This window comes from bacterium (genome assembly GCA_030018315.1).
In the GTDB taxonomy this organism is placed as follows: Bacteria; Hydrothermota; UBA3073; order JACQXS01; family JAGMCI01; genus JASEGA01.
The window spans coordinates 1-57,671 of sequence record JASEGA010000005.1 but is presented as its reverse complement, the minus strand read 5'-3'; the positions used below and the strand labels follow the sequence as shown (position 1 = coordinate 57,671).

At 37.0% G+C, this 57,671-nt stretch carries 54 protein-coding genes and 1 pseudogene (1 of these 55 running past the window's edge); 21 read left to right on the top strand and 34 right to left on the bottom strand.

Annotated features, from left to right (window positions below; genetic code table 11):
- Positions 1-505 carry the 3' portion of an N-acetylmuramoyl-L-alanine amidase gene (locus QMD71_03080; GenBank protein MDI6839831.1) on the top strand. It extends 611 nt beyond the left edge of the window, so 505 of the gene's 1,116 nt are visible here — the last part of the coding sequence; its start codon lies beyond the left edge, outside the window; its stop codon occupies positions 503-505.
- A gap of 81 nt (positions 506-586) precedes the next feature.
- The gene (locus tag QMD71_03075; GenBank protein MDI6839830.1) at positions 587-1,606 is read left to right on the top strand and encodes a mechanosensitive ion channel family protein; all 1,020 of its coding nucleotides are present in this window, start codon (positions 587-589) and stop codon (positions 1,604-1,606) included.
- 30 nt (positions 1,607-1,636) lie between these two features.
- Here the strand turns inward: QMD71_03075 and QMD71_03070 are convergent, their stop codons facing one another.
- From QMD71_03070 to QMD71_03045, 6 genes are read right to left on the bottom strand one after another with little or no spacing between them, the layout of a single operon-like run.
- Entirely contained in the window at positions 1,637-1,858 is a 222-nt protein-coding gene (locus QMD71_03070; GenBank protein ID MDI6839829.1) for a HypC/HybG/HupF family hydrogenase formation chaperone, read from the bottom strand.
- 34 nt (positions 1,859-1,892) lie between these two features.
- A complete protein-coding gene (locus tag QMD71_03065; protein MDI6839828.1) occupies positions 1,893-2,714 on the bottom strand; it encodes a PHP domain-containing protein in 822 nt (273 codons plus the stop codon).
- Positions 2,711-3,244 (bottom strand): pantetheine-phosphate adenylyltransferase, encoded by a 534-nt coding sequence (gene coaD, locus QMD71_03060; GenBank protein ID MDI6839827.1) that lies wholly within the window; start codon positions 3,242-3,244, stop codon positions 2,711-2,713. Before coaD ends, QMD71_03065 begins: the two co-directional genes overlap by 4 nt.
- Entirely contained in the window at positions 3,241-3,477 is a 237-nt protein-coding gene (locus QMD71_03055) for a septum formation initiator family protein (GenBank protein ID MDI6839826.1), read from the bottom strand. Before QMD71_03055 ends, coaD begins: the two co-directional genes overlap by 4 nt.
- A gap of 48 nt (positions 3,478-3,525) precedes the next feature.
- Positions 3,526-4,806, bottom strand: a complete 1,281-nt coding sequence (eno, locus tag QMD71_03050; GenBank protein ID MDI6839825.1) for a phosphopyruvate hydratase — start codon at positions 4,804-4,806, stop codon at positions 3,526-3,528.
- A gap of 3 nt (positions 4,807-4,809) precedes the next feature.
- Positions 4,810-5,487: a rhomboid family intramembrane serine protease gene (locus tag QMD71_03045; protein ID MDI6839824.1), complete on the bottom strand. Its 678-nt coding sequence runs from the start codon at positions 5,485-5,487 to the stop codon at positions 4,810-4,812.
- Positions 5,488-6,204: 717 nt separating this feature from the next.
- On the opposite strand from QMD71_03045, the gene QMD71_03040 reads away from it, so the two are divergent.
- Positions 6,205-8,091, top strand: coding sequence for a vWA domain-containing protein (locus QMD71_03040; GenBank protein ID MDI6839823.1), 1,887 nt, complete (start codon positions 6,205-6,207; stop codon positions 8,089-8,091).
- A 46-nt stretch (positions 8,092-8,137) separates the two neighbouring features.
- On the opposite strand, the gene QMD71_03035 is transcribed toward QMD71_03040, so the two are convergent.
- The 9 genes from QMD71_03035 to QMD71_02995 form a co-directional block, all read right to left on the bottom strand.
- Positions 8,138-8,800, bottom strand: a complete 663-nt coding sequence (locus QMD71_03035) for a tetratricopeptide repeat protein (GenBank protein ID MDI6839822.1) — start codon at positions 8,798-8,800, stop codon at positions 8,138-8,140.
- Between the two features lies 1 nt (position 8,801).
- Entirely contained in the window at positions 8,802-10,490 is a 1,689-nt protein-coding gene (gene recJ, locus QMD71_03030; GenBank protein ID MDI6839821.1) for a single-stranded-DNA-specific exonuclease RecJ, read from the bottom strand.
- Between the two features lie 165 nt (positions 10,491-10,655).
- Positions 10,656-11,216 carry an epoxyqueuosine reductase QueH gene (locus tag QMD71_03025; protein MDI6839820.1) on the bottom strand — a complete coding sequence of 187 codons (561 nt, stop codon included), beginning with the start codon at positions 11,214-11,216 and terminating at the stop codon, positions 10,656-10,658.
- Entirely contained in the window at positions 11,185-12,117 is a 933-nt protein-coding gene (gene arcC / locus QMD71_03020; protein MDI6839819.1) for a carbamate kinase, read from the bottom strand. The genes QMD71_03025 and arcC overlap by 32 nt, the downstream gene beginning before the upstream one ends.
- A 193-nt stretch (positions 12,118-12,310) precedes the next feature.
- Positions 12,311-12,619 carry a cupin domain-containing protein gene (locus QMD71_03015; GenBank protein ID MDI6839818.1) on the bottom strand — a complete coding sequence of 103 codons (309 nt, stop codon included), beginning with the start codon at positions 12,617-12,619 and terminating at the stop codon, positions 12,311-12,313.
- 87 nt (positions 12,620-12,706) lie between these two features.
- Entirely contained in the window at positions 12,707-12,907 is a 201-nt protein-coding gene (locus tag QMD71_03010) for a hypothetical protein (GenBank protein MDI6839817.1), read from the bottom strand.
- An 89-nt stretch (positions 12,908-12,996) separates the two neighbouring features.
- Positions 12,997-13,830, bottom strand: coding sequence for an ABC transporter permease (locus QMD71_03005; protein ID MDI6839816.1), 834 nt, complete (start codon positions 13,828-13,830; stop codon positions 12,997-12,999).
- A gap of 1 nt (position 13,831) precedes the next feature.
- Positions 13,832-14,635 (bottom strand): ABC transporter permease, encoded by an 804-nt coding sequence (locus QMD71_03000; GenBank protein ID MDI6839815.1) that lies wholly within the window; start codon positions 14,633-14,635, stop codon positions 13,832-13,834.
- Complete coding sequence (locus tag QMD71_02995) at positions 14,632-15,573, bottom strand: ABC transporter ATP-binding protein (GenBank protein ID MDI6839814.1); 942 nt, start codon at positions 15,571-15,573, stop codon at positions 14,632-14,634. The genes QMD71_03000 and QMD71_02995 overlap by 4 nt, the downstream gene beginning before the upstream one ends.
- A gap of 80 nt (positions 15,574-15,653) precedes the next feature.
- Here QMD71_02995 and QMD71_02990 point away from each other — a divergent pair, with 80 nt between their 5' ends.
- Positions 15,654-19,877, top strand: a complete 4,224-nt coding sequence (locus tag QMD71_02990; protein MDI6839813.1) for an acyl-CoA dehydratase activase — start codon at positions 15,654-15,656, stop codon at positions 19,875-19,877.
- Here QMD71_02990 and QMD71_02985 read toward each other — a convergent pair.
- The 10 genes from QMD71_02985 to alaS form a co-directional block, all read right to left on the bottom strand.
- Positions 19,866-21,398, bottom strand: coding sequence for a sigma-70 family RNA polymerase sigma factor (locus QMD71_02985; protein MDI6839812.1), 1,533 nt, complete (start codon positions 21,396-21,398; stop codon positions 19,866-19,868). The genes QMD71_02990 and QMD71_02985 overlap by 12 nt on opposite strands.
- A gap of 5 nt (positions 21,399-21,403) precedes the next feature.
- On the bottom strand, positions 21,404-23,026 hold the full coding sequence (gene dnaG / locus QMD71_02980; GenBank protein ID MDI6839811.1) for a DNA primase: 1,623 nt from the start codon (positions 23,024-23,026) through the stop codon (positions 21,404-21,406).
- Positions 23,023-23,199: a 30S ribosomal protein S21 gene (gene rpsU / locus QMD71_02975; protein MDI6839810.1), complete on the bottom strand. Its 177-nt coding sequence runs from the start codon at positions 23,197-23,199 to the stop codon at positions 23,023-23,025. The genes dnaG and rpsU overlap by 4 nt, the downstream gene beginning before the upstream one ends.
- On the bottom strand, positions 23,196-24,350 hold the full coding sequence (gene dnaJ / locus QMD71_02970; GenBank protein MDI6839809.1) for a molecular chaperone DnaJ: 1,155 nt from the start codon (positions 24,348-24,350) through the stop codon (positions 23,196-23,198). Before dnaJ ends, rpsU begins: the two co-directional genes overlap by 4 nt.
- A gap of 2 nt (positions 24,351-24,352) precedes the next feature.
- Positions 24,353-26,308 (bottom strand): molecular chaperone DnaK, encoded by a 1,956-nt coding sequence (gene dnaK / locus QMD71_02965; GenBank protein ID MDI6839808.1) that lies wholly within the window; start codon positions 26,306-26,308, stop codon positions 24,353-24,355.
- Positions 26,309-26,357: 49 nt separating this feature from the next.
- A complete protein-coding gene (gene grpE / locus QMD71_02960; GenBank protein ID MDI6839807.1) occupies positions 26,358-26,870 on the bottom strand; it encodes a nucleotide exchange factor GrpE in 513 nt (170 codons plus the stop codon).
- A 76-nt stretch (positions 26,871-26,946) separates the two neighbouring features.
- Positions 26,947-27,633 (bottom strand): signal peptidase I, encoded by a 687-nt coding sequence (gene lepB / locus QMD71_02955; GenBank protein MDI6839806.1) that lies wholly within the window; start codon positions 27,631-27,633, stop codon positions 26,947-26,949.
- A 187-nt stretch (positions 27,634-27,820) separates the two neighbouring features.
- Entirely contained in the window at positions 27,821-29,884 is a 2,064-nt protein-coding gene (locus tag QMD71_02950; GenBank protein ID MDI6839805.1) for a transglutaminase domain-containing protein, read from the bottom strand.
- A gap of 45 nt (positions 29,885-29,929) precedes the next feature.
- Complete coding sequence (locus tag QMD71_02945) at positions 29,930-31,648, bottom strand: FlgD immunoglobulin-like domain containing protein (protein MDI6839804.1); 1,719 nt, start codon at positions 31,646-31,648, stop codon at positions 29,930-29,932.
- Between the two features lie 165 nt (positions 31,649-31,813).
- A complete protein-coding gene (gene alaS, locus QMD71_02940) occupies positions 31,814-34,384 on the bottom strand; it encodes an alanine--tRNA ligase (GenBank protein MDI6839803.1) in 2,571 nt (856 codons plus the stop codon).
- A 191-nt stretch (positions 34,385-34,575) separates the two neighbouring features.
- On the opposite strand from alaS, the gene folK reads away from it, so the two are divergent.
- Positions 34,576-35,097 carry a 2-amino-4-hydroxy-6-hydroxymethyldihydropteridine diphosphokinase gene (gene folK, locus QMD71_02935; protein MDI6839802.1) on the top strand — a complete coding sequence of 174 codons (522 nt, stop codon included), beginning with the start codon at positions 34,576-34,578 and terminating at the stop codon, positions 35,095-35,097.
- On the opposite strand, the gene QMD71_02930 is transcribed toward folK, so the two are convergent.
- From QMD71_02930 to QMD71_02905, 6 genes are all read right to left on the bottom strand, one after another.
- Positions 35,089-36,198 carry an NAD(P)/FAD-dependent oxidoreductase gene (locus QMD71_02930; GenBank protein ID MDI6839801.1) on the bottom strand — a complete coding sequence of 370 codons (1,110 nt, stop codon included), beginning with the start codon at positions 36,196-36,198 and terminating at the stop codon, positions 35,089-35,091. The two genes, folK and QMD71_02930, sit on opposite strands and share 9 nt — an antisense overlap.
- Before the next feature lie 86 nt (positions 36,199-36,284).
- Positions 36,285-36,779 (bottom strand): transposase, encoded by a 495-nt coding sequence (locus tag QMD71_02925; protein ID MDI6839800.1) that lies wholly within the window; start codon positions 36,777-36,779, stop codon positions 36,285-36,287.
- A gap of 44 nt (positions 36,780-36,823) precedes the next feature.
- Positions 36,824-36,994 (bottom strand): hypothetical protein, encoded by a 171-nt coding sequence (locus tag QMD71_02920; protein ID MDI6839799.1) that lies wholly within the window; start codon positions 36,992-36,994, stop codon positions 36,824-36,826.
- A 259-nt stretch (positions 36,995-37,253) separates the two neighbouring features.
- A complete protein-coding gene (locus QMD71_02915) occupies positions 37,254-37,550 on the bottom strand; it encodes a (2Fe-2S)-binding protein (protein ID MDI6839798.1) in 297 nt (98 codons plus the stop codon).
- Positions 37,498-37,872 (bottom strand): divalent-cation tolerance protein CutA, encoded by a 375-nt coding sequence (cutA, locus tag QMD71_02910; GenBank protein MDI6839797.1) that lies wholly within the window; start codon positions 37,870-37,872, stop codon positions 37,498-37,500. Before cutA ends, QMD71_02915 begins: the two co-directional genes overlap by 53 nt.
- 57 nt (positions 37,873-37,929) lie before the next feature.
- Positions 37,930-38,664, bottom strand: a complete 735-nt coding sequence (locus QMD71_02905) for an HAD family hydrolase (GenBank protein ID MDI6839796.1) — start codon at positions 38,662-38,664, stop codon at positions 37,930-37,932.
- Positions 38,665-38,778: 114 nt separating this feature from the next.
- Here QMD71_02905 and QMD71_02900 point away from each other — a divergent pair, with 114 nt between their 5' ends.
- The 3 genes from QMD71_02900 to QMD71_02890 all read left to right on the top strand — a co-directional run bounded on the left by QMD71_02900 (position 38,779) and on the right by QMD71_02890 (position 42,031).
- Positions 38,779-40,074, top strand: coding sequence for a glutamine synthetase family protein (locus tag QMD71_02900; GenBank protein ID MDI6839795.1), 1,296 nt, complete (start codon positions 38,779-38,781; stop codon positions 40,072-40,074).
- A complete protein-coding gene (locus QMD71_02895) occupies positions 40,043-41,194 on the top strand; it encodes a glycosyltransferase (protein ID MDI6839794.1) in 1,152 nt (383 codons plus the stop codon). The genes QMD71_02900 and QMD71_02895 overlap by 32 nt, the downstream gene beginning before the upstream one ends.
- Positions 41,195-41,326: 132 nt before the next feature.
- Positions 41,327-42,031, top strand: a complete 705-nt coding sequence (locus QMD71_02890) for a UDP-2,3-diacylglucosamine diphosphatase (GenBank protein MDI6839793.1) — start codon at positions 41,327-41,329, stop codon at positions 42,029-42,031.
- 38 nt (positions 42,032-42,069) lie between these two features.
- Here the strand turns inward: QMD71_02890 and rpmB are convergent, their stop codons facing one another.
- Positions 42,070-42,258, bottom strand: a complete 189-nt coding sequence (gene rpmB / locus QMD71_02885; GenBank protein ID MDI6839792.1) for a 50S ribosomal protein L28 — start codon at positions 42,256-42,258, stop codon at positions 42,070-42,072.
- Complete coding sequence (rpe, locus tag QMD71_02880) at positions 42,242-42,889, bottom strand: ribulose-phosphate 3-epimerase (protein ID MDI6839791.1); 648 nt, start codon at positions 42,887-42,889, stop codon at positions 42,242-42,244. Before rpe ends, rpmB begins: the two co-directional genes overlap by 17 nt.
- A 158-nt stretch (positions 42,890-43,047) precedes the next feature.
- Here rpe and QMD71_02875 point away from each other — a divergent pair, with 158 nt between their 5' ends.
- The 8 genes from QMD71_02875 to QMD71_02840 all read left to right on the top strand — a co-directional run bounded on the left by QMD71_02875 (position 43,048) and on the right by QMD71_02840 (position 50,746).
- On the top strand, positions 43,048-43,725 hold the full coding sequence (locus tag QMD71_02875; GenBank protein ID MDI6839790.1) for a hypothetical protein: 678 nt from the start codon (positions 43,048-43,050) through the stop codon (positions 43,723-43,725).
- The gene (locus QMD71_02870) at positions 43,715-44,749 is read left to right on the top strand and encodes a rod shape-determining protein (protein ID MDI6839789.1); all 1,035 of its coding nucleotides are present in this window, start codon (positions 43,715-43,717) and stop codon (positions 44,747-44,749) included. Before QMD71_02875 ends, QMD71_02870 begins: the two co-directional genes overlap by 11 nt.
- Positions 44,750-45,640 carry a rod shape-determining protein MreC gene (mreC, locus tag QMD71_02865; protein ID MDI6839788.1) on the top strand — a complete coding sequence of 297 codons (891 nt, stop codon included), beginning with the start codon at positions 44,750-44,752 and terminating at the stop codon, positions 45,638-45,640.
- Entirely contained in the window at positions 45,641-46,096 is a 456-nt protein-coding gene (mreD, locus tag QMD71_02860; protein MDI6839787.1) for a rod shape-determining protein MreD, read from the top strand.
- On the top strand, positions 46,093-46,431 hold the full coding sequence (locus QMD71_02855; GenBank protein ID MDI6839786.1) for an MTH938/NDUFAF3 family protein: 339 nt from the start codon (positions 46,093-46,095) through the stop codon (positions 46,429-46,431). Before mreD ends, QMD71_02855 begins: the two co-directional genes overlap by 4 nt.
- A 254-nt stretch (positions 46,432-46,685) precedes the next feature.
- Entirely contained in the window at positions 46,686-48,233 is a 1,548-nt protein-coding gene (gene hutH / locus QMD71_02850) for a histidine ammonia-lyase (GenBank protein ID MDI6839785.1), read from the top strand.
- Complete coding sequence (gene hisS, locus QMD71_02845; protein ID MDI6839784.1) at positions 48,230-49,522, top strand: histidine--tRNA ligase; 1,293 nt, start codon at positions 48,230-48,232, stop codon at positions 49,520-49,522. Before hutH ends, hisS begins: the two co-directional genes overlap by 4 nt.
- Entirely contained in the window at positions 49,523-50,746 is a 1,224-nt protein-coding gene (locus QMD71_02840) for an endonuclease Q family protein (GenBank protein MDI6839783.1), read from the top strand.
- A 56-nt stretch (positions 50,747-50,802) separates the two neighbouring features.
- On the opposite strand, the gene QMD71_02835 is transcribed toward QMD71_02840, so the two are convergent.
- Positions 50,803-53,559: a C1 family peptidase gene (locus tag QMD71_02835; protein MDI6839782.1), complete on the bottom strand. Its 2,757-nt coding sequence runs from the start codon at positions 53,557-53,559 to the stop codon at positions 50,803-50,805.
- Between the two features lie 91 nt (positions 53,560-53,650).
- Between QMD71_02835 and rnhC the strand changes: the two are divergent.
- The 5 genes and pseudogenes from rnhC to QMD71_02810 all read left to right on the top strand — a co-directional run bounded on the left by rnhC (position 53,651) and on the right by QMD71_02810 (position 57,570).
- A pseudogene (rnhC, locus tag QMD71_02830) lies at positions 53,651-54,262 on the top strand (ribonuclease HIII).
- A gap of 45 nt (positions 54,263-54,307) precedes the next feature.
- Entirely contained in the window at positions 54,308-54,823 is a 516-nt protein-coding gene (locus QMD71_02825; protein MDI6839781.1) for an HIT domain-containing protein, read from the top strand.
- Between the two features lie 2 nt (positions 54,824-54,825).
- Entirely contained in the window at positions 54,826-55,215 is a 390-nt protein-coding gene (locus QMD71_02820) for a hypothetical protein (protein ID MDI6839780.1), read from the top strand.
- 17 nt (positions 55,216-55,232) lie between these two features.
- Entirely contained in the window at positions 55,233-56,306 is a 1,074-nt protein-coding gene (gene ribD / locus QMD71_02815) for a bifunctional diaminohydroxyphosphoribosylaminopyrimidine deaminase/5-amino-6-(5-phosphoribosylamino)uracil reductase RibD (protein MDI6839779.1), read from the top strand.
- Complete coding sequence (locus QMD71_02810) at positions 56,281-57,570, top strand: radical SAM protein (protein MDI6839778.1); 1,290 nt, start codon at positions 56,281-56,283, stop codon at positions 57,568-57,570. Before ribD ends, QMD71_02810 begins: the two co-directional genes overlap by 26 nt.
- Positions 57,571-57,671: the final 101 nt, after the last annotated feature.

The window sequence follows — 57,671 nt, the reverse complement described above, 5'->3', positions numbered from 1 at the left end:
ACTTTTAGAGCGTACAAAGATTGCTAACCAGTGTAAGGCAGACTTATTTTTATCAATTCATTGTAATTATGCTTCGTCTAAAGAAAGATGTGGAACTGAGGTTTATTTCTTATCGCCTGCCAAGACTACATGGGAGAGGGCTGTAGAGGCAAGAGAGAATGCAAGTCTTAAGTATGAGCTACCAGAGTATAGAGGAGAAGTAGAAGCTATTTTATGGGATATGGCACAAACTGAATTTCTGAAGGAATCAAATTTTCTTGCAGGTAAGCTTGTGAGTCTTATTTCAACTTCTGCTTCTACATATAATAGGGGAGTGAAGCAGGCAAACTTTTTTGTCCTACGCGGGACTTATATGCCAGCTTGTTTGATAGAGGTTGCATTTATATCAAATACAAAAGGAGAGGAGAATTTAAGAAATGAAGATTTTCGTGCTAAAATTGCAACTGGAATTGTAAAAGGAGTGCAAGAATTTAAGAAATGGTATGAAGAGCAAATGAATTATTAAACTGTAACGAATTACCCGAATGATAGCAAATTATTCGCTGTCATTCGTTTTGTTCGTTTTTAATAAAAGAAGGAGGGTATAATGTTAACTAATTGGTTATTACCAACTGTTTTGCTTGGTGTATGGATAGCAATACTCTTTGTTGTGATTCCAGTTGTAGTTAAGCTATTAAGGACAACAGCTAAGAAGACTCATAGTATATTTGATGATATAATAGTTAATTCTATCTCTGCACCCCTTATTCTAATCCTATTAGCACTCGGAATCAAGCTCTGGATAGATGCAGTCAATTTACCGACAAAGGTAAATAAATACACACAGATAACAGCAATCTGTATTTTTGTTTTTGGAATAATATTATTTCTTGATAGATTATTTGTCAACTGGATTAGGGTATACTCAAAACGTATAGAGTTTATAAAGACAGCAGGCACTGTACTAAAGACAATTTTCAGAGTTGTTATGTTAGCAATTATTGGCTTGATTATACTCAACTCATTTGGTATATCAATAACTCCTTTAATAGCTTCGTTAGGGGTAGCAAGTTTAGCTATTGCATTGGCACTGCAGGATACTTTATCAAACCTGTTTTCAGGGATTCATATTTTGATAGATAAGCCTGTCAGTGTCGGTAATTATATAAAGCTGGAATCAGGCGAAGAAGGCTATGTGACACAGATTGGCTGGCGTAGTACAAGGATTAGAACATTACCAAATAATGAAGTTATAATTCCAAATTTAAAACTCTCCAATACACAAATAACTAACTTCTATTCACCGGAACCAGAGTTAGCTGTACTTGTAGATGTGGGGGTGAGCTATGACTCTGACCTAGATAAGGTTGAGAAGGTAACTATTGATGTAGCTAAGCAGGTGTTATCTGAAATCCCTGGTGGTGTGCCAGGGTTTGAGCCGTTTATAAGATATAATACTTTTGCTGATTCCAGTATAAAATTTACTGTCGTCCTTCGTGCAAAAGAATATGTTGCACGATATCTTATAATTCATGAGTTTATAAAAAGGCTGCGTAAAAGATACAGAGATGAAGGTATTGTGATTCCGTTCCCAATAAGAACTATTGAATTTAAGTCGGGTCCATAGAAGAAGATTGTATAAACTCTACAAACTCTATTAACTCAATAAACTTATTTCTTTAAGGAGTTTAAGGGTGTCTTTAGCTTCTTTTTCATCAAGTATCTGAATAGCAAACCCGGCGTGCAGGATGACCCAGTCACCAATCTTTACTCCTGGCACAAGAGCGATACAAATTTCACGTCTCACTCCACCTATTTCAGCTATCGCCATACTATTTTCTTTAATTTCTATTACCTGAACCGGAATTCCTAAGCACATAAATAAAAGTTATCCGTATCCTACCTACTGTATTCTATATCCTATTTTTAGCTTCTATTAACCTATCTAAAACATCATAAGGTATAGTAAACTCGCCAATTCCCGGGTATCCTGGTCGTGTCCCATGTGAGTCTGAACCACCGGTAGGTACAAGTCTATACTTTTTAGCTATCTCAAGATACTTCTTAACTTGTGATTCAGAATGTGTTGGATACCAAACTTCAATTCCCATAATCCCTTCGTTTATAAGTTCTGATATTAAATCTTCTGTATCATGTAATGACGGGTGTGCAATAACAGGGATTCCACCCGCCTTAATGATAAGCTCTATAACGAATTTAGTAGATATATTTGACTTTGAGACATAGCAAGACTTACCATAACCTATATACTTTGAGAATGCCTCATGTGTGTCTTTCACTACACCGGCATCCATAAGTGTCTCTGCTATATGGAGTCTGCCAATGCCACCTAACCCGGAGCGTATTTTTATATCATCAATCGTTATATAAATACCATGCTCATTTAGTTTTTCAACAATTTTTTCTGCCCTGTCAAATCTTGATTGTTTCATAGACTGTATGAAATTAATTAACTCTCGGTTTTCTTTGTCCACAAAATAGCCAAGTATGTGCACACTTTTATCTTTTAGCCTACCTGAAAGCTCAACTCCTGAAATTATGCTAATCCCAAATTGGTTACCCGCCTCAGTTGCATCAGGTAGACCGCTAAGTTCATCATGGTCAGTTATAGCTATAGCAGAGAGTCCTTTTGAAGCAGCAAGCCTCACTACTTCATGAGGTGAAAGTGTACCATCCGAAAATATGGTATGAATATGGAGGTCAACTAATTTCATACATTACTCCGTTTATCCGTGTCTATTCGTGTTTTACTTCTATCTGTGTTTATCCTGGTGTTCTTCTTTAATGCATCAGCTACTATTTTAGGCACAAATTGAGTTACATCGCCGCCATGCGAGGCAATTTCTTTTACCATACTTGATGATAAGAAGAAATGCTCTTCACCCGGCATAATGAATATAGTCTCTATTTCAGGACAAAGCTTACGATTTAGTTGGGTAAGCTGGAACTCGTAGTCAAAATCTGATATAGCACGTAGTCCCCTTATTATTACTTTTGCTCCCTTGTTTTTTATATAATCAACAAGTAAACCATCAAATGAATCAACCTCAACCCCTTTATATATCTTTGTAACCTCACGCACAAATCTAACCCTTTCTTTAACACTAAACATTGGCGATTTTTCACTATGCTCTACTACAAGAACAATCACAGACTTAAACAAATTAAGTGCCCTCTTGATTATATCAAGATGCCCATTAGTAATGGGGTCAAAAGTGCCAGGATATACTGCTCGTTTACTCATTCTATACCCAATTTCTCACGAATGGCTCTCTTTATATATTCTGGATCACTCTCAAGCAATTTAGTCTCACGTTCAAGTACAATTTCTTTAGCCTTGAGTATGTTTATCTCATCTTGCACCTTCCAAATATTGAGCCTAATTGAGATTATCTTTACAAGCCCACATGGGCTGAATACAAGCACATAAATAGATACAATCAAAAATAGGATGATAATCACCTTTTTCACATTCATAACTTTCTGTGTCCATCCGTATTCATATCTGTATCTATCTGTGTATTTTTACTTAAAGGCATCAATTCCGGGATACACAGCTGTATTGCCAAGCTCTTCCTCTATCCTCATTAATTCGTTGTATTTAGCTATCCGCTCAGACCTTGACATTGAGCCTGCTTTTATAATTCCAACGCCAGTCCCTACAGCAAGGTGAGCTATAAATGTGGACTCTGTCTCACCTGACCTGTGTGAGATTACACACTTGTAGCCATCTTTTTGGGCGACATCTATGCAATTTAAAGTCTCTGTCAATGTTCCTATCTGGTTTGGCTTAATTAGGATTGCATTTGAAGCACATAGTTCTATACCTTTCTTAAGACGGGCCACATTTGTCACATATAAGTCGTCGCCTATTATTAGAACTTTATCACTAAGTTCACTTGTCAGCTGCTGCCAGCCAGCCCAGTCATCTTCAGCAAGCCCATCCTCTATAGATAGGATTGGGAATTTACTTACCCAACTTTTATAAAAATCTATAAGCTCACGAGTAGAGAGCGACTTACCTTCTATTACATATTTACCATCTTTATAAAAGCTGGTTGCTGCTGCATCAATTGCAATCCATGCATCATTGCCAGGTTTGTAGCCAGCCGTCTCTATGGCTTTCAATATAAATTCACACGCCTCCTGATTTGATTTGAGGTTGGGAGCAAAGCCACCCTCATCACCTACCCCGGTAAAGTAACATGCCTCTTTAAGTAATTTCTTTAAGGTATGAAAGACCTCTGCTCCCATCCTTACTGCTTCTCTAAAATTTTTAGCCCCAGCAGGGACTAACATAAACTCTTGTATATCAAGATTGTTATCTGCATGGACGCCGCCATTTATGACATTTAACATTGGAACAGGTAAGGTGTTCATCTTGAGGTTGTACCTCCCTATATCTCCAATATACCTATAAATAGGGAAGCCGAGCTCCAATGCAGAGGCAGTAGCAACTGCAAGTGATACCCCTATGCATGCATTGGCGCCTAGAGTTGATTTGTTTTGAGTACCATCAAGCTCAATTAAGAGACGGTCAATCTCTTCTTGTTTCATGGCATCTATTCCAACAAGCTTTTTTGCAATCTTATTGTTTACATTATCAACTGCCTTAAGCACCCCTTTACCACCATACCTCTTATCACCATCCCTTAGTTCAATTGCCTCATAAGCCCCTTTAGATGCACCAGAAGGGACAGATACTCTACCACAGATACCTGTTGCAAGTCCACAATCTACTTCAATTGTAGGATTGCCTCTTGAATCAAGAATCTCCCTTGCCTGTAATGATACAATTTTACTCATAAATTACCTCCATCCTATTAATTTACGGTTTCTCAACCACCTAACAAAAAAAAGGCCAACAAAAAAGCCACCTATATGGGCAAAGAATGCAATGTTTGTGCCTACAGGGAAAGTGGCCATACTTGAAAATAGCTGCCACATTATCCATATTCCAAGGAATAAAAATGCAGGTAGCCTAACAATCCTAAAAAATATAAAAAATGGAATAAGACAAAGCACTCTGGTTCTTGGGTAAAGAATAAGATATGCTCCCATAATTCCTGCAATAGCGCCTGATGCACCAATTGTTGGTACCTTAGACATTGGGTGAAACAATATTTGAACGAGACTGGCTGCAACTCCACATCCTAAGTAAAACAAAATAAACCTACCACGACCAAGCCAGTCTTCAACATTGTCACCAAATATGAATAAAAACCACATGTTCCCAAGAAGGTGAAACCATGAGCCATGAAGGAATATTGAAGTGATTAAAGTAAAATATACAGGAAAATCAAGGTAAGGAAATAAATCAACTCCATGTGTAATCTCGTAAGGAATACAGCCAAACTTTGTTACAAAAGCCTCTATCCCCTTACCAAGCCATACCTCATATCCAAATAAGAATACATTAACTGCAATGATTAAGATTGTAAAGATTGGGAATCTATTTAATTGATTATCGTCCTTTAATGGAATCATTATTATAAATAATATTCCAAGTCTATTCAATTTGCAAGTAAAAAATGCACTCCCTACTCATGTTCTTTTCCTATGCACTTTTATTTCCACCATACGGGTACCACGCATAGTATCCGGTCAGTTCTAAGGGCATTGATAATCCCAAATAATGCGTAAAGCCACAAAGTAGGACTGCATAAGATTAAAGAAATAACATTTTTAATTTTGCAAAATAAAAAAACCTTGCTTTGTTGAATAAATATTTTTGGCACCTTTGATTTTCAACCTCTGATTTGGTTTTAGACAATTTTGACCTTGTCATTCTGAACGAAGTGAAGAATCTCATAAATCGGTGTCAATCAAGGTGTTGCAAGTTTTGTAAAGCGAATTATTCAACAAAGCAAGTTTTTTATCACTTTTAAGCTAAAATGCTACGTTTTATTACTTTCTTTACTAAATTACAGCTAACTGTTAAGTTTTTGCCATGAAATAGTGGGGAGTATAGGAAAAAAACGTAAGGTAAGGTCAAAAAAATCAAAAATAGAGGGTTTTTGTGCGTAATTACATTTTTCTCTTGCGTTTAAATTTTTTATTTACAAATCTCTATATTTAGGATATAGTTAAAATAAGTATAGGTAAGTTTTTCTAAAATAAGGGTTGCCATTGTTGTGAGGAGTCTTTTCTTATCATTGCGAGGAGCAAAGCGACGAAGCAATCTAATTTAAAGGTGTTTGCAAAATGACAACCTTTTTTCTCTTTATTTTAGCTTTATTAGCCCTAATTTTCTTAACTCTATTATTTAAAAAGGAGAGAAAGATACCTAAAATTATTAGAATTGTATCTTTCCTTCTTGTGCTTGGCTTCATATTTGAGCCAATTTGTGAACTCGTACTGTGGAGTAGACCGTGGCTTCTTGTACTTGTGGATACATCAAAATCAATGGAAGTAGGGGGGAGGCTTGAAAGTGCAAAGAGAGTAATAGCTGAACTCAAGATTAGAAATAAAATATATGGATTTGATTCTCATCCATACCTGATGAGAGATTCTATAACTATCAAAGGGGAAGAAACTAACATAGGAAATGCCATACTTGAGACTCCTAATCCAGCCGCATACCTGCTTTTAACCGATGGAATCAATAACTCAGGTCCTGACCCAGTAGAGGTTGCACGATATAAAAATATACCTATATATACTATTAAACTTGATTCTATCCATAAAGATATATTTATCACAGAGATAGCTTGTAACAAAATAGCTTATACCAAAGATAGTGTGGTAATCAAAGCAAAATTTGAAAAGAAGGGGTATGAAGAGCAAAAAGTTCAAGCAATACTTAAAGAAAGAGGTCGTATCTTACAGAAAAAGGAAATATTATTACCAAAAAATGGATTGCAAAAAGAGGTAGAGTTCTCAGTAATTCCCGATGTCCCAGGGACGCACTTGTATGAAGTTGGCATTTCTGAGCTCCCTGAGGAGTTATCCTATGAGAACAATAAAAGAGAGTTTGGTATCCGTATATTGAAGTCAAGAATAAAAGTAGGCTGGTTTGCTTTGATGCCGAGTTGGAATTTTAAGTTTGCAAAACTTGAACTTAAAGAGAACCAAAATATTGAATTCAACTACTGGGTAAAACTTGACGAAGAGAAATGGTTATCTAAAAATGGGGTTGTTGGAGCGCCAGATTTTAAAACAGCTTATGATGTGGTTGTTTTAGATGAGTTTGAATACCCTAATATAGAGAAACTTGTATCCAATGGAATGGGGGTTATTATTTTAGGCGCTGCTTGCAAAAGTGTATCACCATTCATTATTGGGCATCCAATACAATTGAAGACGAGATATCCTGTAAAAGTTGAAGCTGGTTTTGATATTTTTGGAGCAGAAGAATTACCACCATTAAAAGAGGTTTACTCAGTTTTAGGAATTAAAGGGGGGAGTAAGGTTTTATGCAGAACACAAGCTACACCAATAATTGCTGAGATGAAGTATAACAAAGGGATAGTGGTTGGAATAGCAGCTAAAGACCTATGGAGATGGAATTTTTATCCAGGAGTTAAGTTCTGGGATAAAATTGTAAGACTTGTCACCAAACCCATAGAACTGCCTACACTATGGGTAGAGACAGAGCCAGCTTATCCAGTGGGGGAGAGGATAATATTAAAGGCTCAAGCTTATACTAAAGATTACGAACCGGACACAAAATGTGAAATTATTGTTAAAGTGTGGAGTGCGAAACCTAAAATTTTACAAAAAGCCGTTTCACTTTATTCACTTGGGAACGGTAGATATGAAGGAGTTATTGATTTCTTGTATCCAGGAGAGTACGAGTATGAGGCATGCATCGCCGAGTCAAGGCAGGCTTATCCAGAAGATAAAAGAAGAGCAAGAGGGACTTTCTTTGTGACTTCTAATCTTGAATTTTACAACCTTGACCCAAATTTGCATCTCCTGCAAACAATATCACAAGTATCAGGTGGACGCTATGGAGAGAATTTAAAAAATTTAGATATAAAACTTAAACCAATTAAATCTAAAATACAACTGAATCCGACACAATATCCAATTTTTTTCATTATACTTATTATCTTGCTATCCTTAGAATGGATTTTTCTCAGAAAATAGGGTAGTGGTGTAGAAATTATTGCATATCAATATTCTTCATTTTAGTTTACATAAGATTTATTATCAGACTCTGTGCTTTTCTGGTGTATGGTGAATTGGGGTGGTTTTTGGTTAAGGTCTGGATAATTGACTTTACACGTTCTGGTTGATTAAGAAATTGATAGCACCTAAGTCCCTGAAATAAGGCTCTAGGAATAAGCGAAGAATTTGGGTAACGTGTTACCAATTCTTCATATTTTTGAGATGCTGAAAAATAGTCGCCTTCTTGCATATATGTATCACCAACCCCAAGTAACGCACCCGGGAGAATGATTATGTCTTTGCCTCTTTTAAGATACTCTTGAAACTTATTACGTGCCTCTTTATACCGACCTTGAAAATAATAAATATTACCAAGCCAATAAATGGATTTTATACCAGGCTCAGTTCGCGGGTATAACCTTGATATGTCTTCAAATCGTGTTAGTGCTTCTTCCATATTACCAATTCCATAGGCTGTGAGTGCTTGAAAGAATTCGTGGTTTGCTTTCTTTTGTTTTGTTTGCATTGAATAATAGAACCACATCAACACTATACCTATCACTAAAATTCCCACTATTATTGAACTTACTTGTATTTTATGTTTACGAGTCCAAACAAAAAACTGTATCCCCTTTTCTATAAATCTATCCTTTTTCTTCAATTCTTTCTTTAAAACTCTTTTAGCCATTTTAGCCTCCTAAAATTTCAACATCTTTAATATATAAAATGGGGTTAGATTTCCCAAGCCACTCTTCCTCACCAAGTTCATAAATTAAGTTTACTATAGTGCCCATTGATAAAGGAGTCTTAGCAAGGTTGAATCCAATAGCATCAAGGACTACATTGTTTCCTCCTCGCACTTTAAATTTTACATGATTTTCTCCCACAATTTTAGGATAACCCACTATTTGAACTTCTTTAGTTAAAAAAACCGGTCTTGGGTTCCCAAGTCCAAAAGGAGCAAACTGCTCAAGTTCCAATATCAAGTTTTCATCTATTTCTTGAAGTAATATTTCTTTATTAATAAAGAACTTAGGTGTTAATTCTTCAGATTTTAATTTAAGAGAGGCAATGGATTGGAATTTATTTTCAAAATGGTTGATATTTTTTACCTCAATAACGAAACCGGCAGCAAGCTTGTGTCCCCCAAATGAGACCAATAATTCTTTACACTCACATAGCGCATTATACAAGTGAAATTCTGGTATTGATCTTGCTGAGCCTTTACCAATAGTTTCATCTATTGCTATAAGAACTACGGGTCTATAAAATTTTTCAACAATCTTTGAGGCTGCTACTCCTATCACTCCCGGATGCCATTCTTTTGTAAGTACAATTGCTATTTTATCATCGAGGTTTATCTTTTTTATTTCATCTTCAGCCTCTTTCACAATTTTTTCCTGTATTTGGTGCCTCTCAAGATTTTCTTTTTCAAGTTTTTGTGCAATTCTGACAGCCTCTCCCCTATTTTCAGTAGTTAGCAATGTAATTGCGGGTTTGGCTTCTCCCAATCTACCTTGGGCGTTTATTCTAGGACCCAAAATAAATCCCAAGTGATATGTATTAAGTGGACGGCCTTTAAGCTGGGTCAGTTCAAGTAATACTTGTAACCCCATATTTTCAGTGCTTTCTAACATTTTCATCCCATATTTAGCAATTATTCGATTCTCTCCTACAAGGGGAACTATATCACAAACTGTAGCAAGAGCTACTAAGTCCAAGTAATTTAATAGCTTTCTATCCATAAGTCCCAGTTTTTTATATATTCCCTGCGCAAGTTTAAAAGCTACACCACATCCTGAAAGTTCATTAAAATGTTCACCAATTTTGGGATTAAGTATAGCCAAAGCTTTCGGTAATTTATCCCTTGGTTCATGGTGGTCCGTTATTATCACATCTATTCCCTTGCCTTGTAACAACTCAACTTCTTCAACTTCAGATATTCCACAATCAACAGTTATTATCAAGTTTACATAAGATTTTAGACAATACTCTACCCCTTGCTCTGTTAGCCCGTATCCTTCTTTAAGGCGGTATGGTATATAAATCATGGGAGTAAGACCAATATCTTTAAGAATACGGTAAAGAAGAGCAGAAGCTGTTATTCCATCTACATCGTAGTCGCCATATATCAGGACTCTCTCTTGCAACTTAATTGCATGAATTACACGATTAACTGCAATTTCCATTTGAGGCATTAAGAATGGGTCGGATAGGTCTTCAATCTTAGGATTAAGGAATTTATAGGCTTCTTCTATAGAGATATACCCCTTACTCACAAGGAGTTCTGATACAATTTGAGATGTGCCAAGTGATTTTGAGAGCTGATTAACTACAACAGGTGAGACACATTTTGGGAGTATCCAGTTTCTTTTCATAAACTTGCTTTGTTGAATAATTCGCTTTACAAAACTTGCAACACCTTGATTGACACCAATTTATGAGATTCTTCACTTCGTCCAGAATGACAAGGTCAAAGTTGTCTAAAACCAAGCCAGAGATTGAAAATCAAAGGTGCCAAAAAATATTTATTCAACAAAGCATCATAAACTAAAAGCACAGCCACAATATAATTGGCGGTAAAGTCCGTACTTCTTGGAAAGAATTATAGAATTACTAAACCCATTTTTACTCTTGAAATCATACAATAAGAATTCTGTTCCGTACCTCTCACCCACTTCTTGTCCAATTTTATTTATTATACTTGTGGATTTATAAGGTGATATTGTAAGGGTTGTTGTGAATGCACTGTATCCTTTATATTTAGCAAGCTTGCCTGTCTTATTGAGTCTCATTTTGTAACAAATCTCACACCTCTTACCACCCTCAGATTCTGCCTCCAATCCATTTATTTGTTTAAACCATTTCTTTATTTCATATGGCCCAATTATTAGTGGAAGCTCTATTTTAGCTGCTAATTGTTTAAGTTCCGATAGTCTACGTTTGTATTCTTCTTTTGGGTGAATATTAGGATTATAGAAATACCCAATTAATGATTTATACCCTTCTCTGCGTAATTCTTTCACAACCCATGTAGCACAAGGAGCACAACAAATATGTAGTAATACAGATTTAATAAGCTGTGATTCTTGTTCCCGTTTCATAATTTAATGCTTTTCCAATAGCATCTGGCGTAGTAATTAAAACCTCTCTTCCTCCATTTTCTATAAATGATATACAAGCACGTATCTTTGGTGCCATTGACCCTTCTGCAAAATGACCAAGTCTTAAGTACCTTTTGGCTTCCTTAACATTCATATTCTCAATAGGATACTCATTTGGGAGCCCAAAGTTAATATATACTTTTTCAATAGCTGTTAAGATAAGTAAAAAAGCAGCTTTTAGCTCACTTGCAAGAAGTGATGAAGTATAGTCTTTATCGATTACAGCTTCCACTCCTTTAAGCTTTCCGTCTTCTTCAATTACAGGTATCCCACCACCTCCTGCAGATATCACAACAAATCCAGCATTAATTAAATTTTTAATAGCTTCAATTTCTACAATTTTCTTGGGAAGTGGAGAAGGAACTACCCTTCTATAGCCCCTGCCAGCATCTTCTTGAATTGTCCACTCTTTTTTTTCCTTTATTTGTTCTTTTATGTAAAAAGGCCCTACTGGTTTAGTAGGGTTTTTAAATGCAGGGTCATTTGAGTCAACTACTACCTGGGTAATCACAGTTACAACCTTCTTTTTTATTTTGTGCTTTTTTAATTCGTTGATAAGAGCACGTTGTATATTATATCCAATCCCACCCTGTGTATCAGCACCACAAGAATCAAGTGGAACTTGGGGAAGCACACTTTTTGAAAGCTCTGACCTTAAAAGTAAAAAGCCAACTTGCGGCCCATTACCATGGGTAATAGCAATTTCGTATCCACTTTTAATTAATTTTGGAATATGAGCGCAAGTCCTTCTAACAGTCTCATATTGGTCTTGCACTGACTGATGATTTTTATCTCTAATTAAAGAATTACCCCCAAGAGCCACAACTGCAACTTTTTGCATAATTTAAATATATAATAAACAAAAAGAATGTCAAGAAAAACCAAAAGCAAATAAAAGCTGATGGAAGGATTATTGAGTATAAACAAGATAGTTTTTCTATACTCAATTCAAAAAAAAACGCCTTTTAGGGGGTTCTATTAAGCAAATTTCTTATTTTTCAAAGCTAACTCTATGGAAAAATTGGATGAGATCTCTACAGTTTATATAGGATGAGGCATAAAAATTTGAGCACTGTTTTGCCTGTGTTTTTGAACTGATGTAGTTTATCAGGTGGCACAAATATACAACAATTTTTGTCAAATTTATATTCCTCACCCTCGTATACAAGAACTCCTTTCCCTTCTATGACATATACTTCATGCTCATAAGGATGAGTATGTAATGGTGAATAGCCTCCGGGTTTTATCTCAAATAGCCGCATAGCAAATTTTTGTGCTCCATCAGGTTTAGATATGAGCCACCTTATACTTGTCCCTTTTGCACCCTCCATTTTTACCTTCATACTATCTCCATAACTATAGAGGAGTCGGGGTAAATTTCAACTCCCCCGACCTCTATAGTTTATTTGAAACTAACTTACTTTGTCTTCTTACTTCTTCTCGCCCAATTTTTTAGAGATTTCGTGCAGTAAGGAAATAAGTGCTATAAGGAACCAGACATTGGCAAAATGGACAAAACTAATTGGACGCACTCCCACTAACCTTACGCCAAAAGCACCGCTTATCACACTTAGAAGTAGAGACAAAATGCCTACATAAAAGGCGACTGTCGCAGTAGCTACTCTTTTCATACTATTACCCCCTTAAGCTTAAAACGTACTATGAAATTTTAAGAAGTCAAGTAAAAAATTGGAGTTTCTAAATTTTGATACTATCGTCCTCAATAATGGGCGAGTGTGCCCCGCTGTCTCACTCTTTTGTCTGTTATTATAAAGATAGAAAGCCCAAAAACTACCCATAGAATTATAAGTAAAAATAAGCGTAACAGGAGTATAGGAATAGAGATATTTAAGCCCTCTCCTACAAGATAATGACGTACACCTATAATTCCATAAGTTGTAGGTAGCAATAATGATACCTTTTGTAAAAACAGTGGCAAAACAGCTATCGGATAAGCAATAGGAGTAGCTATACTAAACAGGGTATAAACAGCTTCTGCAATGACATAACCTTGTTTAACTGTTAGAGTTAATCCAGCTATTAGGATTCCTAACCCATACAGTGAAAGTAGCATAAGTACAACTATAAAGAGAGATGGGATTATACCGCCACTTTCAACAAAGAGATTAAAGAAAATAGTTATAGCAATAAGTTGGACCAACATAATCAAACCTTGATGTATAGTTGAATGAAGTGCCATCCCCCATATGTATACCCAGCGAGGGACGGGTGCAGCAAATATTGATTCTAATGTCCCATACCATTGTTCTTTTCGTAAAGAAAAGCCCATACCCCAACAGGCAGTAGAAATGAATCCCATCAGAATATAGCCAATAAATGTGTATGCTATCATATCACTCACACCTACAAGCTGCTTAAGATGAGATGAGAATCTACCCCCAATTACTGCCATTCCATATAAAAGATATGGGATGAGATAAACAAATGGCTCAATAAATTGACGCACAAAATCAGCCCGATAAACAAGCTCTAATTTCCACTCTTTTATATTTTCTGCATTTATTGCACGAATATAGTGGAGAAATTGATTCACTTCAGTAATGTGATAAGGTCCCTTTCAATCTTGTACTCTTATCTACACGCTGAAATAGAAAGAAGCCTAAAGGGACAATGATGCAATCAATTGCAAGAAGAAATAGTGCATTCCTCCATAAGTTAACAGGTATATCTAAAATAATGCCTCTCAGTGCTACAAGTGCATAGGTAAGAGGAATGAAAGCACTTACTATACGAGTCACAGGATGTATGGTTACAGGATAACGAATTGGTGAAAACAAGTACAGAACAGACTCCAAGCAATGGAATATACCATGTGTTTCCTTTAGAGCAACAGTAAGACCTGCAACTGCAGTTCCTATCCCATACAACCCTGCAAGAAGTAAGATAAGAAATAGTAGGATAGGTGCTATTTTAACTAAAGTTAGTCTTATACCGAAGAAGCAGATACAGATAAGTAGTTGTATACAAACAAATAGTGTTGATAGCATTGATTCAAATAATGCTTTACCAAGAAGTATATATATTTTAGGACTCGGCGATGATAAAATATGTTCAAGTGTCCCATAGTATATCTCTTCACGTAAAGAGTTACCCATCCCCCAGACTGCTGAAAACATATAAGTGCTCACAATTGCACCCACAATCACAAACGGAATAAAGTCGCCTGTTCCTGCTAATTTTTTGAAAGCCACACTATTAAGCCCTCCAGCAAGTGCCATACCTTGAAACACAAGTGGGAGAACCCAAAGCAGAGGAGCAAAAATCCAGAAAGCAATCTCAATTGGGTAAGCACTAACAATTTTTATCATTTTACGCACTTCTTCTACTACTATTCTCATTTTAATCCCCTACCAGTGAGATAAACAAATACATCCTCAAGTGTGGGGTTTGTTACTTCTACTCTAAGAACCTTTGCAGAATTACGAATTTTATCAATAAGTGAAGAAAGACAGGATTCGGGGTCAGCTGAAGGCATTCGTAAAAATGTAAAACCATCACTATGGAAAATGGAAGCTCCGGGAACCGTGTTGGAGTCAATGTTACCCATGCATTTAAGTTCAATTATCTTTTCATGGGTTATCATGTCTTTTAAATTCTGAGGAGTATCAATTGCTTTTATTTTGCCATCGTTCATAAATGCAACCCTATCACATAGCTCGTCTGCTTCCTCCATATAATGAGTAGTTAATAGTATTGTCTTTTTCAACTTTTTATTAAGTTCATTTTTAATAAAGCTCCTTATAAATCTGGCAAATGATGGGTCAAGTCCAAGTGTAGGTTCATCTACAAGTAAAATAGGAGGGTCATGAATGAGGGTACGTGCAAAAGACAGTTTTTGCTTCATACCTTGAGATAGACGCTCGACACGCTCGTTTGCATTGGAGACAAGCTCCATTAGCTCAAGAAGATAATCTATACGATGAGCGAGTTCATTTTTAGGTACACCGTAAAGAGTGCCAAAATAGCGAAGGTTATCAATAGGGGTTAATTTCCAATAAAGGGAACGCTCACCGCCTGTTAGGACGCCTATATTTTTACGAACTTCAAATGGAAACATTAGAATGTCATACCCACCCACAGTGGCTGTTCCTTCGTCAGGGATAAGTAAAGTAGAAAGGCATTTTATAAGAGTAGTTTTGCCAGCCCCATTTGGACCTACAAGACCAAAAAGTTCACCAGCTTTTATATCAAATGAAACACCTGATACTGCACGAACAGTACTTTTATGCTTACGAAAAAGCTTGACAAGATTCACTATTGATATATTATTATTCATTAGTTGATTTATAATAACAAATATTTTAAATTTGTCAAGAAACTCCTTAATTCGCTTTAGGATAAATTGTTATAAGACTTATGTTATATATTGGCATTGATATAGGGTCTGTCAGTGTAAACACAGCCGTTTTAGATGAGACAGGCAGAATACTAAATGTCTTCCCTTATACAAAACATTTAGGAGAACCTATTAAAGTTGTAATTGATTGCCTTAAGTCTCTTCTCAACGAGTCTGAGACTATAGCTAATATAGGAGTTACAGGCTCTGGTGGTAGGCTTATATCTAATTTACTTGGCATAAATTTTGTCAATGAGATGAGTGCCCAATCCACATCTGTTAAGCACTTGTATAATGGGGCTCGTACTATAATTGAGATTGGAGGTGCTGACTCCAAATTTATTGATATAGAGACAGAAGATTATGCCATGAACGAGCTATGTGCAGCTGGGACTGGCTCATTCCTTGACCAACAGGCTTCAAGACTTGGTCTATCAATAGAGGAATTTAGTGATATAGCTCTTAAGTCGAATAGCCCTCCACGGATTGCTGGCAGGTGTAGTGTTTTTGCTAAGACAGATATGATCCATCTACAACAAGAGGGGACCCCAGATTATGATATAGTGGCTGGCTTATGTTATGCTTTGGCACGTAATTTCAAATCCAATGTTGCAAAAGGGAGAGAATTCAAAAGGCCTATAGTATTTCAGGGTGGCTGTGCATATAACAAAGGTGTAGTGAGAGCTTTTGAAGAGGTAATTGGATTATCAATTGGAGAGTTAATAGTTCCGGAGCACTGCGCATCAATGGGTGCAATTGGGGTAGCTCTGGTGTTAATAGAGAATTCTAAGTCTATAGATACAGGGCAGCAGACCCATATATACCATAATTCAACGGATAAAATTGGGGATTATATCAAGATTTTAGATGCCTATCTTAAAAAGCATAATTTTGATTGCAAAGTTCTTGAGCGATTAGAGCTGGTTAAGTCTAAGATGCCAACTGATAACCCTCCTGAGTATAACTTTGGAAATGGAAAAGTGGATGCTTTTATTGGAATAGATGTGGGCTCAATAAGTACTAATGTGGTAGCTATAGACAGATACAAAAAGCTTATTGCAAAATGTTATCTAATGACTGCTGGCCGTCCAATAGAAGCTGTCCGAAGGGGCATAGAAGAGATTAGTAAACAGGTAGGCAACAATATTAATGTTGTAGGTGTGGGCACCACTGGCTCTGGTAGATACATGATTGGCGACTTTGTTGGAGCTGATGTTGTGATTAATGAAATTACTGCTCAAGCGAAAGCGGCATCTGACATAGATAGTAAAGTGGATACAATCTTTGAGATTGGGGGGCAAGACTCAAAGTATATATCATTAGAAAATGGTGCAATTGTTGACTTTGAGATGAATAAAGTATGTGCAGCTGGGACGGGCTCTTTTCTTGAAGAGCAAGCAGAGAGACTCGGTATAACGATAGAGGAGTTTGGTGATATTGCTCTTGCTTCAAAATCTCCTCTCGACCTTGGTGAAAGGTGCACGGTGTTTATGGAGACAAATCTTGTCTCATATCAACAAAAAGGGGCTATCAAGGCTGACCTTGTGGCAGGTTTAGCCTATTCTATTGTAACAAACTACTTAAATCGTGTTGTAGGTAAGAAGCGAATTGGTGACCACATTTTTTTTCAGGGTGCAGTTGCATTTAATAAAGGAGTAGTAGCTGCTTTTGAAAAAGTTCTTGGTAAATCAATAACTGTCCCTCAAAACCACCATGTGACTGGAGCAATAGGCGCAGCAATAATTGCTCTTGAAAGAGTTAATTGGAGGACTAAATTTAGGGGCTTTGATACAATCCCTAAGGTAAAATACAGTCAGAATTCTTTTGAATGCAATGGTTGTCCAAACAGGTGTGAAATTAAAAGCGTTGTTGTTGAGGATAGTAAGCCTTTATTCTATGGTGGAAGATGTGAAAAGTATGAAAAGAGTTCAAAGTTCAAGCCTGAACTTAATTCAGGGCAAAGTTCAAAGTTAGACTTATTTACTGAGCGCGAAGAGATGCTCCTTAAATCTTACAAACAGGAACAAGGTTATGGTTCAGAAGAGGTTTTAAAGACGGGGAAGCATCCCTTAAGAATTGGTATCCCTTACGCATTACTCTTCCATGAGTGTTTGCCATTCTTTAATATGTTCTTCAATGAACTTGGTTTTAAGGTAGTTCTTTCAGACCCAACAAACAAAAGGATGATATATAATGGGCTTGAACGTGTAGTAGCTGAAACTTGCTTTCCAGTGAAGGTTGCTCATGGTCATGTATTAAACCTCTTGGATAAGGGCGTGGACTACGTATTTTTGCCAAGCATTATTGATACACTCTGTCCAAAAGGAATGGAAAAAAGTTATACTTGTCCTTATAACCAGGAAATTCCTCATATTATTAAAGCTGCTATAAAGCCTGATATCCCAATTCTACATCCAATTCTACATTTCAGGATAGAGAAAGTCTTGAGGAGAGAACTTTTAGAGTTCGGACAAAGTCTTGGGAAAAGCAAAATGGAGGTCACAAAATCATTTTTACATGCACTGGCTGCGCAACAGAAATTCTATAGTTCAATCAAGCTAAGAGGTAAGGAGGTATTAAAAAATCTTGAGAGTGCAATTGTTATAGTTGGGAGAGCTTATAATATTTGTGATCAAAGTATTAGTCTTGGTATTTCAAGAAAGTTAAGGGAGCTTGGCGTAACAGCTATACCAATGGACTACTTACCAGTTGACGATATGGATATCTCTTCTGATTGGCCAAATATGTATTGGAAATCTGGTCATAGAATTCTATCTGCTGCCCGTGTGATTAGGGATAACCCAAGATTAAATTGCATCTATATAACAAACTTTGGGTGTGGTCCTGATTCTTTCATAACTCAGTTCTTTAGAAAAGAGATTGGAAATAAACCCTTTCTACAAATAGAAGTTGATGAACATAGTGCAGATGTCGGTGTAATGACAAGGTGTGAAGCTTTTTTGGATTCACTCAGTCAAAAGATGGTTGCTTTTTCATGTGCGAGTAAATTTATAAAAAAGGAGACAACTTGTACATTCACAAAGCGTTCTGACCGCACTATTTATATCCCACATATGGGAGATTACGCTTTTGCACTTCTCACTGCTTTTAAAGCAAATGGTATTAAAGCAGAATTACTTTCATCGGATGACGAGACACTTGAATGGGGGAGAAAATTTACCCTTGGTAAGGAATGCTATCCATGTATTATAACGACGGGTGATATGATAAAGGTGCTCAAAAGGAATGACCCTTCTAAAGTTGCTTTCTTAATGCCAACAGCCTATGGCCCATGCCGATTCGGGCAATATAACAAATTACAGAGAATGATACTTGATGAGTTAGGTTATGAGGATGTTCCAATTATTTCACCTCTTGCCCCTGAGAGCAATGAATTTTATAAAACATGTAATATAGCAAATCCGAGAGGTATCTTCACATTTCTAAAAGCATTGCAGGGCGTCATTGCTATTGATTGTCTTGATAAAATGTTAAGAAAGACAAGACCTTATGAAGCGAACATAGGTGAGACAGATAGTGTGTACAAGAGCTCTCTTTATGCAATTTGTGATGCAATAGAGAGAGGCGGAGTTGTTTCCGCTTTACAGAGAGCAAGGACTGAATTTGAGCAAATTCCAGTGATCAATGAATCTAGACCAAAGATAGGAATAGTAGGAGAAATATTTGTTCGTAATCATGTTTATAGTAACAATAATATAGTAAGAAGGATAGAGTCCCTTGGCGGTGAAGTAGTTTTACCTTCAGCTCAAGAATGGGGTTTTCACACAAGTGGGACAAGGAGGTTGGATTACATTATGGAGAGAAAATATTTACCATGTTTTTTTCTTCTGTTTTTTGATAAATTCTTAAAATATTTTGAGCATGGATTATTCAGAAAGGTAAAGGACTTTTCAATGGATTTGGAAGAGACTGAAATATATAAGATATGGGATGCTGCTGCCCCCTATTTAATCAAGTACTTTGGTGAAGCAGCCTTAAGTATTGGCAATGCTGTAAATTGGGCGCACAAAGGTAGGATTAATGGGCTCATCAATGTCATGCCTTTCACTTGTATGCCGGGAACGGTTACTACTGCTGTATTGAAGAGATTCAGGGAAGACTACCGGATACCTTGCTTAGATCTTACTTATGATGGTCTTGAACAATCCACAATAGAGACAAGGCTTGAAGTATTTATGTACCAAGCAAAGCGACATAGGGAGAAAACGGATTTATTTAAGTAATTCAAGTAAAGGCTCTAACTTTTTCTTCCTTTCTTTATACTTTAATTTTTTAAGTGCCTTTTGCTCAATTTGACGAATACGCTCACGTGTTACATCAAATATAAGACCTATCTCTTCTAATGTCTTTGATTGATGACCACGAAGACCAAATCGCATTTCAATTACTTTTTGCTCCCTCTTAGAAAGATCTTTTAAGATATCTTCTAATCTCTCTTTTAAGATAGTCCTTGAAATTGAATAGGCGGGTGAATTCTCACTATCACTGGCAATAAAGTCGCCTAAGAATGAGTCGTCATCGTCACCAATTGGACGATCAAGTGAGGCTATATCCTGCGCTATGCGATACACATTTTTTATTTTATTCAGTGGCAGACTTAGTCTGTCAGCAAGCTCCTCTGGACTTGGTTCTTTACTATCTTCTTGCATAATAAGCCTTATCTCACGAAGGACACGATGAACTATTTCAGTCATATGGACAGGGACTCTTATGGCTCTCGAGTAATCTGATATCGCTCTCGAAATTGATTGACGAATCCACCAACTGGCATAAGTCGAAAACTTATACCCTTTGCGATAGTCAAACTTAGAGACCGCTTTTATTAGACCGGCATTACCCTCTTGAATGAGGTCAGTAAATTCAAGCCCCCGACTTATATATCGCTTTGCAATTGAAATTACTAAACGCACATTTGCATGAACCATATGCTGTTTTATTTTTGTCGCTGCACGCTCGTACTTACTCACTTTGGAGAGCAATTTTTTAAAACTGCCCTTTTTCATACAAAGTTTTTCTTCTATATTTCTATGTGCGTGCTTGGAACGAGAGTGCTTACGAGTTACAATTGAACGTTCTTCCTCTACACAGTTTTTTTCATAAAAATCCCTAAGTTTGTGTAAAATCTCATCTATATAACTAAATTGTAAGCCAATCTTTACAATTTTATCTCTTATACAGCGGCGTCTTCTCTTAATAACAGATGCTGGAGTCCTATTTCGATACAAATTTACAATTTCGTCACGCTTAGCTTTGATAAAGTTCATAGTATCAAGGATACGACGCCTTTCTTGCTCAACGAGTTCTGGAGAAGGTGAAGGGACACCTATTCTGATAAATTCATCAGGCGGAATCTGACGATGCTCGATCTTGGAGCGGTACTTGAGAAGTTCATCCATTGCAAACGTAGTAGAAAAAATAATATTCGCTATCTCAATATAGTTATCTTCAAGCTGCTTTGATAATCTTACTTCATCATCTTTAGATAAGAGACGAACTGAACCAACATCACGAAGGTACATCCTTATAGGGTCTTCAAGACGATGAGTCTCAAGAGGAGGTTCTTGGGGGGTAGGCTTACGAGTCTCTTCTACAACTTTTATACCTAAGGTCTCAAGTTCGGAAATAATACGTTCAAATGTACGTGGAGATATGAAGTCCTCGGGAAGAACATCGTTTAACTTTTCATAAGTTATCTCACCATTTTCGTCTACAAATTTCATTATCCTCTTTATCTCTTGGCCCATAACTTTTAACCTCCTTTTAGTTTTGTGGTTAGCTTTTGATACTCAGCTAAATGCTCAGGAGTCCAACCTTCCTTATCGCCTATCTCACGTAACTCTATTTTACGGAGATCGGCTTTCCATCTCGTTATACGATTGATATAATCAAAAGCCATTTTTTTAGAATCAACACCTTCCAAGAAGATAACCTTTGTAAAACTGGTTCTCAAACACTCACTTACAGAATTAAGAATTTCTGAAGGTTTCATGCCTTTTAATACTAAATCAAAAAGAGAACTTAATTCGGGTGTTGAAAATTCAAACTGATTCTTAAGCAGTAACTCTTTCACTATTGGATAAGAAGATGCAAGAGCTAATAGCTCAATTTCTAACCCCTCCAATTCCATTTTGGAGACAGCAGGTTTAACATATGGGGACGAGGTAGGGACTACAAGTAGGAAGTTGCGATTCACACCTAACTTCTGTGAAATGTAATCTGCCCAAAGTTCCCTTTTCTGTGCATCAGAAATTTTACTTAAAGTTTGCTGAAAACTTCTTACAAGAACACCCTTTTCATACACATCTTTACATTCTTTAAATTTAAATTCTACAAAACTTTGTGCCCCGCTTAGGTCGAGTTTGCCATATTTTCTGACAAATGAATCAGGATCCTCACCTTCAGATAAAGGAAGGATTTTAACATTAAGTGATGTCTCAAGTAATATATCTATGGCTCTCTCAGCTGCCTTAAGTCCTTCAATATCACCATCGTAGATAAGGATTACACTTGAAGCATGAAGTTTTAAAAGACGCGCCTGATAAGCAGTAAGTGAAGTTCCCAAGCTTGCTACTACATTTTTTATACCAGATTGATAAAGAGTCAGTAAATCTGTATAACCTTCTACGAGAATTACTTCTTCTTTTATGTAGGGCTGAGATTCGTAAAGTCCATATAATAAATTGCCCTTCTTAAACACAGGAGAATCTCGTGAGTTTATATATTTTGGCTCACTATTGTCAAGAACTCTTGTACCAAAACCTAAGACCTTACCCCACCTATCCCTTATAGGAAAAATCACCTTCATACTAAAGGTATCGCGGTAGCCACCACCTTCAAGCTTGACTAAAAGACCAAGGGTTTCGAGATCTGCTAAATTTATTCCTTTGGAGCTTGAATTTAGATATACAATAGAGTCACTCGGTGCATAACCTATCATAAATTTATCAACAATATCTCTTTGAATGCCACGGTACTCAAGCCACTTGCGACCCGGAAGTCCATTATCACTGAAAAGAGACGAGTGGTAAAGTCTGGCTGCAAATTCGTTTGCTTTATACAAATTCTCATTTACATCTTCTACAGATTCTACATGAATACCTGCCTTCTCACCAAGAAACCTAATAGCTTGAGGGAATGTCAAATTATTATATTCCATCATAAAAGTGAATATATTACCAGATTTGCCGCAACCAAAACAGTGATAAAGTCCTTTTTCAGGAGAGATAAAAAAAGAAGGAGTACGCTCAGAATGAAAAGGACAAAGGGACTTAAAATTTTTGCCCACTCTCTTCAAAGGGATATAAGACCCAATTAATTCCTCAATTGGGATTGCATCATGAATTTGGGATATCTTATCCTGGGGTATTTTCACTTACCTATTTTTCTTATAACTTGAGACCTTTTACTTTTTCTTCTCTGCGACGGTTTCTCATATCGCTCATGTTTCTTAAACTCTGAAAAAAGACGCTCCTTCTCACACTGACGCTTAAAACGACGATAGGCAGATTCGAAAGATTCGCCCTCTTTTACTTTGACAATAATCATCCATATTCACCTCCTCCGGTATTAACTTTAGGGTGTCCAATTAGTTTATCAAGCTTCTTTATTAATTCCTCTGCCTCTCGAGATAAACCCACAGGAGTATGGACAAAGACCTCTACTAATTCGTCACCACTACCATAACCATTTAATTTGGGAAGCCCTTTGCCACGAAGCTTAAATATTTTACCACTCTGAGTTCCCGGAGGTATACGGAGTGCCACTCTGCCATCAAGAGTGGGAACCTCAACATTACCACCCAAAGTTATAACTGAAAAAGATACAGGAACTCTCACAAATATATCTGCACCATCTCTTTTGAATATTGGGTCTGATTTCTCGTCTATTACTACAATTAAATCACCAGGAGGACCTCCGTTATTTCCTGCATTCCCCTGTCCCCTTATAGGAATATAATTACCATGACTTACACCAGCAGGCACATTTACTGAGACCGTTGCTAACTTCTCAACCTTACCTGAGCCTCTACATTCAGGACAACGCTCTTTTATAATCCTACCACTACCTCTACATTTAGGACAAGAACTGATGTTCACAAATTGACCAAATATACTTGAACTCACCTGCTTTACTTGACCGCTACCACCACAAGTAGAACAAGAATTGTAACCTTTACCACCTACTCCATTGCAAGAAGAGCATTTCTCATAACGCTTGAGCCTGATTTTTTTTGTTACACCATGGGCTATCTCTTGTAAAGATAATGGGATAGTTACTTGGATGTCCGCCCCTCTCGTACGTCCAGCAGCGCCTGTGGAAGTCCCTCGCCCAAATAGTCTATCAATTATGGACTCGCCTCTAAAACCACCAAAAAAATCGCCAAGTAAGTCACCAAATATATCCTCTACATCAGAAAAATGGGTGAAATTACTCCAACTAAAGCCACCAGGTCCAAATTGTGACTCTACTCCAGAATGACCAAACTGGTCGTACATACTACGTTTATTAGGGTCAATTAGAACTTCGTAAGCCTCAGACAGTTCCTTGAATTTCTCCTCTGCCTCCTTTTTATCCTTATCCGGATTCATATCAGGATGATATTTTCGGGCAAGACGACGGTAAGCCTCTTTAATCTCGTCAGCACTTGCATTTTTAGAGATACCTAAAATATCGTAATAATCACGCTTCGCTGCCATTTTTATTTATCCTTATCTTTCTTTTCTTCATCTATGACTTCATACTCTGCCTCTATAGGACCTTCTTTCTTCTCTTTATGCTCCTCTTCCTTCTTTGGACCTGCCTCAGGAGTTGGCCCCGCTTTCTTATACATTTCTTCAGCAAGCTTGTAACTCGCCTTCTGAAGTATATCCATACCGCTTTTGATTGCTGAAATGTCAGTGCCAGATATTGCTTTCTTTAAACTATCAATTGCATTACGAATATTACTCTTATTATCTTCCGATACCTTGTCACCAAACTCATTTAAACTTTTCTCAACTGAGTAAATTAAGGTGTCAGCTTGATTCCTTGTCTCAATCAATTCCTTCTTCTGCTTATCTTCAGCCTCATGTTCCTTTGACTCACGCACCATGCGGTCAATTTCTTCAGATGAGAGACCAGATGAAGCAGTAATCCTTATAGATTGCTCTTTATTAGTAGCCTTATCTATTGCCTTAACCGCCAAAATACCATTCGCATCTATATCAAAACTTACCTCTATTTGTGGGACACCACGAGGAGCAGGTGGAATCCCTATAAGGTCAAATCTGCCTAAGGAGCGGTTATCAGCTGCCATAGGACGCTCACCTTGAAGAACATGGATAGTTACCGCAGTCTGATTATCAGCAGCAGTTGTAAATATTTGAGACTTCCTTGTCGGAATAGTTGTATTACGTTGAATCATAGAAGTCATCACGCCACCCAAAGTCTCAATCCCTAATGTTAGGGGAGTCACATCTAATAAAAGGATTTCTTTCTTCTCCTCACCAGCTAATAAGACATCAGCTTGAATTGCAGCACCTACTGCTACAACTTCGTCAGGATTAACACCACGGTTAGGCTCTTTCATGAAAAATTCACGCACAAATTGCTGTATCCTTGGCATACGAGTCATACCACCTACAAGAACTACTTGGTCAATATCTTCTATCTTCTTTATTGATGAGCCTGTCTTACTAATTGCATCTTCTACTGCCTGCTCACAAGGACGTCGAGAACGTTCTATTAAATCTTCTACTAAGGACTCTAACTTGGCTCGTGTTAACTTCATATCAAGATGCTTAGGCCCAGATGAGTCAGCTGTTATAAAAGGTAGATTAATACTTGTCTCAAGAGTAGTGGAAAGCTCACATTTTGACTTCTCAGCTGCATCGCGTAACCTTTGTAAAGCAGACCTGTCTTTACTTAAGTCTATCCCATATTCTTTTTTAAACTCCTTCACCATCCAGTCTGCTATTCGCTGGTCAATATTATCGCCACCAAGATGGGTATCACCATTCGTAGCTATTACTTCAAACAAAGGAGGAGTCTCCTTCATATCTATCTCTATTATAGAGATATCAAATGTGCCACCCCCAAAGTCGTACACAGCGATACGCTCCCTTTTCTTTGTCCCTAACCCATAAGCTAAAGAGGCAGCGGTTGGCTCATTTATTATCCTCAAAACTTCTAACCCAGCTATCTTACCCGCATCCTTAGTCGCCTGACGCTGAGCATCGTTAAAGTAAGCAGGCACTGTGATTACAGCTTTGGTTATTTTCTCGCCTAAATAATCTTCTGCTGCTTTCTTCAAGTATTGAAGAACCAAAGCCGATATTTCAGGTGGCGAGTACTGCTTGCCAGCCATCACTACTCGCGCATCCTGATGCGGCCCCTCTACTACCTTATACGGAACAAGCTTTATTTCTTCAGAGACCTCAGAATAACGCCTACCCATAAACCTCTTAATTGAGTATATTGTATTTTCAGGATTAGTCACCATCTGACGCTTGGCTAAAGGACCGACAAGACGCTCGCCAGAAGATGTTATCGCTACTATAGAAGGAGTTGTACGGCCACCATCTGGATTTGGAATAACTACACGCTCCTTACCCTCTACTATTGCTACACAGGAGTAAGTTGTACCTAAATCAATTCCTATTGCTTTCTCTGCCATTATTACCTCCACTCACTCTCTTTACTCATCATTTAGGTATTTAGGACTTTTAAGCATTTTCCCCTAGCATTCTTTTTTCGTTATTCGTCATTCGGACTTCGTCATTTCTTTTTTTTGCTACCACTACTTTTGCAGGTCTTATAACCTTATCTTTCAATATATAGCCCTTACAGAGCTCAGACACCACAGTATCAGGAGGACAGTCACCTGAATCAGTTACCGAAACTGCCTCATGACGAGCAGGGTTAAACTTCTCACCTACAGCACTAAACGATTTAATGCCTTCCTTTTCAAGCAATTCTTTAAATCTATCATAAATCAGCTCAATACCACGGTAGAAATCATCTAAATTATCAGATTTTATATCTCGTAAAGAACTCAGACCACGCTCAAAATTGTCTAAAACTGGAATTAGCTCAAGGATGAGACGCTCAGATGCATAATTTACAAGCTCTTCCTTCTCCTTTTTTATACGCTTCCTGTAATTATCAAGCTCAGCAAGAGCCCTTAAATACTTATCCTTATATTCTTCTAATTCCTCTTTTAGTGTCTTCTTACCCACTAATTCAATAGTTTAGATGCAAACTACTCAAAAAGGATTCAAAATTGTTTGGAATCTGGATTTTGGAATTTGAAATTTATTTAATTAACTTCCCTATTCTCGTCCATCTCACTTTTTCCCAAATTTTATAAAGTGGTGGCTCCCTATTCCACGAAAAATACAATACAATTGCCTTACCTAATATATATTTATCATTCAAAGGACCCCAAAACCGTGAATCAAATGAGTAATCGCGGTTGTCACCCATCACAAATATAGAATTAGGAGGAACGCGAACAGGTCCAAAATTGTCACGGACTAAACCACCCGCAGTCCTTAACTCACCACGCTCCCAAGCATCCTGATAATTAGAGCCAATTGACTCTAATTTAGAATAAGTGCGTAAATCACTAAAATGAGCATAAGGCTCGTTTAACAGTACACCATTCACATACACATTTTTATTCCTTATTTCTACAATATTACCACCCACCCCTATACAACGCTTGACAAAGTCCTTACGCTCATAAGGAAATCTGAAAATTATTATGTCACCAGGACGGGGCTTACGAAGCCGAATAACATGCTTACCAGTTATTGGAATCCTTATCCCATAAAAAAACTTACACGCAAATAAGTGGTCACCAATTAGAAGCGTAGGCTCCATTGACCCCGACGGTATTCTATAAGCTTGAACTATAAAAGTACGAATTACAAGAACACAGACAGCAACAAAAACAATGTCTTCTATCCACTTACGAAGTTTACTTTTCTTTTTTACCATAATTTATATAAATACTATAACCAAAATTCCTAAAAAATCAAGTTATTTTTGAGAATTATACCCGGAGCTTGAGCTGAAAATATATTCCAATATAGATGCTAATAGTCAGCAACTTATAAATTTAACTTTTGAGCCTTTGAACTTTATTTGGATTTTGAGCTTTGATATTTGACATTCTATATAGTCGCTATCTTAGCAAAAGTAATTTGGTCATTACTTGCTCTGGACCTAATTTTAGTTTGAGAAAGTATATACCAGATGGAACTTTGTTGAAACTGGAATCAGTACCATCCCAAGCCACAGCAGTGGTCAGTGATTCGCAGAATCCTGTGGATAAGTTGTCAGTGATTAGTGGTAAAGACTTAATTAATCTGCCAGCTAAATCATAAATTTGCAGTGTAGGAGTTTGATTAATCAAACCCCTACCTAACCCCTGAACCCTAATTACTGCCTTTTGGTTGAATGGATTAGGGTAGACAGATAGATTTTGACTCGGATTATAAACTACACTTGCAATACCACCCGTTTTTTTGTATAATTCCACACGAAGAGAGACACTCTGAGCATTAGCTACCACATCTTTGTTAGAGACTATAAGATACCATGGCTCAGATGTGGGGAAGACAAAACTTGTGTCTATTGTGGATATATCTTTAGAGATTAAAAATGCAAGAAACTTAGAGCCAGCAACAAATTTAGTAAAATTTAAAGAGTCACAAATGAAGAATTCTAAATTACCAGTTGAATCCCTTTTTATAAAAAGGCTGTTATCATCGGGATTGTTTCCATATATTGCTTCCTGAGGAACATCTAAGTTAACAGCTACTTTATATTCATCTTGAGGACTCTCTGGTAAAGTATCATCAAACACAGATATACTGGGAACTACACCATCAAGTTGTGGTGTCCAAGAGTAATGTTCACCACCTTGACTATTGGTAATTACGGGAGTCCAGTAGACTTCACCAATTGAGCTTGTGACACGACAATCATAATTAAGCAAATCACCCAAAGTAAACGAACACTCACCAGCTGAATTTGTATACCCAAAAGCACAATACCAAGTTACCTGATTCGGACCGCCACGGACAGCGACAAAGGCACCGTCTACCGGGTCTTGGTTAACATCAATTACTTTCACAGTTAAAGTACAAAAAGGAGTATAGCGCTCACTTACTGTCCAAGTGTAGCCATCGCCACGCCAATTTATAGCTGCAGCTAATTGCCACCAACCAGGGTCATAAGTGTAATTATCTATCATCTTATTAACAGGCTCCCACTGAACCCACCTAGACTCGTAAAATTCGTTCCAGTGATGGTTATCCCCATATGCAGAAGTCCTGACAGTCGGAATAAGACAAGCCCTTGCAGCAGCCGCAGTTAATATACCCCATTCAGTGCAAGTACCGCGATGCTGATGGTATATATGAACAGGCTGATACTTTCTTGAACTCGGTGACTGGAATACCATAACTTGACGCATCCAGTTATTCAATTTTGCAACTGCACCATTTGCATCTGTTGTATCATTATGAAGACAACCCCAAAGAATTGAACAATTTGTAAAATAATCTCGTAAAACTGGATAACCAGCATCCGCTTGATTAAATAGGTAATCACGCCAAAACTTACCAGTTGGTGGAAAACTTGGGTCACCAGTATTTGGATTAATATAAGTGCATAGCTCACGAGAAATCTTTGGATGCACAATATACCAATAATAATACTCTTTTGGATACTCAAGCTCAATAGTATCGCCGGATTCATTGACTGCACGATACCGGACAGTCGAGTAATAATCTGCTCCACCATAATCAATTATATCAGCATAGGCAAGAACACTATCAGCTTGATAAATAAACTTGGTATTCTCAGTTATTACTTCTGGATAGAAGTTTGGATTACTTAAAATATTTGACGGAATATGAGCCACCTGAAATGAAAGCTCATCAACCCATGCAGGTGGGGCATCCAAAATCATAGTCGCATACTGGTCTTGAAGATCGGAATCCAGCTGACTAAGATTAGCAACAAGGTCAATCCTCAACCACCCCGGAGAATAAGCTACAGCTTGCTTTGATAATGGAGTAAGGAAATCAGGTGGAGTGTAAACTTCAAGACTGTCAATAGGAGCATCAAACTTTACACAAAGATAATTACCAGCTGAAACATCAAGATTAATTGAAACAGAGTCAATTAACGACCAATCATTAAAGGAAACACCTAATAAAAAAGAAAGTAAAAACCACATATTAACCTCCTTAAGCTTTTAAACCTTTAGACCTCTTTAAACCCTTTATCTCAAAATACTCAACTTTTTTGTCGCGCTACAATTGTCAACACTAAGTCTACAAAAATATACTCCATTTGGCACTTTATTGCCAAAATTATCACAACCATCCCAACTCACATTATGAGAACCAGGGCTCTGATACCCAGCCACAAGAACTTTGACTAGATTACCAGAAATAGAGTAGATTTTTAAACTCACAGGAGAAGGAGTGCGAGTAGCATTTGAAAAGTAATACGGGATAGTGGTTACATTAGTGAACGGGTTAGGACAGTTCTGGGATAGGATAACAAATTTAGTAACTGATATATGTGATTCTTCTACACCCATCTTCTTGGCAGTGAAAACTACTTCACGGGTAGCACCGGGTTGTAAATTAGAATCTCCCTGATGCCATATATCTAACAATACAAAATTTTCTGTCACCACTGCATTATATGCATCTGTAGATATAATATGCACATCTTCTGCTATAAATGGCAACAATGCAATCTCGGGTTGCCCCCAAGGCCAAGCACCGGGTTTGCCTTCACGAGTTACAGTTATTCTAAAAGTTACAGTATCTACTCCACCAGTCCCTTCTTTTATTATAAACTCATACTCAGACCATGGCTCTATAGCTGCCTTTTCAAAACGGAAATCACACCCCGGGTCACCGTAAAAGCCCCAAACATCTTTCTCAGTGTTTAACCCACTCTGGTTTGAACCGGGTATATTATTAACTATATTAAAGATTACCGATTGGTTCTCATAATAGAAAGCTTCAGCAAATGTATTTCGGTCAGGCTGATACCATACATAATAGAAACCTTTCATAATAGCTGGTGTACCTACAGGTATTGTATTTCCCCAATATTGGCATACTCCACCAGTATGCGCCCAAGAAGGGACAAAAGAGCCACCACCTAATATTTGACCATGAAGACAGTTAAATGGTGCAAAAAATACCTTTGGGTTAGTTGAACTCACATTTATATTTGAGCCAGAATAAGGGTCACCGTACACCTGCCCGTTACTTGACCGAAAATAGCCTTCATAACCAGGGCTTGGGTAATGTAACTGCCAAGCGTCATGATCACCGTGGCCACCTGGCATTATCAGGTGAAATGTGTTTGTATTAATCAGAGTTACCATTGTATCAGTACAATCCTGCGGTCCATTATTGTATACTTCAACAGTGTCGCAATCAGGCCGCTTCACCCCTACACGCCCATATATATGACAGGCAAAATACATACCTTGCCTCACCCAATAAAGGAGCCCCATACAATCCTTAAGTAGAACATTAGAAATTAGAACCTCTTTTGGTGTAGTTGCTATCTTCATGGCATCATCTGCATTATAGCCTGTCAATATACCCCATACCGCATCACCATAAGGGTCGTCATCCAATGCTCTTGTTAATTGGTGTATTCTACGTACATATTCAGTCGAGCCTACACTTGTTATATCTGTAACTTTAGCTAAAAAGCAAATATGGGTCGGCTTATATTCTGAGAGAGAGGACTGGACATCCCATACATTGCCAGTATGAGTAAATATAGTACCACCGTGACGGGCTTGTAATGTATCAGCTACTGCTGACCAGGAAGAATCTTCAAGTGTAGAATTTTTCACTACAATAGCATAATTGAAAGGAGTCTTATAGTTTCCTTTTATTACAGTCGTAGACCAACTACGAGCTGTAGTCAATACCACAACAAGACAAACTAAAGAGTGTTTCATATTACACCTCCAATCTTTAATATTTATCACAATTTGCTCTTTGTCAAGTTATTTTTGCTTTTATAAAAAGATGTTAACTCGTTGATACAAGCTTCGGAATTTGAAATCTCAATAATGATATTCGTCACGTTCGCTATCATTCAGTACATTCGTTTTCCCTGCATACTATTTTATAATTTCAGAAATTAATCTTGGGACATGTCCCAAGACATAGTCCAACTCACTCGTATCTTTACCACCTGCTTGTCCAATTGTATCCTTACCTCCTCCCCCACCACCCGCTAATTTACCTATCTTATTAGCAATAATAGAAGCCTTTATTTGTGACTTTAAATCATCAGAGACAAAAGTGATAAAAACTGGCTTCCCATTTATTACAGAACATAAAACACCTACTCTTTGACTGCCCACTCTTAACTTATCAGCTAAAATACGTAAAATTTCAATGTTCTCAGTCGGAACTTTAGATATTAAAACATCTATCCCATCAATCACCTCTTTCTTACTTAAAATTTCAGGCACCAGATTTAAAATTGAGACGCGCTCAAGTTCCATCAATCTATCTCTTAGCTTCTTATTATCCTCTATCAAATTATAAACCTTATCCTTAACTTGAGAAGGTTCTACTCCTAATCTATCTGAAATTGAAACTAAATCTGACTCATAACCCATTAGCCGCTTAATAGCAGTGGCACCAGTCAAAACTTCAACCCTCCTTATACCAGTATGAATACCAGTTTCAGAAATAATTTTTAAAAAAATAAGCTCTGCTGTAGAGCGGACATGAGTGCCACCACAAAGCTCCATTGAGATGTCACCAATACGGACTACCCTTACTTTATCCCCGTATTTCTCACCAAAAATAGCAGTCGCACCCGAATCTACTGCTGCATCAAATGAAGTTACATATGTCTTTACAGTAATATTTTCTAATATCCAACCATTTACAAGTGACTCAACTTTTTCAATCTCATAGTTACTGAGGGGCTTAAAATGAGTGAAGTCAAACCTGAATCTATCAGCCTCCACTAACGAGCCATCTTGATGTACATGGTCACCTAAAACTTTACGCAAAGCTGAATGAATTAAGTGCGTCCCAGTATGATTCTGCTCAACAGCCTTTCGCCTATCTTTATCTACCTCACATATTACCATTTTATTATTTATATTACCCTTTTTTAATTTCCCAATATGGACATATAAATCACCTAATTTTTTAGTGTCCAAAACCTCTACTTCCATTGAGCTATTGTATATTTTACCACAGTCACCAATCTGTCCACCCGCTTCTGCATAAAACGGGCTACGGTCCAATACAATTTCTATATTATCATTAACTTGCCTCCATTTTGCTACCTTTGACCGAGTGCGTAAAACTTTATAGCCAACAAAATCAGTCACAGTAATGGGGAAAATTTCAGTCCAGTCTACTTTTGCAGAGTCCTTAAACTTACCTGTCATCTTAGTACGCTCTTTTGCTTCATTCATAACTTTATCAAAGCCAACTTTATCTACTTTAAATCCCTTGTGAGTAGCAAGCTCCTCAACAAGCTCGGGTGGAAAGCCATAAGTATCGTATAATTTGAAAACAGCATCACCCGGAATTGTGCGTGACTTGAGCCCAGAAAGGACTTCGTTAAAGACTACAAGCCCTTGCCCAAGTGTACGCAAGAAGCTTTCTTCTTCTGACTTTATAATCAATGCTACACTCTCTCTGCGAGAGACAAGCTCAGGATAACAGTCACGCATCACATCTGCTACTATGGGCACAAGTTTATAAAGGAACGGCTTCTTTACACCAAACTCATACATCTCCCTTTGAGCACGACGTAAAAGACGACGTAAAAGGTAGCCCCTGCTTACATTAGAAGGATATACACCTTCAGCAACCGCAAATGTCAGTGCCCTTATGTGGTCTGCAATTATATTTATAGATACTTTATTCTCCTCATATTTTACATCACAAATTTTACATACCTCATCAACAATTGGATTGAACAGGTCAGTCTCAAACAGCGACTTCTTACCCTGAACCACCATAAGAAGACGCTCAAGTCCCATTCCAGTATCAATACCCCTATTCTTAAGCGGCTTAAGAGTGCCATCAGGCTGTGAATCATACTGAGGGAAAACAAGGTTCCAAACTTCAGGAAATCGGTCACATTTACAGCCTGGTCTACAGTCAGGTTTGCCGCACCCTACATCCTCACTAAGGTCATAAAATATTTCAGAACATGGTCCACAAGCACCAGTGCCACCAGCAGGAAGCCAAAAATTGTCATCCTTACCTAACTTAAATATCTTTTTGTTATCTATATCAACCTCATCACGCCAAATCTTATATGCTTCAGTGTCATCACTCAGAACCGACACATACAATTTATCTTCGGACAACTTCAACACTTTCGTCATAAACTCCCACGCCCATTTGATTGCGTCAAGCTTAAAGTAATCACCAAACGAAAAGTTGCCCAACATCTCAAAGAATGTGTTATACTTGACCCTCCTCCCCACCTCATCAAGGTCGCTCGCCCTCAAACATTTCTGAATACTAACTGCACGACGGTATGAAATCGGTGACTCACCCGACCATAACTTCTTAAACTGAACCATACCTGCACTCGTAAATAAGAGGGTTGGGTCACCTCTTGGGACAAGACCAGATGAACCCACTACCGTATGACCGCGGTCTTTAAAAAAATTCAAAAATGTTTCCCTAAGTTCCTGTGCCTTCATTAGCTAAATAATATATTGTAACACATCTATTGTCAAACAATTTTTCATTCTCTACAACACATATACCTTTTCTCTGTCATTCTGAGCAAAACGAAGAATCTCATCAAAGGGCTTATTTTCTATCTCTTAAATTCTACTCCAATTCCTGTTATATTTTTGACATTTGATTTTTGATTTGATATAATTATACTATGGCATCAGTATATTTAGGAATAGGCTCTAATCTTGGGGATAGGCTTACAAATATTAAATTAGCTATCAAAAAGTTATCTCAAATGGGAGAGATAATAAAAATGTCTTCTATATGGGAGACAGAGCCGTGGTTCGCAGAATCCTGTGGAGGAGAGAAAAATCAGCCGCTGTTCTTAAATTGTGTTGTTTTAGTAAAGACCAAACTATCACCATACAAACTACTAAATAAACTCTCCCAAATTGAAACTGAGCTCAAGAGAAAAAGAACAAAAAGATTTGGACCACGAACCATAGATTTAGATATATTATTTTATGACAGTCTCATTATAAACGACCCAAACCTTATAATCCCACACCCACACATACAGCAAAGAAAATTTGTACTCCTGCCATTATCTGAGATAGTACCAGACTTAATACATCCTATACTTAAAAAGACAGTTAAAGAATTACTTGAGGACTTACCCAACTCAGAACAAGCTTGTAAGCTATCCTTACCACCAGACAAAGTTTTAAAGTAAGTTTGTCATTTGACATTCGGATTTCGTCATTTTCAATTTCTCTTTCTCCACCCTCGCCTTCTCTCCAAATGGTCCTTTTCTAAACTCTCTTAATTCATGAAGATTTTGCTTTATAATTTCTTTAGCCTCTTTTACTCCAGCTATTTCGTATGCACAAGCAGCACCGGCAATACGACCCTCAAGTATAGCAGTGACTGCCTCCTCTATACCTGATGTATCACCAGCTACATAAATTCTGTGAATACTCGTCTGTAGCTCTTTATTATGCCAAGGAACATAGCCACCTAATTCCGAAATGTAGACCATATCACAACCAGCTTGCCACAAGAGTTCAGCTGATGGAGTCAACCCGACAGCAAGACAGATTACATCACAGTCCAATCTCTTTTCAGTCCCCGCAATTTCATTCCAGTCAGAATCTAACTCTACAATCACTGCACCAACAACTTCATCAGTCCCAATCGCCTCCTTTATTGTATGTGAAGTATAAATTGGGATACCAAGCCGCCTGACTTTTGACGCATGAACCAAATAGCCACCAATATAAGGCATAGCCTCTACTATTCCTATCACCTGGATTCCGGCTTGCATCAGCTGATAACTCACAATGAGCCCAATATTGCCTGACCCTATCATCAAAACTCTCTCACCAGGTGGGACACCGTAGACATTTACAAGTGTCTGGACTGCACCTGCACCATAGACTCCAGGTAAATCGTTATTTACAAAATTAAGCATATTCTCCTGTGCCCCTGTAGCTACAATTATGCCATCCGCCTCTATAGGCACAAGAGCATTGTTCAGTACTACTCCAACAATTTTCTTGCCATTTTCATTATAAATCCCTATAGCAGAGGCATTGGGGAACACTTTTATCCCACTTTCTTCTACAAGTCTCATAAGTATTGTAGCAATATCAATTCCCCTAACACCACACCAGTGTTGCTTTGAGCCAAAAAACTTATGTGTCTGCTTTATCAGCTGACCACCTATTTTAGGGTTCTCATCCACTACAATGACATCAGTACCTAAACTTTTTGCAGTTATAGCAGCAGATAAGCCAGCAGGACCACCCCCTATCACAAGGATATCAGTTTTCATTTTAATTATTCCTTTAAATAATCAGTGAAACTTTTATAATCTTTTTTCTGTATGGATTTTCTATATCCAATTCCCATTTCAATGGATTATTCAATATATATTATATATTCTCTAATCTTGTTTAATGATTTTTCATTTCGTATAATGTGTTCATAATATCTAGATTGCCATATTGGAATACAGGATATATTTCTCATTTCATTAATTCGTTTGGTTACAACTGATTTGAATGACCGAATAATAGTAGGTAAGGACCCTCTTGTCGGCTTACCAAATTGTTCTCCTGTAGAGACATGGCATGGTGTGTCCCTACAATTATCCACAATCATCAATATCCCATGAATATGGTTCGGCATCATAACAGACCCATCTAATTGCACATTGTTAAAATGGTCGGAAATAGTGTTCCAACATTCTACAACTATATGACCATATTCATTAAGCTGCATTTGCCCATCCGCTATATTACCTAATAAACATTCTTTGTTGTGAATGCAAACTGTTACAAAATATGCCCTAGATTGCGAATAATCGTATCCCTTCAACTGAATACTCTTACGCTGCTTGTCAGAACTTTTCATTTATCTAATTCCTTAAGAGCCTCAAAATAGAGACGATACTACTTTTAATAAGTGGCATTAAAATTAACTACCCCACTAATCATATCTTTCACTTGAGCTTTTGTAAACTCATTTGGCTTCCCGTGTGCTGCACTATTTCTAACTCCAGCCCAAGCAGTAACTTGCTTTTGCACATTTTTATTATAAATACCAACTTTAGTTAATTCGGCATTCATCCAATCTAATTTAGGTCTCTCTGGTAAAAGGTGTAGCACAGCCAACAAAGAATGCACAAAGAATAATGGGAAATAGTTTCATCACTCTATCCTCCTTTTTTGTGTCTTTTTTGCCATGGTATTCCTCCTAATTCTTTAGTTGAAATTCTACGATGCCTCTCATCATTCTCTCCTACAGTCCTAATATAATCACTAAAATCTACCTGTTAATACAAAAATTCTTAATTAATTCCGTCGTCATTTGTCATTCGGATTTTCGTCATTTCTTATCTGCTTGCCGTCTCACTTTCATACCTTCTTCTACTAATCTCATACAAGTCATTTGATTAGGAACACCATTAATCTCCATAAGACAACTTGAACATTTACCAATTGCACAAAAGAAGCCTAATGGTCGTTTATAGTGTTTACTGTATCTAAATATCTTTACTCCAGAGGCTATAAGAGCAGAAGCCACAGTCTCACCTTCATAAGCTTCGAGTTCTTTGGCTTCAAAATAAAACTTAACTTTTTTGCCTCTTTTGAACTCTACTATCGGATGCTTTATAAGACGCATTTTTAGATATCCAGTTTAGAAACTCTTTAGACCCATAATCAAGCTTCCACGAAATTACACATGGCAGTTCATATGGATGATTAGCCCTTATTTGCGATTCTACATAAGAGTATAGGTCGGCACGTGTCTTCAAGAATATACCGTATTCACGAGTTTCCTCTAACTTACCTTTCCATTCGTATAAAGAGTCAATTTTAAAAATATTAGCACAGGCGACAAGCTTTTCTTTGACCAATTTTTTAGCTAATCTCCTTGCATGTCTACGGTGAGGAAAAGTTGTATATACAACAATAAACTCCATACCCACCTTATTCTTATTCATTTGGTATTCGAGCTTTGGCATTCATTTGACATTTGGAGTTTGAACTTTGAAATTTATTCATATAAATACTTTATCCAAAACTATTGGAACCTGAGCAATGTCTTCTATTACAGCGTCGGGTAAAGGTAACTCTTCTGAATAAGGTCTATCTTTTACTTTTAAATAAATTGTACCTAAACCGGCACGCTTAGCACCTAAAATATCTATCTCAGGCCAGTCACCGATATGGACAGATTCAGTAGGGGTTAGGTTTAATGATTTTAGGGCTTCATTGAATATTTCAACTCTCGGCTTTCTCACTCCTACATCACAGGAAAAAGTCAGTGAGTCAAAATATTGGCCAATATTAAATCTTTTAAGAAGATATCGTTCAATTGCTCCATGTTCAGTGTTTGAAATTAAACCAATTTTGAGTCCTTTTTGCTTAAGGATAGCTAATATCTTATCCACTTTTGCTCGTAGAGTCAAATCCATTGATAAAATTGAATTTGAGTAGATTTCTAAGATTTTATTGCAAAGTTCAGCTGTCAATTTAACACTTAGTTTCTGTAGCACCATCTTTATCACTTCTTTAGAACTGAATTCCTTATTGGTCTTCTCACGAAGCTCACCACAGTATAAACGAACTGATTCAAGAGCTTTCCAAACTGCTTCTTTGCTAAAATTATAGTTATAATGGAGTAATGTATCCCTAAACCCATCTACCCTCTTGAGTCGCATCTCATTTAGAGCAGATTCACCATTAAAAACAACTAAAGTCTCCCAAAAGTCAAAAAATACACCCTTAATCATTAGTTCTTTAATATAACATAAAAACAAACGAGGTCAAGATTTTTCTTGACATTGAGAATAATAGAAAATAAAATTTGAATACCATTGTTCGTATAATTCGTTTATATTTATATAATGGATAAAAAAGAAATCTTAAAACTTGCTCAGGCTAAGAAAATAAAATTTATCCAACTGTGGTTTACTGATATAATAGGCAATTTAAAGAGTGTTACCATACCAGTTACACAACTTGATAGTGCATTAGAGGACGGTAAAAGTTTTGATGGCTCCTCAATTGAGGGCTTTACAAGGATTTACGAGTCTGATATGGTAGCTAAGCCTGACCCTAATACATTTGGAATACTGCCATGGAGCACTCCAGAGCAAAGAGAGGCAAGGATGTTTTGTGATATTTTACTGCCAGATTTAACTCCTTATGAAGGTGACCCGAGATATATACTTAAAAGGAATCTTGATGAAATTAAAAAACTTGGGTTTACTTGTTATGTAGGACCAGAACTTGAATACTTCTATTTCAAGGCATCAACAGAGACTCAAACACTTGATTTCTCGAGTTACTTTGACCTTACACCTCCAGATATTGGCGATGAGCTAAGAATGCAAACTATTTTAGCACTCGAGGAGTTAGGCATCTCTGTGGAAGCATCGCATCACGAAGTTGCCCCATCACAGCATGAAATAGACCTCGCATATCAAGAGGCACTTAAAATGGCTGATTATACAATGACATATAAACTCGTAGTTAAAGAAATAGCCCAAAGGAGTGGTGTCTATGCTACATTTATGCCAAAACCAATATTTGGAGTGACAGGGTCAGGGATGCATGTACACCTTTCGTTGTTTAAGGGAAACAAAAATATTATGAATTCAAAAATTGGCGACCAATTTATTGCAGGGTTACTCAAACATGCAGAGGAAATAACACTCGTTACAAACCAGTGGGAAAACTCTTATAAACGATTGGTGCCAGGGTATGAGGCTCCAGTCTATATCTCATGGGCAAAGAAGAATCGGTCTACACTTGTAAGAGTACCAGCACATCCTCCAGGAAGAGAAATAGCTGATAGAGTGGAGTATAGGGCACCAGACCCAGCTTGTAATCCGTACTTGGCTTTCGCAGTGATGCTGCAAGCAGGAGTTGAAGGCATACGAAAAAAATACAAATTGCCGTCACCAGTTGAAAAAGATATTTATCACTTGACCGTTAAAGAGAGAGAAACGGAAGGAATTAAGTGCCTCCCTGAGAGCCTGGGTGAAGCAATTGCTCATGCTAGAAAGTCTAAATTGCTGAAAAAGACACTGGGTGAACATGTGTTTTGGACACTTATAGAGAACAAAGAAAGAGTGTGGACAGAGTATAGAGCTCAGGTTACTCAGTATGAAATCAAAAAGGACCTACCGATCCTGTAAAGTCTTATTTTTTGACCACTCTACACAATTTGGGGGAGCTGAACATAGCTTAAAGGATATAATATGCAGAATTAAATTTAAACCAGTATTTGTAAGCCCAAGTAATAAGACAATTTTGGTAACACAACTTGAAGCTGTAGGAATAAAATGCATAACATTTCCTATGCCTTTGAGAATCATAATGAGAAAAAGGGAGAGTCCACTTTCATTATCAGATATTTATAACCTACCTACTCTAATATTTCGGTTTTTTAAACTGTTGAGAAAAGAGAATCCTTGTGTTGTATACACTAATACTCAAAAAGCACATATTATAGGAGTTATTGCAGCAAGACTTGCAAGGATACCAAGTATTTGCCATTTTAGAGATATACTACCAAGAAATATAATTACAAAAATATGGTTGTGGATTCTTTACTTACTTTCTACACGAATAATAGCGGACTCTCGTGCAGTAGCAGAAAAGTTTCCAATGAGGAGTAAGGTTAAAGTTGTTTACCCCGGGATAAGAGTCGAGCCTTATACAGAAACAAGGTGTGAATCAGCGGTCCCTATAGTTGGATATGTGGGGCAAATCGCTAAATGGAAGGGGATAGAATATTTTATTAAAGCTGCTGATATAATAAGTAAGAAAATCGAGGAGGCTAATTTCATAATAGTGGGAGGCCCAATTTTTGGTGATTACAAGTATTTGGAAGAACTTAAAGAACTTTCTCACAAATTAGGGATGAGCGACAAAATACAATTTATCGGCGAGAAAATTCCAGCCTTACCTTATATAGCAAAATTAAATGTACTAGTTCATACACCAATTCTACCAGAACCATTTGGACGTGTTCTTATAGAGGCTGGAGCACTTGGTAAACCGGTGGTAGCATCAAACAATGGAGCTATACCGGAGATTGTCGAAAATGGAGTAACTGGAATTTTAGTACCACCAGGGGAAACAGAACCGATTGCTGAAGCTGTAATTAGTTTACTTATGGATAAGGAAAAGGCTAAATCAATGGGTGAGAAAGGAAGAGAAAGAGTAGACAAATGTTTTAATGTAGACAATATGAAAAAAAGGATTGAAGAAGTCATAGCAGAAACTGTGAGAAAAGCAGAATGTTCAGAGTAATTATTTAGTCGCAAGAAAGTAATTAGGTCAGTTCCCCTGAACTGACAAAGCAGATGATATTTTGAAAATTGGAGTTTGAACATTGGGATTTATTTGGAATTTGATGCTTGAGATTTGGAATTTTTAGAATATATGCCAGTGTATTTTATATCTGACCAACATTTTGAAGAAGCTGACAGTGAATCAACTAAGCTATGTAAATTTCTTGAGTTTATAGAGTACATCAAAGGAAAATGCGACTCGCTTTTTATTGTAGGTGACCTTTTTGACTTCTATTTTGAATACAAAACACAAATACCAAAAGTTTACTTTAATATTCTATGTGCACTAAGTTCACTTAGAAAAACAGGAGTTAAAATTTATTATATAATTGGGAACCATGATTTTTGGGTAGGTGACTTTTTTACAAAAGAGCTCAATATAAGCGTTTATAAAAAACCAGTAGAACTTATGCTACAAGGAAAAAGAGTTTTTATTGCACACGGAGATGAAATTTATTCATTTGACCTAATGAGATTTGTACTCAGAAATAGATTAAGTAATTTCATTTTTTACTGGTTACATCCCGATATTGGAAGAAACATAGCAAGATTGATAGCAAGAATTTCAAGAAAGCTATCAAATAAAGAAACTATGAGATGGAAGTATCTATATAAATTTGCTTGCCAAAAGTTTGAACAAGGGTTTGATGCTGTTATTTTAGGACACATACACTTACCTAAACACATAAGTTATAAAAATAAACAGTTCTTGATGCTCGGGGACTGGAAACACCATTTCTCTTATGGAAAGTTAATAGACGGTGAATTTAAGCTATACTTTTGGGAACAATCTTGAAATTTGGACTTTGGATTTCTCAGTAAAGCTAAACTATTTTACACAACTTCTACTTTACCAGACCTTAGACACCGGGTACAAATTAGTATCCTTTTGACTTTCCCACCAACTTTAGTCCTTACAGTATGAAGATTGGGAAACTGTCTACGCTTTGTAACACGGTGTGAGTGACTTATACTTGAACCGTAAAGCCCCCTTTTACTACATATTTCACATTTGCGTGCCATTGGCAATAGATTTTAACTTCTTTAAGGTAGTGCCAGGGTCTTTAGTATTAAATACGCCAGCCCCACTTACAATAGTGGACGCACCTGCATCGGCTACTTTAGAGACATTGCTTAAGTTGACTCCGCCATCTACCTCTACCATTACGCCCATTTTACTTAGGGCTTTTACTTTCTCAAGAGGTTCAGATATAAATTCTTGACCACCAAAGCCAGGATTTACTGTCATTACAAGGATGAAATCTACATCATTAACCCAATTTATAATTGATTCCAATGGAGTTGGTGGATTTATAGCAAGCCCAACTTTAAGTCTACTACTTTTTACAAGATTGATTACTTGTTTTGGATTTTTCGCCACTTCAATATGAAAGCTTATCCAGTCTACGCCAGCAGAAATAAATTTTTCAACCCAGCGCTCGGGAGTCTCAACCATTAAATGAGCATCAAGGGGTAACGAAGTTAGTTTACGAATGCCTTTAATCACAACTGGCCCAAAAGTGAGATTTGGGACAAAGTGACCATCCATAACATCAAGATGTAATAAATCTGCACCTGCTACCTCTACTGTACGAATCTCATGCTCAAGACAAGAAAAATCACACGAAAGTAATGAAGGCGCTATTTGTACCATTGTTGGTAGATTTTACTGAAATTTGTAAGATGTGTCAAGTAAAATATTGACATAAAGTTTACCTATTTTTCAATACTCTATTTGAAAATTGTTAAATTTTGAGTAGTCTCATGAAAATTATATCTTGACATTAGAGCGTCTTTGAGTAAAATTAGGAAGTGAAGGAAGAAAAAAATTACAGTGAAATTAAAGAGTTCGTTGTTAATAAAGGAATTGCACTTTTTGGAGTCTGTAATATTGAGAAGTTAAAGGAGAAATTTCACCCTTCTATAAGAGAAGTGGCAGAAAGCTTACCTTATGGTATCTCTATTGGATATAGGCTTTCGGATTCGGTACTTTCAACAATTAAAGGAGCACCTACTTTAATTTATAAACATCACTATAAAACTGTGAATTGGATACTCGACCAAGTTGCTGAGCAGGTGTCAAACTTTATTCAGTCCAAAGGCAAAAATGCAGTTGCAATACCTGCATCTCAGACAGTTGATTGGGAATACCAGATTGGGCATCTTCCTCATTCACTAATAGGTAGGGAATGCGGTCTCGGGTGGATTGGACGCTCTGGTCTTCTTGTAAATCCAGATTATGGTGCTAAGGTTAGGTATGCTACTATCTTGACTGATTTTCCACTAAAGCTGGATAAACCAATAAGTGATGGTGGATGCAATGATTGCAAAAAGTGTATAGAAGTGTGTCCTGCGCTTGCTATCACTGAATCTGGGTATGATAAGGGAAAGTGCATTAGTAAATTGAGGGAGTTTAGCAAATTAAAAGGGATAGGAGTTTATATATGTGGAGTCTGTGTAAGTGTATGTGGGGGACGTTATGGCTCTTAAAGATATATTTAGTAAATTCCTTGGCCACGATGTAGGAATTGACCTTGGGACTGCTACTACACTTGTATATGTGAAGGGGAGGGGAATAGTATTAAACGAGCCAACAGTTGTAGCTATTGATGCAAATTCACATAAACCAATAGCAGTTGGAGAGGAAGCAAGAAAAATGCTGGGTAGAACTCCGGATACTGTTAAGGCTATAAGACCAATGAAACACGGTGTTATAGCAGATTTTGCGATTACTGAAGAAATGATTAGAACTTTCATTCATCAAGTTCAAGTTAAGGGACTGTTTGTAAGACCGAGAGTTGTTGTAGCTGTCCCTTCAGGGATAACAGATGTGGAACGAAGGGCAGTGAAGGATTCTGTAGACCATGCTGGTGCATCTAATGTATGGCTTGTAGCGGAGCCCGTTGCAGCTGCTATAGGAGCAGGACTTCCAATTGAATCACCGGCAGGAAATATGGTAATAGATGTAGGAGGAGGGACTACAGAGATAGCTGTTATTGCACTTTCTGATATAGTATGTAAAATATCTATTAGAATAGCAGGAGATGAGATGGACGATGCCATTGTTGAGTACCTAAAGAAGAAATATAACTTGCTTATAGGTGAAACTACAGCAGAGGGGATAAAAATAAAAATAGGCTCTGTAATGCCATTAGAAACTGAGGAGAGTATAGAAGTAAAGGGGCGAGACGCTATAGCTGGATTGCCAAGGACTGTTAAAGTAAATTCTAAAGAGATAAGAGAAGCGTTAAAAACGCCTGTAAATGCAATTATTGATGCAGTAAAACATGCACTTGAACGCACTCCACCAGAACTTTCGTCCGATATTATAGATAGCGGTATTACATTAGCTGGTGGTGGCGCACTACTTCGAGGACTTCCAATACTGATATCAAGAGAAACGGCGCTTAAAGTGAAAATTTCTGAAGACCCTATTGAGTGCGTTGTCAAAGGGACTGGTAAGATTCTTGATAATTTTGATAAGTATCACAAAGTCCTTATGCATAGCGTATAGATGTGGAGAAGAGAAGTTAGTATATGGTTTATCTTACTTATTATCATTTGTATAGTGTTAATTGGACTTGGAAAAACACAAAGAGGGATAAGAGTTCAACTTAGAGCAACTTCATTCTTTTCGCCATTTCAAAAATATGCTTCTTTTCTTTTTAATACTTTTAAAATAAGACATGAGAATAAAATCCTTAAACAGAAAATGGCTCAACTTGTATTTGAAAATCAACAGCTTAAGATGTATAAATATGAAAATGAAAAACTAAAGTCATTACTTGAATTTAAGACTCAAAAGCCATACAAACTAATTGCAGCAAAAGTGGTAGGTAGAGACCCAGACCCGATGTCAGGAATATGTGTAGTTGATAAAGGAGAAGATGACGGAGTAGAAAAGAATCTACCTGTTATTACGATGGATGGAGTATACGGTAAGATACTGGAAAATAGAAAAAATATAGCCGTGGTCCAGACTTTTTTTAACTTTAATTTTAGAGTAAGTGCTATGGATATACGTACTGGAATTCAGGGAATTGCAAAATGGGAGAGTGGTGAAGGCTGTATACTTGAAAAGGTGCCAATTTATTCTGATATAAAAGTTGGTGATAAAATAGTCACTTCTGGACTTGGCAGTGTGTTTCCTAAGGGATTAGAAATCGGTGAAGTAGAAAAAATAGATGTGGATAAGACAAAGCTGTTTTATTCAATCAGGTTAAAACCAGTTTGTAAATTTTCAGAAGTTGAATACGTTTTTATCGTAAAAGAAATGCCAACTGTGTCGGAAAAAGAAGCTATTTATGAAACTCCTGTATGGGAAATCTATCCAAAAGAAGACAGATGGATTCCTACTAAATTTAAAATTCAAGAACCTTCAATTCGGACAGAGCTGCATGAGTAAATGATAGGTTTATGTATCATTACTTTCTTTTTATGCATAATTCAGATAAGTATACTCCTAAACATAGCTGTATTTCAGGTTACACCAAATATCGTGATGATTCTTGTAATTTACATAGCCCTATTTTATGGAAAAACAGCTATGTGGGTTGGCTTTTTGACAGGTCTATTTCTGGATTTATATAGTTCATCTTTAGGTTATAATGCCCTTGTAGGAACTATGGTTGGCTATGGAGTAGGGAGTATTGGGACCAGAGTTTATCGAGAGACTCCAATTTTATGGATGATTACACTTTTCGTAACATCCTTGTTCTACGAGACTGTCATTTTTGCAAGTCAAAAAGAGCTGTCACTTTTTTTCTTTGGAAGATATATCATGCCCGGAGCATTGTATACAACTATAGTGGGGGTGATTATATTTTCTATTCTTAGAAGGATAAAAAGGAAGGTAAAATGATTGATTCTTACGAATTTGGAAGAATTGTAATAAATGGGATTACATACACTCATGATGTCATTATATATCCGGATAGGGTTAACCAAAATTGGTGGCGTAAGAGTGGGCATTTACTGCAAATAGATGACCTCTCTGAAGTGTTAAAGGAGTCTCCAGATGTACTTATAATAGGAACTGGAGCTTATGGAGTGATGGATGTTCCTAATGAATTATTAGAAACTATAAAAGCAAACCAAGTAGAAGTTATAGTAAAGCCAACAAATGAAGCATGTGAAGATTATAATAAGTTGATTAATACAAAGAAAGTGATAGCCGCCTTACATCTAACTTGCTAATTAATATTAATGTGAGTGACAAATACCATGCAACCCGATACAATTCTTGTATTTGACTTTGGTGATCAATATTGTCATTTGATAGGTAGAAGAGTGAGAGAGCAGAAAGTATACTCCAAGATAGTTACACCGGAGATTACTGGGACTCAAATTAAAGCTTTTAATTGAGTGGGAATAAAGCTAAATTATTAAATAACAAACCATGTTTGTGTACAGGAAAATCGTGTATAAAGAGAATTAACTTCTAATATTTAATGAATAGGAAATTAGTGATAGATGGAGAGTCTTTGACAATTAGAGATGTTGTGGAGGTAGCTCGTTCTCAAGCTATAAAAGTTGTTTTATCACCAGAAGCAAAGTTTAAAGTTAAAAAGAGCTCAGATTGGGTAAGAGAAAAGAGTACTGCTCTTGAACCCATTTATGGATTGAACACAGGAGTTGGTTCACAAGAAAATGTTAGGATTACAGCTACTGAACTTAAAGATTTTCAGCAAAAGATTATACTTTCACATGCTTCAGCAGTAGGAGAACCCTTACCACATGAGATTGTTAGGGCTACTTTATTACTCAGAGCAAATGCACTTGCAAAAGGGTATTCTGGAGTTAGATGTGAAGTTATTGAGACTATTCTTGAACTACTTAATAAAGGTATTTATCCTATCGTTCCAGAAAAAGGGTCTGTCGGAGCATCTGGAGACCTTGCTTTACTCGCCCATATTGCACTTGTTCTTATAGGAAAGGGAGAAGCAGATTACCAAGGACAGAGGATGACTGGAATTCAAGCGCTTAACAATGCTGGCATTAAACCATTAGAACTTGAACCAAAAGAGGGGATTGCATTGATTAATGGAAGCCAGGTATCAGCTGGAATTGGTGCTATTGCTGTATGGGATGCACAGCAGGTTTTTAAGAATAGTGAAATAGCTAGTTCATTAAGCCTTGAAGCTCTTATAGGATTTAGGTCACCTTTTTGCCAAGAAATTCATAAAATTAGACCGTATCCGGGTGCATGTAAAGTTGCACAAAATATACTAAATATAACTCAAGGAAGTAAGTGGTTAGATACTGATAAAAAGCATGTTCAAGACGCTTATTCATTGCGGTGTATCCCTCAAGTATTAGGGGTGATTTTAGACATTATACAAATAGTAGATAAACAGCTCTTAATTGAGATAAATTCTGCAACAGATAATCCATTAGTATTCACAGAATTAAATAAAGTCATATCAGGTGGTAACTTTCACGGTGAACCTATCGCAGTATGGCTTGATGCATTAGGGATAGGGATAGCTAATCTTGGTAACATTTCAGAACGTAGAATTTTCAGACTCCTCACAAGCTATTTGAATAAAGGGTTACCAAGTTTCCTTACAACTAAACCTGGGCTAAACTCGGGGTTTGCAATTGCACAGTGCACTGCTGCTTCCTTAGTATCAGAAAATAAAGTGTTAGCCAATCCTGCATCGGTTGATTCAATTCCTACATCTGAAGGGCAAGAAGATTATGTGTCAATGGCTCCTATATCAGCAAAAGACGCAAGAGAAATTATAAAAAATGTTGAGCACATTGTAGCTATAGAATTACTCGTTGCCACCCAGTCAATAGATTTGAGAGTGAAATTAGGAGGCCTAAAATTGCAAGAACTCGGAAAAGGAACACTTGTTGCATACCAAAAAATAAGAGAAAAAGTACCATTTTTAGATGAGGATAGAGAAATTTATAAAGATATTCAAGCAGTATTGGAGCTTGTTAAAAATAATGAGATACTAACCGCAGTTGAAAATGAAGTAGGTGAAATATGAGTGAAATAAAACCAAAAATTTTAAAAGGAATGAGAGATTTTCTACCCGATGAGATGAGGAGAAGAGAGTATGTTATTAATATTATAAAAAACATTTTTGAAAATTATGGATTTGAACCTATTGAAACTCCTGCTATTGAATATTTTGAAATATTATCAGGTAAAAATAGATATGGAGAAGAAGAAAAGCTTATTTACAAATTTAAGGATAGAGGTAAAAGAGATGTAAGCTTAAGATTTGATTTTACTATTCCTTTGGCAAGGGTTATTGCAATGTACCCAGAGATTTCAATGCCATTCATGAGATACCAGATTCAACCTGTATGGCGAGCTGATAAGCCACAATATGGTAGGTTTAGAGAGTTTTATCAATGTGATGTGGATATTGTTGGCACTAATTCAATGTTTGCAGAGGCTGAAATCCTTGCTATGACAGACGAGATTTTTTCTGCGCTTGGGTTTAAAGAGTTCAAAACAAAAGTCAATAATAGAAAAATACTTGAAGGTATATGTAAGTATACGGGAGTGGAGCAAAATAGAGAATTTGAAGTCTATAGAACAATAGATAAACTTGAGCGTATAGGAGTTGTTGGTATAAAGGAGGAGCTTAAATTAAGAGGAATCAAATCAAATGTTATAGAGGAGCTTTTAGATATGTTACAGGCTTGCAAAAGTTTACCAGAATTAGAACAAGTATTACCACAAAATGATGGATTACAAGAGCTTAAATCTCTATTTAACTATTTAGAACATTTTGAAGTTAAGAAAGAGCGATTTTCTTTCAATCCGTGGCTTGCAAGAGGATTTGACTATTATACAGGCCCTATATTTGAGACTGTGGTTGAAGAGCCTAAAATTGGTAGCCTTGCTGGCGGAGGCAGATTTGACCATCTTATTGGCATATTTCTTGGGAAAGAAATACCTGCAGTTGGTATTACTATCGGAGTTGAACGGGTTATTGCTGTTATGGAAAAACTCGGTATGATGCCAGAATTTAAGCCAAAAGTTAAAGTGCTTGTAACTCAATTTGATGAAGCAAGTTCCGGTTATTCTATAAGTATTGCAAATGAGCTCAGAGAGCTAAGAATTCCAACTGTAGTTTATACCAATTTTGCTAAACTATCAAAGCAGTTCAAGTATGCAAATAAACAGGGGATACCGTATGTTATTGTGGCAGGTCCTGATGAGCTAAAAAGAGAACAAATAACTATTAAAAATATGAAAACAGGTAAACAACAGAATATTAAAAGGGATAAATTAAGCTTGTGGGTAAAAGAGGAGAAGTTGTAAATGAAATTTTTTGCCGATTTCCATATACACTCTATGTATTCAAGAGCTACATCACGAGACATGAGAATAAGCTCTATAGCTCAGACAGCAAAAATTAAGGGACTAAAACTTATGGGAACAGGCGATTTCACTCATCCCAGTTGGATAAAAGAACTCAAGGATGAACTTAACCCTGAAGATGGAAACTTGTTTAAGTATGGAGAGACTTATTTTATTCTTACCACTGAAGTAAATAATGTATATACAAAGAATGGAAAGTTAAGGAAGATACATAATATAATATTTGGACCCACATTTGAAGCTGTAAATAAGATTAACTCGTTCCTTTCAAAACATGGAAATTTAGAAGTAGATGGAAGACCTATTGTTTCACTTGACTCTGAGATTATGGTAAAAGGATTATTTGAAATTGTGCCTGATACTTTTGTAGTCCCCTCACATGTATGGACGCCATGGTTCTCATTATTTGGCGCTAACTTTGGGTTTGATTCAATAGAGGAATGTTTCGGTAATCAGACTTCAAATATCTTTGCTCTTGAAACTGGACTATCATCCGACCCACCTATGAATTGGAGATGGTCTCTACTTGACAGATTTGCACTCATTTCTAATTCGGATGCACATTCTCTTAGAAATATTGGGAGGGAAGCAAATTGCTTTGATTGTGAGCTCAATTACTATGAAATTATTAATGCTATTAAGACACAAGAGCCAGCAAAATTTAAATTTACAGTTGAGTTTTTTCCTGAAGAAGGTAAATACCATTGGGATGGACATCGGAAATGTGGAACAAGAATATCACCAGAAGAAGCAATTGCCAACGATAACATTTGCCCTAAATGTGGAAGACCAGTTACTGTTGGAGTGATGCATCGTGTAATCTTACTCGCAGATAGAAAAAAGCCAAAAGATGGTAAAATACCATGTAAGCACCTCATCCCATTACATGAAATTATAAGTGATGCTCTTGGAGTGGGGATAGAAACAGAAAAAGTGATAAATGAGTATAGTAAGCTTATTCACCATTTTGGTACAGAATTTGGATGTTTATTGGAAGCTCCATATGAGGAGTTAAAAACTGTAACTATACCAAAGATTGCTCGTAGTATTTGTAATGTAAGAGAAGGAAAGGTAAATATTTTACCAGGTTATGATGGAGTTTACGGTAAAGTAAATGTATCCAAAGAGAAAGACGAAGAGGAACAACAATTGACTTTATTCTAATTGTAGGGACAAAGCTTATCCCTGCCCTATTATTTGGACAACCACAAGGGTTGCCACTACTTCAACTTTATCACTTTTTTAGTTAGGGTTTTTCCAGTTGCCAATTTCACAACACAGAAATATATCCCTGATGGAAGAGGCTTTCCAAATTCGTTTGTGCCATCCCATGAAAAAACCATTTTTCCCTTAGGAGAGATAAGTTCTCTTACTTTTTGACCTGCAAGATTATAAATATCAACCAAAACTGGCTCCTTGCATAAGATAGTAATCCCTCTCATAAATGGAGTCGGGAAAATCTGAACTTTGGATGTCAGAACAGGACTTATCTCCTCACTTACTCCAATATAAATATCTTCATAATTACCTGTCCTATATGGGTTACCACGATACATACACCAGTAGGCATCAGGAAGATAAGAGCCTCTTACATCGATTACTTCCATCCCAAATGAACTACCAAATAAGATTTCTATATCACCATCAAGATCTATGTCAAATACTGCAGGTGAAGTTGGTGAATTGGTTAGTTGATATGGAAAAGGAGAAAGAGGTGAGCCATTCGAATTAAGAACATATACGGTACCATCCTTAGACACTGTGATAATTTCAGGAGCGCCATCTGCATCAATATCGGAGAAAGCAATTGAAGCCTGTACACTACTATTACACTTTATTGGCCAACCAGTAACTGGAACCCCTGTATGGTGATAGGCATATATACAGGAGTCGTTAGCGCCAAAGAATATTTCAAGCTCATTATCTCCATCTAAGTCTACGAATGAAGGAGATGTTATTATCCCACCCATAGCCGTAATTATCAAATATTCAGAGCCATCAGGATTCACGATTGCAAGTGTATCGGTGGAGGAACCTACAACTACTTTTAGCCCTGTACCATCTAAATTAGCAATTGATGGAGACTCACGAATTCTACCACCTATATGAAAAGGCCAACCTGTGAGTAAAACCCCATTTAAGGAGAGTGCATAAAGATTTCCACCAAAAGTACCAAATACGATGTCCTTATTGCCATCTCCATCAATGTCTCCAATAGCTACTCCTGATGGAATTGTAGTTCCATCTGGGGAATTAAATGGGAAGTTTGAGTTATAGGTTGAGCCATCGGAATGTAATACATACAACTTCCTACCACTCCCTATAACTATTTCAAGTGTCCCATCTGAATCAAAATCAAAGAGAGCGGGTGTTGCAGTGATAGTTTCACCTGTAGGGAGCATCCATATTAATTCTCCGGTATCCTTAAAAAGATAGATGTTTCCATCGGTAGACGCTGTAACTATTTCTTTTTTACCATCACTATCTACATCTCCTACTGCAGGTGAGCTCCAACACCTGTTACTAAGAGTTACTGGAAAATTAGCTACATCCTCACCATCATTACTTTTTACAAAAAGGTTACCTAAATCTGACCCAAATATGACTTCTTTCTTATAATCACCATAAATATCAATCACACAAGGGGATGTCCTGACATTTCCACAAGAGATAGGCCAGCCACATTGACTCCAATCTACTCTTCCTTCAAAAGACAACTCAGGGTCTGTCCAATAATTACCACCTTGATCTCCCTGTGCTGTTACATACAGAAACATATCAATTCTTGTTGGCGTACTATCTGGCGCAGCTAAGACCACAAATGAGTCAGTTTCATTTGTGCATAACTCACCGCTTAGTATTGTGCCATAGGTAGCAGTTGAATCTAAGACTTCTATTACTTCAGGATTCGATGACCGCAATATAGCGTAGACAGAAGAGGCATTTGTCCATTGGGGATGAGCTTTTAAAGTAAGGAATAGCTCTGCTTTTTCACCCGGATTTAATACTCCATCACCGTCTCCATATTGTGAATCATTTACTTCTGCAATAGAAGAAAACTCAATTTTAGGATAGTGAATAGGAGCTACTCGAAGCCAAACTCCATACTGTTCTATTCCACACTGACCCCACCTTATCCTGAAATAGCCGTGTTCTCCCCAGTATGAGCCCCAGCTATTTTTACAAATCCAACAACTGAGAGAATCATCCCAGCCTATAATTGAAATTGCATGTGTACCCTCTAAACTACCTGATACATGCTCGTATACTCCACCAGCATAGTTGTAAAAGTCTTCATAAACTATCATTGCTGCCCAAATAGGACCATTCTGGACGTGCTCTTTTATTCCTGTAACTGAAGAATAAGTATATCCCCACCCACTCAGCTTACGGTTTGTAAACAATGCATTATCGCATGTGTCTCCACATGGAACTGCATCACTAGCCTGATAAGGAAAACAGGCTTCCTCAGGAGCTCCATGTTGAGTGAGATAAGTACATGCACCGTAGGCACTACCACCACCACATCCATTATCGTAGTAGTCACAAGATACAAGCTTTTGTTCTGAAATGTCCATATCCGGGTTTTCTATATCAGTTTGAATATTAACTAATGCCTCCATTGATGCTACAGCTGCAAAAGCCCAACAAGAACCGCAGGCACCCTGACTCTTTACAGTGGTCATATAGTTCTTACCATTATAATCACGCCAATCAAGATATGGTGGATAAGTTTTTGGCTCAGGTGGAGGATCTCTTCCTATTTCTTCTATGAAGAGCAGCTCACGGTTCTTATCCCATCCCAATAAATTTTTTCTCTCTTCTGGGCTAAGTCTTGAAACTGATGTCTCATCTGCTACCCACTTTGCTCCCGCTTTCTTAATAGCTCCCCTTATTTTAGATAAGTCAGTTTGCGAGCCCTCAATATTAGAGATTAACACAGGTAAAAAAACACACAAAATTAATAATTTTTTCATTGCTCCTTCTTATATTTTTATATACATTAAAATTCTCTTCCGTCAAGTTTTTTTCTTGCTTTTTTTTGAAAATTGGTATATAATTTTAAAAATGCTTTGTTGGATTGGAACAGATGAGTCAGGAAAAGGTGATTACTTTGGTGGCCTTGTAGTAGCTGGAGTTATGGTTAATGAGTATATCATCCCAAAACTATCTGAACTTGGAGTTAAGGATTCAAAAAAGATATCCGATACTCGGATTAAGTCATTAAGTGAGGCTATTCAAAAGTTATGCCCTTATTCTATAGTTATGATTGGACCAGAGAAGTATAATGAACTTTATTCTAAAATGCATAATCTAAATTATATCCTTGCATGGGGGCATGCGCGGGTGATTGAAAATATGCTTGAAAAGGTAGACTGTAAGCTTGCTATAGCAGATAAATTTGGTGATAGGAAGTATATTGAACGTGCGCTGATGAAAAAAGGTAAGCAGATAAAACTTGAACAACGCCCAAAAGCAGAAGATGACCCAGCAGTTGCTGCTGCATCAATACTTGCACGAGCTAAGTTTGTTGAAGAATTGGAAAAATTATCTGCACAAATACCAAACTATACAGGTCAAGAATTACCAAAAGGGGCATCGGCTGAAGTTGAGAGAGTGGCAAAAGATTTAGTGGATAGATACGGAGATAATATTTTACAGAAAGTTGCAAAGTTACACTTTAAAACTACAATGAAAGTGACTCAACCATTTAGGGTTGATACTATCCAAAGTCAAAGACAGGAGAATTACAAAGTTTCGCTTGAAAGACTATGGGCACCATGGAGAACAAAATATATTTATTTATCCTCTAAAGATAGGTGTATATTTTGTGAAGCAATAGCGAAAAAAGATGCAGAAGCTTATGTTTTATCCCGAGAGGCAAAAGCATTTGTAGTGATGAACATTTTCCCATATAATAATGGACATCTTATGATTGCACCTTACAGACATGTAGGAGTTATTGGAGAGCTCACTTCCGAAGAGGTAATTTCAATGTTTAAGCTTGTACAGGAATCTGTGAGAGTTTTAGAATTTACTATGAACCCAGATGGTTTTAATATAGGGATAAACGTTGGCACAGTCGCAGGTGCAGGGGTGCGCGACCATATTCACATACATGTGGTCCCAAGATGGGTTGGAGACACAAACTTTATGCCTGTAATCTCTGAAACAAAGGTAATATGCCAATCGCTTAAAGAAGGATATAAACTGCTAAAAGAAGCATTTGGAAAATGTTAAAGATGGGATGGAAGTTGCATCCCTGTATAAAATATAAGAAAAAAACTGCAGTAATTATACTCTTCCTTATTACAATTAGTGTAGGAATATACTTTTCATTTGGGTGGTATTGGGTTATTATTGCATCTATTCTTCTTGGATGGGCAATTCTACCTTATTTTTTACCAAGTTATTACTATTTAACCAAAGAAGGTGTGAAAATAAAAGGGATTGTGTTTGAAAAAAAGAAACGATGGGATGAATTTAAGTCCTATTATAAAGATAAGAATGGTATCTTCTTATCTCCATTTGATAAGCCAACAAGACTTGAAAACTTTAGGGGAATTTATATCAGATTTAATAATAATGAAGAAGAGGTATCAAATTTTATTTCATCTCAAATTAAAACTTAATGTAAATAGGACATAAAATGGAGACAGATACAAAATACATGAGTGAAACTATAAAGCTTGCCTACCGAGGGCTTGGTAGGACTTCACCAAATCCAATGGTTGGCGCAGTTGTAGTAAAAAATGAAAAAGTTGTCGGTAAAGGATACCACAAAATGAAGGGGAAACCCCATGCAGAGATTACTGCCTTGAAAGAGGCAGGTAAATCTGCTAATGGCGCTACCCTTTATGTAAATCTTGAACCCTGCTGTCATTGGGGAACGACTCCACCATGTACACGAGCAATAATTGATGCAGGAATTAAAGAAGTACATGCCTCAATTATTGATCCATCACCTTGGGTTAATGGAAAAGGGGTTAAGGAACTTAGAAGAGCGGGTATCAAAGTGACACTTGGGGAATGTGAAGAGGAAGCAACTAATTTGAACGAGGTTTATCTTAAGTATGTTAAAACTGGTATTCCATTTGTCAGTTTAAAGGCAGCAATATCATTGGATGGGAAAATTGCCACTTTAAATGGTGAATCAAAGTGGATAACTGGTGAAAAATCAAGGAAGTTTGTCCATCGCTTACGTTCACAAGTAGATGCAGTTATGGTTGGGATAGGAACCGTGATTGCAGATGACCCAGAGCTTACTACAAGACTTGTACGAGGGAAGAATCCGAAGCGTATTGTACTTGACTCAAATTTAAGAATCCCAAAGAAGGCAAAAGTTTTGGGTCCCGGATGCATAATTGCGACTACTAAAAATAGAAAAATTAACGGAGCAGAAGTCTGGCAAATTAAAAAGGATAAAGATGGAAGAGTAGATATCTTAGAAGTTTTAAAAAAAGCAGGAAAAATTGGAATACAAAGTATTCTGATAGAAGGGGGTAAGGAGATATTTACTCAAGCGTTATGCAAGAGAATAGTGAATCGGGTTTATTTTTTTATTGCACCTAAAATTATTGGAGATGGAATCCCAGTAGTTGGAGACATAGGAGTTAAAAACATTAAGGAGATGTTATCTCTTCATAGTGTGAAATTCAAAAAAATGGGAGATAATATTCTTATTAACGGGAGATTAAATGAAGCTCACTCTTATTTACCCTGACCAATCCCACAGGAAGAGGAAGGCAATAAGAAATTTCTTTAGAGCAGCACCTCTTAATTTACTCATCCTGGCAGGGCTAACTTCAAGAGATACAAAAGTACAAATAATAGACGAACGCTATGAACCAATAAATTTTGATGAACCCGTAGACCTTGTAGGAATTACAGCAATTACTTCAATCGCCCCAAGAGCTTATCAGATTGGGGATGAATTCAAAAAGAGAGGGGTGCCAGTTGTATTGGGGGGTATGCATCCATCATTTTTACCCAACGAGGCTATAAAGCACGCAACTTCAGTTGTAATAGGGGAAGCAGAACTTCTCTGGCCAGAATTACTTAATGATTTTAGAGCTGGTAAGCTTAAAAAATTTTATCGCTCTTGTAATTATTCTGATTTACAAAAAATTCCATTTCCAAGATGGGACATATTACCTCATAGCAACCGATATGTTTATCTTGTCCAAACTACAAGGGGCTGCCCAAATAATTGTGCATTTTGCTCTGTGACCCCATTTTCAGGTAAAAGAATTAGAACCCGACCTGTACATCATATAATAGACGAAATAAAGGCATCGCTAAGGAGATTTGTTGTATTTATAGATGACAACATATTTGCAAAGCCAAAATATGCAAAGGAATTATTTCAATCCCTTATTCCTCTTCGGATAAAGTGGGGTGGTGAAGCCTCACTCAATTTTATGAAAAATACAGAAGTTTTGAAGCTTGCAGCAAAATCTGGATGTCGTATCCTTTTTATAGGAGTAGAGTCTGTGTCACAAAAGGCTTTGGATGGCGTGAACAAGGGATTTAATAAAATAAAAGAATTTAAGTCAATTGTGCAGGAATTGCATAAACTTGGTATTGCCGTTTTTACTTCACTTATGTTCGGATTTGACGAAGATGATAAAGGTGTATTTAAACGTACTGTAAAATTCTTGAATGAGACAAAAGTAGATGGCTCAATTTTTTCAATCCTTACTCCACTACCTGGGACTAAGTTTTACGAGAGTTTAAAGCGTGCAGGTAGAATATTTAAGCATGATTGGTCAAAATTTGATGCCCTACACGCAACCTACTTACCTCAAAAAATGTCTCCTCATGAACTCGAACATGGGCTCAACTGGACATATCGCAAGTTCTATTCAGCCTTCAATACATTTAGGCGTATAATTCGTGGCTGGCATAGGGGTTTATCTATTGTCCCGGTAGTTAACATTGGTTACTTTATTGGAACAAGAAGAGGACTAATTACTGAGAGAGTTTAGACTCTTAATCCCACAAGTATAAAGTGACGGTGGTGGTAAAATTAAATCTGTTACTGTTAAGGTAGAATGTCCTCCTTATTGTTCAGCAAGAATGTCCTCAT

Coding starts and splice junctions, on each gene's coding strand:
- QMD71_03075 (MDI6839830.1), top strand. CDS start 587: ATGTTAACTAATTGGTTATTACCAACTGTTTTGCTTGGTGTATGGATA.
- QMD71_03070 (MDI6839829.1), bottom strand. CDS start 1,858: ATGTGCTTAGGAATTCCGGTTCAGGTAATAGAAATTAAAGAAAATAGT.
- QMD71_03065 (MDI6839828.1), bottom strand. CDS start 2,714: ATGAAATTAGTTGACCTCCATATTCATACCATATTTTCGGATGGTACA.
- coaD (MDI6839827.1), bottom strand. CDS start 3,244: ATGAGTAAACGAGCAGTATATCCTGGCACTTTTGACCCCATTACTAAT.
- QMD71_03055 (MDI6839826.1), bottom strand. CDS start 3,477: ATGAATGTGAAAAAGGTGATTATCATCCTATTTTTGATTGTATCTATT.
- eno (MDI6839825.1), bottom strand. CDS start 4,806: ATGAGTAAAATTGTATCATTACAGGCAAGGGAGATTCTTGATTCAAGA.
- QMD71_03045 (MDI6839824.1), bottom strand. CDS start 5,487: ATGATTCCATTAAAGGACGATAATCAATTAAATAGATTCCCAATCTTT.
- QMD71_03040 (MDI6839823.1), top strand. CDS start 6,205: ATGACAACCTTTTTTCTCTTTATTTTAGCTTTATTAGCCCTAATTTTC.
- QMD71_03035 (MDI6839822.1), bottom strand. CDS start 8,800: ATGGCTAAAAGAGTTTTAAAGAAAGAATTGAAGAAAAAGGATAGATTT.
- recJ (MDI6839821.1), bottom strand. CDS start 10,490: ATGAAAAGAAACTGGATACTCCCAAAATGTGTCTCACCTGTTGTAGTT.
- QMD71_03025 (MDI6839820.1), bottom strand. CDS start 11,216: ATGAAACGGGAACAAGAATCACAGCTTATTAAATCTGTATTACTACAT.
- arcC (MDI6839819.1), bottom strand. CDS start 12,117: ATGCAAAAAGTTGCAGTTGTGGCTCTTGGGGGTAATTCTTTAATTAGA.
- QMD71_03015 (MDI6839818.1), bottom strand. CDS start 12,619: ATGAAGGTAAAAATGGAGGGTGCAAAAGGGACAAGTATAAGGTGGCTC.
- QMD71_03010 (MDI6839817.1), bottom strand. CDS start 12,907: ATGAAAAGAGTAGCTACTGCGACAGTCGCCTTTTATGTAGGCATTTTG.
- QMD71_03000 (MDI6839815.1), bottom strand. CDS start 14,635: ATGAGAATAGTAGTAGAAGAAGTGCGTAAAATGATAAAAATTGTTAGT.
- QMD71_02995 (MDI6839814.1), bottom strand. CDS start 15,573: ATGAATAATAATATATCAATAGTGAATCTTGTCAAGCTTTTTCGTAAG.
- QMD71_02990 (MDI6839813.1), top strand. CDS start 15,654: ATGTTATATATTGGCATTGATATAGGGTCTGTCAGTGTAAACACAGCC.
- QMD71_02985 (MDI6839812.1), bottom strand. CDS start 21,398: ATGGGCCAAGAGATAAAGAGGATAATGAAATTTGTAGACGAAAATGGT.
- rpsU (MDI6839810.1), bottom strand. CDS start 23,199: ATGATTATTGTCAAAGTAAAAGAGGGCGAATCTTTCGAATCTGCCTAT.
- dnaJ (MDI6839809.1), bottom strand. CDS start 24,350: ATGGCAGCGAAGCGTGATTATTACGATATTTTAGGTATCTCTAAAAAT.
- dnaK (MDI6839808.1), bottom strand. CDS start 26,308: ATGGCAGAGAAAGCAATAGGAATTGATTTAGGTACAACTTACTCCTGT.
- lepB (MDI6839806.1), bottom strand. CDS start 27,633: ATGGTAAAAAAGAAAAGTAAACTTCGTAAGTGGATAGAAGACATTGTT.
- QMD71_02950 (MDI6839805.1), bottom strand. CDS start 29,884: ATGTGGTTTTTACTTTCTTTTTTATTAGGTGTTTCCTTTAATGATTGG.
- QMD71_02945 (MDI6839804.1), bottom strand. CDS start 31,648: ATGAAACACTCTTTAGTTTGTCTTGTTGTGGTATTGACTACAGCTCGT.
- alaS (MDI6839803.1), bottom strand. CDS start 34,384: ATGAAGGCACAGGAACTTAGGGAAACATTTTTGAATTTTTTTAAAGAC.
- folK (MDI6839802.1), top strand. CDS start 34,576: ATGGCATCAGTATATTTAGGAATAGGCTCTAATCTTGGGGATAGGCTT.
- QMD71_02930 (MDI6839801.1), bottom strand. CDS start 36,198: ATGAAAACTGATATCCTTGTGATAGGGGGTGGTCCTGCTGGCTTATCT.
- QMD71_02925 (MDI6839800.1), bottom strand. CDS start 36,779: ATGAAAAGTTCTGACAAGCAGCGTAAGAGTATTCAGTTGAAGGGATAC.
- QMD71_02920 (MDI6839799.1), bottom strand. CDS start 36,994: ATGAATGCCGAATTAACTAAAGTTGGTATTTATAATAAAAATGTGCAA.
- QMD71_02915 (MDI6839798.1), bottom strand. CDS start 37,550: ATGCGTCTTATAAAGCATCCGATAGTAGAGTTCAAAAGAGGCAAAAAA.
- cutA (MDI6839797.1), bottom strand. CDS start 37,872: ATGAATAAGAATAAGGTGGGTATGGAGTTTATTGTTGTATATACAACT.
- QMD71_02905 (MDI6839796.1), bottom strand. CDS start 38,664: ATGATTAAGGGTGTATTTTTTGACTTTTGGGAGACTTTAGTTGTTTTT.
- QMD71_02900 (MDI6839795.1), top strand. CDS start 38,779: ATGGATAAAAAAGAAATCTTAAAACTTGCTCAGGCTAAGAAAATAAAA.
- QMD71_02895 (MDI6839794.1), top strand. CDS start 40,043: ATGAAATCAAAAAGGACCTACCGATCCTGTAAAGTCTTATTTTTTGAC.
- QMD71_02890 (MDI6839793.1), top strand. CDS start 41,327: ATGCCAGTGTATTTTATATCTGACCAACATTTTGAAGAAGCTGACAGT.
- rpmB (MDI6839792.1), bottom strand. CDS start 42,258: ATGGCACGCAAATGTGAAATATGTAGTAAAAGGGGGCTTTACGGTTCA.
- rpe (MDI6839791.1), bottom strand. CDS start 42,889: ATGGTACAAATAGCGCCTTCATTACTTTCGTGTGATTTTTCTTGTCTT.
- QMD71_02870 (MDI6839789.1), top strand. CDS start 43,715: ATGGCTCTTAAAGATATATTTAGTAAATTCCTTGGCCACGATGTAGGA.
- mreC (MDI6839788.1), top strand. CDS start 44,750: ATGTGGAGAAGAGAAGTTAGTATATGGTTTATCTTACTTATTATCATT.
- mreD (MDI6839787.1), top strand. CDS start 45,641: ATGATAGGTTTATGTATCATTACTTTCTTTTTATGCATAATTCAGATA.
- QMD71_02855 (MDI6839786.1), top strand. CDS start 46,093: ATGATTGATTCTTACGAATTTGGAAGAATTGTAATAAATGGGATTACA.
- hutH (MDI6839785.1), top strand. CDS start 46,686: ATGAATAGGAAATTAGTGATAGATGGAGAGTCTTTGACAATTAGAGAT.
- hisS (MDI6839784.1), top strand. CDS start 48,230: ATGAGTGAAATAAAACCAAAAATTTTAAAAGGAATGAGAGATTTTCTA.
- QMD71_02840 (MDI6839783.1), top strand. CDS start 49,523: ATGAAATTTTTTGCCGATTTCCATATACACTCTATGTATTCAAGAGCT.
- QMD71_02835 (MDI6839782.1), bottom strand. CDS start 53,559: ATGAAAAAATTATTAATTTTGTGTGTTTTTTTACCTGTGTTAATCTCT.
- QMD71_02820 (MDI6839780.1), top strand. CDS start 54,826: ATGGGATGGAAGTTGCATCCCTGTATAAAATATAAGAAAAAAACTGCA.
- ribD (MDI6839779.1), top strand. CDS start 55,233: ATGGAGACAGATACAAAATACATGAGTGAAACTATAAAGCTTGCCTAC.
- QMD71_02810 (MDI6839778.1), top strand. CDS start 56,281: ATGAAGCTCACTCTTATTTACCCTGACCAATCCCACAGGAAGAGGAAG.